The organism is Tumebacillus lacus, assembly GCF_026410385.1.
In the GTDB taxonomy this organism is placed as follows: domain Bacteria; phylum Bacillota; class Bacilli; order Tumebacillales; family Tumebacillaceae; genus Tumebacillus; species Tumebacillus lacus.
Genome location: NZ_JAPMLT010000018.1, coordinates 1 through 55177, shown reverse-complemented (window position 1 = coordinate 55177; position 55177 = coordinate 1). Strand labels below are relative to the sequence as shown.

General features: G+C 55.5%; 70 protein-coding genes, 1 tRNA gene, 2 rRNA genes and 1 other annotated feature (1 of these 74 cut by a window edge). Of the genes, 1 reads left to right on the top strand and 72 read right to left on the bottom strand.

Going from position 1 to position 55177, the window contains the following annotated elements:
* The 68 genes from truA to OS242_RS20360 form a co-directional block, all read right to left on the bottom strand.
* Positions 1-490: the 5' portion of a tRNA pseudouridine(38-40) synthase TruA gene (truA, locus tag OS242_RS20695; protein WP_267153577.1), read on the bottom strand. It extends 248 nt beyond the left edge of the window; only the first 490 of its 738 coding nucleotides appear in the window; its start codon is at positions 488-490; the stop codon falls past the left edge of the window.
* A 107-nt stretch (positions 491-597) separates the two neighbouring features.
* A complete protein-coding gene (rplQ, locus tag OS242_RS20690) occupies positions 598-960 on the bottom strand; it encodes a 50S ribosomal protein L17 (protein ID WP_267153576.1) in 363 nt (120 codons plus the stop codon).
* Between the two features lie 44 nt (positions 961-1004).
* Complete coding sequence (locus OS242_RS20685; protein ID WP_267153575.1) at positions 1005-1949, bottom strand: DNA-directed RNA polymerase subunit alpha; 945 nt, start codon at positions 1947-1949, stop codon at positions 1005-1007.
* Between the two features lie 88 nt (positions 1950-2037).
* Positions 2038-2664 (bottom strand): 30S ribosomal protein S4, encoded by a 627-nt coding sequence (gene rpsD, locus OS242_RS20680; RefSeq protein WP_267153574.1) that lies wholly within the window; start codon positions 2662-2664, stop codon positions 2038-2040.
* 92 nt (positions 2665-2756) lie between these two features.
* Complete coding sequence (gene rpsK / locus OS242_RS20675) at positions 2757-3167, bottom strand: 30S ribosomal protein S11 (RefSeq protein ID WP_267153573.1); 411 nt, start codon at positions 3165-3167, stop codon at positions 2757-2759.
* A 19-nt stretch (positions 3168-3186) separates the two neighbouring features.
* A complete protein-coding gene (gene rpsM, locus OS242_RS20670) occupies positions 3187-3555 on the bottom strand; it encodes a 30S ribosomal protein S13 (protein WP_267153572.1) in 369 nt (122 codons plus the stop codon).
* A 68-nt stretch (positions 3556-3623) separates the two neighbouring features.
* Positions 3624-3737, bottom strand: coding sequence for a 50S ribosomal protein L36 (gene rpmJ / locus OS242_RS20665; protein WP_018131305.1), 114 nt, complete (start codon positions 3735-3737; stop codon positions 3624-3626).
* A 26-nt stretch (positions 3738-3763) separates the two neighbouring features.
* Complete coding sequence (gene infA / locus OS242_RS20660; RefSeq protein WP_038092324.1) at positions 3764-3982, bottom strand: translation initiation factor IF-1; 219 nt, start codon at positions 3980-3982, stop codon at positions 3764-3766.
* Positions 3983-4089: 107 nt separating this feature from the next.
* Entirely contained in the window at positions 4090-4836 is a 747-nt protein-coding gene (map, locus tag OS242_RS20655; RefSeq protein ID WP_267153571.1) for a type I methionyl aminopeptidase, read from the bottom strand.
* Positions 4833-5483, bottom strand: coding sequence for an adenylate kinase (locus tag OS242_RS20650; protein WP_267153570.1), 651 nt, complete (start codon positions 5481-5483; stop codon positions 4833-4835). The genes map and OS242_RS20650 overlap by 4 nt, the downstream gene beginning before the upstream one ends.
* Before the next feature lie 52 nt (positions 5484-5535).
* A complete protein-coding gene (gene secY / locus OS242_RS20645; protein WP_267153569.1) occupies positions 5536-6822 on the bottom strand; it encodes a preprotein translocase subunit SecY in 1287 nt (428 codons plus the stop codon).
* Complete coding sequence (gene rplO / locus OS242_RS20640; protein ID WP_267153568.1) at positions 6822-7265, bottom strand: 50S ribosomal protein L15; 444 nt, start codon at positions 7263-7265, stop codon at positions 6822-6824. The genes secY and rplO overlap by 1 nt, the downstream gene beginning before the upstream one ends.
* Before the next feature lie 34 nt (positions 7266-7299).
* The gene (rpmD, locus tag OS242_RS20635) at positions 7300-7485 is read right to left on the bottom strand and encodes a 50S ribosomal protein L30 (RefSeq protein ID WP_267153567.1); all 186 of its coding nucleotides are present in this window, start codon (positions 7483-7485) and stop codon (positions 7300-7302) included.
* An 18-nt stretch (positions 7486-7503) separates the two neighbouring features.
* A complete protein-coding gene (gene rpsE / locus OS242_RS20630; protein ID WP_267153566.1) occupies positions 7504-8001 on the bottom strand; it encodes a 30S ribosomal protein S5 in 498 nt (165 codons plus the stop codon).
* 24 nt (positions 8002-8025) lie between these two features.
* On the bottom strand, positions 8026-8394 hold the full coding sequence (gene rplR / locus OS242_RS20625; protein WP_267153565.1) for a 50S ribosomal protein L18: 369 nt from the start codon (positions 8392-8394) through the stop codon (positions 8026-8028).
* Positions 8395-8435: 41 nt separating this feature from the next.
* On the bottom strand, positions 8436-8975 hold the full coding sequence (rplF, locus tag OS242_RS20620; protein ID WP_267153564.1) for a 50S ribosomal protein L6: 540 nt from the start codon (positions 8973-8975) through the stop codon (positions 8436-8438).
* A 30-nt stretch (positions 8976-9005) separates the two neighbouring features.
* A complete protein-coding gene (rpsH, locus tag OS242_RS20615; RefSeq protein WP_267153563.1) occupies positions 9006-9404 on the bottom strand; it encodes a 30S ribosomal protein S8 in 399 nt (132 codons plus the stop codon).
* A 30-nt stretch (positions 9405-9434) separates the two neighbouring features.
* The gene (locus OS242_RS20610; RefSeq protein ID WP_267153562.1) at positions 9435-9620 is read right to left on the bottom strand and encodes a type Z 30S ribosomal protein S14; all 186 of its coding nucleotides are present in this window, start codon (positions 9618-9620) and stop codon (positions 9435-9437) included.
* A gap of 35 nt (positions 9621-9655) precedes the next feature.
* The gene (rplE, locus tag OS242_RS20605) at positions 9656-10201 is read right to left on the bottom strand and encodes a 50S ribosomal protein L5 (RefSeq protein ID WP_267153561.1); all 546 of its coding nucleotides are present in this window, start codon (positions 10199-10201) and stop codon (positions 9656-9658) included.
* Positions 10202-10228: 27 nt separating this feature from the next.
* Entirely contained in the window at positions 10229-10558 is a 330-nt protein-coding gene (gene rplX, locus OS242_RS20600) for a 50S ribosomal protein L24 (RefSeq protein ID WP_267153560.1), read from the bottom strand.
* 44 nt (positions 10559-10602) lie between these two features.
* Positions 10603-10971 carry a 50S ribosomal protein L14 gene (rplN, locus tag OS242_RS20595; RefSeq protein ID WP_267153559.1) on the bottom strand — a complete coding sequence of 123 codons (369 nt, stop codon included), beginning with the start codon at positions 10969-10971 and terminating at the stop codon, positions 10603-10605.
* A 35-nt stretch (positions 10972-11006) separates the two neighbouring features.
* Positions 11007-11270 carry a 30S ribosomal protein S17 gene (rpsQ, locus tag OS242_RS20590; RefSeq protein WP_267153558.1) on the bottom strand — a complete coding sequence of 88 codons (264 nt, stop codon included), beginning with the start codon at positions 11268-11270 and terminating at the stop codon, positions 11007-11009.
* 31 nt (positions 11271-11301) lie between these two features.
* A complete protein-coding gene (rpmC, locus tag OS242_RS20585; protein WP_267153557.1) occupies positions 11302-11499 on the bottom strand; it encodes a 50S ribosomal protein L29 in 198 nt (65 codons plus the stop codon).
* Positions 11489-11923: a 50S ribosomal protein L16 gene (rplP, locus tag OS242_RS20580; protein ID WP_267153556.1), complete on the bottom strand. Its 435-nt coding sequence runs from the start codon at positions 11921-11923 to the stop codon at positions 11489-11491. The genes rpmC and rplP overlap by 11 nt, the downstream gene beginning before the upstream one ends.
* Positions 11924-11926: 3 nt before the next feature.
* On the bottom strand, positions 11927-12598 hold the full coding sequence (rpsC, locus tag OS242_RS20575) for a 30S ribosomal protein S3 (protein ID WP_267153555.1): 672 nt from the start codon (positions 12596-12598) through the stop codon (positions 11927-11929).
* Between the two features lie 17 nt (positions 12599-12615).
* On the bottom strand, positions 12616-12954 hold the full coding sequence (rplV, locus tag OS242_RS20570) for a 50S ribosomal protein L22 (RefSeq protein WP_267153554.1): 339 nt from the start codon (positions 12952-12954) through the stop codon (positions 12616-12618).
* A gap of 32 nt (positions 12955-12986) precedes the next feature.
* Positions 12987-13265 carry a 30S ribosomal protein S19 gene (gene rpsS, locus OS242_RS20565; protein WP_267153553.1) on the bottom strand — a complete coding sequence of 93 codons (279 nt, stop codon included), beginning with the start codon at positions 13263-13265 and terminating at the stop codon, positions 12987-12989.
* Between the two features lie 34 nt (positions 13266-13299).
* Complete coding sequence (gene rplB, locus OS242_RS20560) at positions 13300-14130, bottom strand: 50S ribosomal protein L2 (RefSeq protein ID WP_267153552.1); 831 nt, start codon at positions 14128-14130, stop codon at positions 13300-13302.
* A 27-nt stretch (positions 14131-14157) separates the two neighbouring features.
* On the bottom strand, positions 14158-14448 hold the full coding sequence (rplW, locus tag OS242_RS20555) for a 50S ribosomal protein L23 (protein WP_267153551.1): 291 nt from the start codon (positions 14446-14448) through the stop codon (positions 14158-14160).
* Positions 14448-15068 carry a 50S ribosomal protein L4 gene (rplD, locus tag OS242_RS20550; RefSeq protein WP_267153550.1) on the bottom strand — a complete coding sequence of 207 codons (621 nt, stop codon included), beginning with the start codon at positions 15066-15068 and terminating at the stop codon, positions 14448-14450. The genes rplW and rplD overlap by 1 nt, the downstream gene beginning before the upstream one ends.
* A 28-nt stretch (positions 15069-15096) precedes the next feature.
* On the bottom strand, positions 15097-15720 hold the full coding sequence (gene rplC, locus OS242_RS20545; RefSeq protein WP_267153549.1) for a 50S ribosomal protein L3: 624 nt from the start codon (positions 15718-15720) through the stop codon (positions 15097-15099).
* A gap of 43 nt (positions 15721-15763) precedes the next feature.
* A complete protein-coding gene (gene rpsJ, locus OS242_RS20540) occupies positions 15764-16072 on the bottom strand; it encodes a 30S ribosomal protein S10 (RefSeq protein WP_267153548.1) in 309 nt (102 codons plus the stop codon).
* Between the two features lie 377 nt (positions 16073-16449).
* On the bottom strand, positions 16450-17637 hold the full coding sequence (gene tuf, locus OS242_RS20535; protein ID WP_267153547.1) for an elongation factor Tu: 1188 nt from the start codon (positions 17635-17637) through the stop codon (positions 16450-16452).
* Positions 17638-17666: 29 nt separating this feature from the next.
* Positions 17667-19742: an elongation factor G gene (gene fusA / locus OS242_RS20530; RefSeq protein ID WP_267153546.1), complete on the bottom strand. Its 2076-nt coding sequence runs from the start codon at positions 19740-19742 to the stop codon at positions 17667-17669.
* An 81-nt stretch (positions 19743-19823) separates the two neighbouring features.
* Positions 19824-20294 (bottom strand): 30S ribosomal protein S7, encoded by a 471-nt coding sequence (rpsG, locus tag OS242_RS20525; protein WP_267153545.1) that lies wholly within the window; start codon positions 20292-20294, stop codon positions 19824-19826.
* A 54-nt stretch (positions 20295-20348) separates the two neighbouring features.
* Positions 20349-20768 (bottom strand): 30S ribosomal protein S12, encoded by a 420-nt coding sequence (gene rpsL / locus OS242_RS20520; RefSeq protein WP_267153544.1) that lies wholly within the window; start codon positions 20766-20768, stop codon positions 20349-20351.
* 101 nt (positions 20769-20869) lie between these two features.
* Complete coding sequence (locus OS242_RS20515; protein WP_267153543.1) at positions 20870-21121, bottom strand: ribosomal L7Ae/L30e/S12e/Gadd45 family protein; 252 nt, start codon at positions 21119-21121, stop codon at positions 20870-20872.
* Positions 21122-21303: 182 nt separating this feature from the next.
* Entirely contained in the window at positions 21304-24963 is a 3660-nt protein-coding gene (gene rpoC / locus OS242_RS20510) for a DNA-directed RNA polymerase subunit beta' (RefSeq protein ID WP_267153542.1), read from the bottom strand.
* 23 nt (positions 24964-24986) lie between these two features.
* On the bottom strand, positions 24987-28523 hold the full coding sequence (rpoB, locus tag OS242_RS20505; RefSeq protein ID WP_267153541.1) for a DNA-directed RNA polymerase subunit beta: 3537 nt from the start codon (positions 28521-28523) through the stop codon (positions 24987-24989).
* 224 nt (positions 28524-28747) lie between these two features.
* Complete coding sequence (locus tag OS242_RS20500) at positions 28748-29356, bottom strand: class I SAM-dependent methyltransferase (protein WP_267153540.1); 609 nt, start codon at positions 29354-29356, stop codon at positions 28748-28750.
* Positions 29357-29476: 120 nt separating this feature from the next.
* On the bottom strand, positions 29477-29839 hold the full coding sequence (rplL, locus tag OS242_RS20495) for a 50S ribosomal protein L7/L12 (RefSeq protein ID WP_267153539.1): 363 nt from the start codon (positions 29837-29839) through the stop codon (positions 29477-29479).
* A gap of 54 nt (positions 29840-29893) precedes the next feature.
* Entirely contained in the window at positions 29894-30382 is a 489-nt protein-coding gene (gene rplJ, locus OS242_RS20490) for a 50S ribosomal protein L10 (protein WP_267153538.1), read from the bottom strand.
* Between the two features lie 22 nt (positions 30383-30404).
* Positions 30405-30545: a sequence feature (ribosomal protein L10 leader region), on the bottom strand.
* 78 nt (positions 30546-30623) lie between these two features.
* Complete coding sequence (rplA, locus tag OS242_RS20485) at positions 30624-31310, bottom strand: 50S ribosomal protein L1 (RefSeq protein WP_267153537.1); 687 nt, start codon at positions 31308-31310, stop codon at positions 30624-30626.
* Positions 31311-31419: 109 nt separating this feature from the next.
* A complete protein-coding gene (rplK, locus tag OS242_RS20480; protein WP_267153536.1) occupies positions 31420-31845 on the bottom strand; it encodes a 50S ribosomal protein L11 in 426 nt (141 codons plus the stop codon).
* 114 nt (positions 31846-31959) lie between these two features.
* Positions 31960-32493, bottom strand: coding sequence for a transcription termination/antitermination protein NusG (gene nusG, locus OS242_RS20475; protein ID WP_267153598.1), 534 nt, complete (start codon positions 32491-32493; stop codon positions 31960-31962).
* A gap of 75 nt (positions 32494-32568) precedes the next feature.
* Positions 32569-32799: a preprotein translocase subunit SecE gene (gene secE, locus OS242_RS20470; protein WP_267153535.1), complete on the bottom strand. Its 231-nt coding sequence runs from the start codon at positions 32797-32799 to the stop codon at positions 32569-32571.
* A gap of 36 nt (positions 32800-32835) precedes the next feature.
* Positions 32836-32985, bottom strand: coding sequence for a 50S ribosomal protein L33 (gene rpmG, locus OS242_RS20465; protein ID WP_267153534.1), 150 nt, complete (start codon positions 32983-32985; stop codon positions 32836-32838).
* A gap of 221 nt (positions 32986-33206) precedes the next feature.
* Positions 33207-33282, bottom strand: a tRNA-Met gene (locus OS242_RS20460).
* Between the two features lie 72 nt (positions 33283-33354).
* Positions 33355-34002: an RNA polymerase sporulation sigma factor SigH gene (sigH, locus tag OS242_RS20455; RefSeq protein WP_267153533.1), complete on the bottom strand. Its 648-nt coding sequence runs from the start codon at positions 34000-34002 to the stop codon at positions 33355-33357.
* A gap of 85 nt (positions 34003-34087) precedes the next feature.
* Positions 34088-34603: an NYN domain-containing protein gene (locus tag OS242_RS20450; protein WP_267153532.1), complete on the bottom strand. Its 516-nt coding sequence runs from the start codon at positions 34601-34603 to the stop codon at positions 34088-34090.
* A 20-nt stretch (positions 34604-34623) separates the two neighbouring features.
* Positions 34624-35550 carry a 23S rRNA (guanosine(2251)-2'-O)-methyltransferase RlmB gene (gene rlmB / locus OS242_RS20445; protein WP_267153531.1) on the bottom strand — a complete coding sequence of 309 codons (927 nt, stop codon included), beginning with the start codon at positions 35548-35550 and terminating at the stop codon, positions 34624-34626.
* A 6-nt stretch (positions 35551-35556) separates the two neighbouring features.
* Positions 35557-36030, bottom strand: a complete 474-nt coding sequence (locus OS242_RS20440) for a Mini-ribonuclease 3 (protein WP_323372985.1) — start codon at positions 36028-36030, stop codon at positions 35557-35559.
* Positions 36015-37403 carry a cysteine--tRNA ligase gene (cysS, locus tag OS242_RS20435; protein ID WP_267153530.1) on the bottom strand — a complete coding sequence of 463 codons (1389 nt, stop codon included), beginning with the start codon at positions 37401-37403 and terminating at the stop codon, positions 36015-36017. The genes OS242_RS20440 and cysS overlap by 16 nt, the downstream gene beginning before the upstream one ends.
* Complete coding sequence (gene cysE / locus OS242_RS20430; RefSeq protein ID WP_267153529.1) at positions 37384-38061, bottom strand: serine O-acetyltransferase; 678 nt, start codon at positions 38059-38061, stop codon at positions 37384-37386. The genes cysS and cysE overlap by 20 nt, the downstream gene beginning before the upstream one ends.
* On the bottom strand, positions 38058-38234 hold the full coding sequence (locus OS242_RS20425; protein WP_267153528.1) for a hypothetical protein: 177 nt from the start codon (positions 38232-38234) through the stop codon (positions 38058-38060). The genes cysE and OS242_RS20425 overlap by 4 nt, the downstream gene beginning before the upstream one ends.
* A 144-nt stretch (positions 38235-38378) precedes the next feature.
* Complete coding sequence (gltX, locus tag OS242_RS20420) at positions 38379-39824, bottom strand: glutamate--tRNA ligase (protein WP_267153527.1); 1446 nt, start codon at positions 39822-39824, stop codon at positions 38379-38381.
* A 63-nt stretch (positions 39825-39887) separates the two neighbouring features.
* Positions 39888-40367, bottom strand: coding sequence for a 2-C-methyl-D-erythritol 2,4-cyclodiphosphate synthase (gene ispF, locus OS242_RS20415; protein ID WP_267153526.1), 480 nt, complete (start codon positions 40365-40367; stop codon positions 39888-39890).
* Between the two features lie 412 nt (positions 40368-40779).
* Positions 40780-41466 carry a 2-C-methyl-D-erythritol 4-phosphate cytidylyltransferase gene (ispD, locus tag OS242_RS20410; RefSeq protein ID WP_267153525.1) on the bottom strand — a complete coding sequence of 229 codons (687 nt, stop codon included), beginning with the start codon at positions 41464-41466 and terminating at the stop codon, positions 40780-40782.
* A gap of 128 nt (positions 41467-41594) precedes the next feature.
* On the bottom strand, positions 41595-42668 hold the full coding sequence (locus OS242_RS20405) for a PIN/TRAM domain-containing protein (RefSeq protein ID WP_267153524.1): 1074 nt from the start codon (positions 42666-42668) through the stop codon (positions 41595-41597).
* 97 nt (positions 42669-42765) lie between these two features.
* On the bottom strand, positions 42766-43254 hold the full coding sequence (locus OS242_RS20400; protein ID WP_267153523.1) for a CarD family transcriptional regulator: 489 nt from the start codon (positions 43252-43254) through the stop codon (positions 42766-42768).
* A 176-nt stretch (positions 43255-43430) separates the two neighbouring features.
* The gene (gene pssA, locus OS242_RS20395; protein WP_267153522.1) at positions 43431-44168 is read right to left on the bottom strand and encodes a CDP-diacylglycerol--serine O-phosphatidyltransferase; all 738 of its coding nucleotides are present in this window, start codon (positions 44166-44168) and stop codon (positions 43431-43433) included.
* A 79-nt stretch (positions 44169-44247) separates the two neighbouring features.
* On the bottom strand, positions 44248-45327 hold the full coding sequence (disA, locus tag OS242_RS20390; protein ID WP_267153521.1) for a DNA integrity scanning diadenylate cyclase DisA: 1080 nt from the start codon (positions 45325-45327) through the stop codon (positions 44248-44250).
* 5 nt (positions 45328-45332) lie between these two features.
* A complete protein-coding gene (radA, locus tag OS242_RS20385) occupies positions 45333-46709 on the bottom strand; it encodes a DNA repair protein RadA (protein WP_267153520.1) in 1377 nt (458 codons plus the stop codon).
* A gap of 91 nt (positions 46710-46800) precedes the next feature.
* Entirely contained in the window at positions 46801-49236 is a 2436-nt protein-coding gene (locus OS242_RS20380; protein WP_267153519.1) for an ATP-dependent Clp protease ATP-binding subunit, read from the bottom strand.
* 60 nt (positions 49237-49296) lie between these two features.
* Positions 49297-50373 carry a protein arginine kinase gene (locus OS242_RS20375; RefSeq protein WP_267153518.1) on the bottom strand — a complete coding sequence of 359 codons (1077 nt, stop codon included), beginning with the start codon at positions 50371-50373 and terminating at the stop codon, positions 49297-49299.
* A gap of 3 nt (positions 50374-50376) precedes the next feature.
* Positions 50377-50925 (bottom strand): UvrB/UvrC motif-containing protein, encoded by a 549-nt coding sequence (locus OS242_RS20370; protein ID WP_267153517.1) that lies wholly within the window; start codon positions 50923-50925, stop codon positions 50377-50379.
* A gap of 28 nt (positions 50926-50953) precedes the next feature.
* Complete coding sequence (locus tag OS242_RS20365; RefSeq protein WP_267153516.1) at positions 50954-51412, bottom strand: CtsR family transcriptional regulator; 459 nt, start codon at positions 51410-51412, stop codon at positions 50954-50956.
* A 194-nt stretch (positions 51413-51606) separates the two neighbouring features.
* The gene (locus tag OS242_RS20360) at positions 51607-52290 is read right to left on the bottom strand and encodes an HAD family hydrolase (RefSeq protein WP_267153515.1); all 684 of its coding nucleotides are present in this window, start codon (positions 52288-52290) and stop codon (positions 51607-51609) included.
* Positions 52291-52427: 137 nt separating this feature from the next.
* On the opposite strand from OS242_RS20360, the gene OS242_RS20355 reads away from it, so the two are divergent.
* Positions 52428-53006 (top strand): TetR/AcrR family transcriptional regulator, encoded by a 579-nt coding sequence (locus OS242_RS20355; RefSeq protein WP_267153514.1) that lies wholly within the window; start codon positions 52428-52430, stop codon positions 53004-53006.
* Positions 53007-53063: 57 nt separating this feature from the next.
* On the opposite strand, the gene OS242_RS20350 is transcribed toward OS242_RS20355, so the two are convergent.
* The 4 genes from OS242_RS20350 to OS242_RS20335 all read right to left on the bottom strand — a co-directional run.
* Positions 53064-53657 carry a C39 family peptidase gene (locus tag OS242_RS20350; RefSeq protein WP_267153513.1) on the bottom strand — a complete coding sequence of 198 codons (594 nt, stop codon included), beginning with the start codon at positions 53655-53657 and terminating at the stop codon, positions 53064-53066.
* Between the two features lie 172 nt (positions 53658-53829).
* Positions 53830-54408: a C39 family peptidase gene (locus OS242_RS20345; protein ID WP_267153512.1), complete on the bottom strand. Its 579-nt coding sequence runs from the start codon at positions 54406-54408 to the stop codon at positions 53830-53832.
* Between the two features lie 201 nt (positions 54409-54609).
* Positions 54610-54726: ribosomal RNA gene (gene rrf / locus OS242_RS20340) — 5S ribosomal RNA — on the bottom strand.
* Positions 54727-54946: 220 nt separating this feature from the next.
* Positions 54947-55177: ribosomal RNA gene (locus tag OS242_RS20335) — 23S ribosomal RNA — on the bottom strand; the annotation flags it as partial.

Genomic DNA, 55177 nt, shown 5'->3' with positions numbered 1-55177 from the left:
CAACCGGAGTGTTGGCCGCACAGAAGCTCGTAAAATCATGTCGTCCGGCGAGATGTCGGGCTGCTTCGATCATCGGTTCGATCCGCAGCGGATAGGGGTAATGGTAGGCGTAGAGACGCGTGAACACGTTTGGAGACGCGCTGAGGTCGATCTGATAGCGGTAGACCTTCCCCTTCGCGGAAAAACGCGAATGGAAGTCGGGCGGCATCTCCTCCGCCGCCGTCACCACCAGATCATCCGGCAGTCGCGTGTTCAGCGCGATCGGCCATTTCTCCACCGGGATCCTGACATCGGTTTCGAAATTGACCACCTGAGCGCGTGCGTGGACCCCAGCATCCGTCCGTCCCGAACCGATGATCGAAACGGGGTGCTGTGCGACACGCCCGATCACCTCTTCCAAGACGCCCTGCACGGTACGCAGGTTCGGCTGCACTTGAAATCCGTGAAAATTAGTTCCGTCATAAGCGATCGTAAGCTTGATGTTTCGCATATGCCCTCCGCGACCCTGTTGCAGAAAGTGCAGACAGTTACATAGACAAACGAGGCTTGCCGGCCGTTCCGGCAAACCTCGTACGCGCTGCCCTTTCCCGAAGTGGATTAAACCAGTTCGAGGTAGACCATCGGCGCGCCGTCACCGCGACGCGGCCCGATTTTCATGATCCGGGTGTATCCGCCTTGACGCTCTTGGTAACGCGGTGCGATCTCGGAGAAGAGCTTTTGGATAGCATCTTGGTTGGTTTCAGCGTCCGCGATCTCCGGACGTACGAAGGATGCTACTTGACGACGAGCGTGCAGGTCGCCACGCTTCGCCAGGGTGATCAGTTTTTCAGCTACGGAACGCAGTTCCTTTGCCTTTGCTTCGGTGGTTTGGATGCGCTCGTAGATGAACAGGTCGGTAACTTGGCTGCGGAAAAGAGCCTTGCGGTTACCGGTGCGACGGTTCAGCTTTCTGTATGCCACTTGATTTCCCTCCCTCTCAAAAGGTGGTTATTTCGTATCTATGATCAGTCTTCTTTCCGGAGCGAGAGGCCGAGTTCTTGCAGTTTTTCCTGCACTTCTTCCAGCGACTTGCGTCCGAGATTCCGGACCTTCATCATTTCTTCCTCTGTTTTAGAGCAGAGTTCTTGAACCGTGTTGATACCGGCACGCTTCAAGCAGTTATAGGAGCGGACGGAAAGTTCCAGTTCCTCGATCGTCATCTCGAGGACTTTCTCTTTCTTGTCGTCTTCCTTTTCGATCATGATCTCCGTGTCACGCACTTTGTCGGTCAGACCCACAAACAACATGAGGTGCTCGTTCAAGATCTTCGCACCAAGGCTTACCGCTTCATCCGGACGAATGGAACCATCCGACCAGACTTCAAGGGTCAGCTTGTCATAGTTGGTCACCTGGCCGACGCGGGTGTTTTCCACGGTATAGTTCACGCGTTCGATCGGCGTGTAGATGGAGTCGATCGGGATGATGCCAATCTCCATGTCTTCTTTCTTATTACGGTCCGCCGGCACGTATCCGCGTCCGCGGTTCGCCGTAATCTCCATGAAGAGCTTCGCGCCTTCCGCCAAAGTGGCGATGTGCAAATCCGGGTTGAGGACGTCAACATCCGAATCGCCGCGAATGTCAGCCGCCGTGATGACACCCGGCCCTTCCGCATCGATCGTCAGTGTCTTTTCCTCGTCGGAATGGATTTTCAGCGAAAGCCGTTTGAGATTCAAGATGATCTCGGTCGTGTCTTCCACAACGCCCGGAATCGTCGAGAACTCGTGGAGGACCCCTTCAATCTTGACAGTGGTCGCAGCTGCCCCCGGCAGGGAGGACAGCAGAATACGCCGCAGCGAGTTTCCGAGGGTGGTCCCGTAACCACGCTCCAGCGGCTCCACAACGAATTTCCCATACGATCCGTTCTCGTTGATTTCGACAGTCTCGATTCTCGGCTTTTCAATTTCGATCATGCACGTAACCCTCCTTCTCGACAACTCGAACATTCCGGTGAGACGCTAGCTTTGCTGAGGGTGATAGTCTGCCGAGAACACTCAAATCTTAGCGGGAGTAGAGCTCGACGATCATTTGCTCAGCAACTGGAACGTCGATTTCGTCACGTGCCGGTACGCGTGCAATACGCGCAGACTTGGTGTTCAGGTCTCTCTCAAGCCATGCCGGAGCTGCCTTCGATTCAGCAGATTCCACGAGTTCTTTAACGCGCGGAGTGTCGAGGGACGCATCTGCGATCGAGATCACGTCGCCCGGTTTAGCTTGGTAGGACGGAATGTCCAGACGCTTGCCATTGACCAGGATGTGACCATGCTTGACGATTTGACGAGCTTCCGGACGGGAAGCTGCAAAGCCAGCGCGGTACACGACGTTATCCAGTCGGCTTTCGAGGATCTGAAGCAGCGTTTCACCCGTGATGCCTTTGCGGCGGGTAGCTTCTTCGTAGTAGCCGCGGAATTGCTTTTCCAGTACCCCGTAAACGCGGCGAGCTTTCTGCTTTTCACGCAACTGGGTGCCGTACTCCGAGACTTTCTTACGTCCTTGGCCGTGTTGGCCCGGGGCGTAAGCACGGCGGTCGATTGCACACTTTGCCGTGTAGCAACGGTCGCCTTTCAGATACAATTTAACGCCTTCACGGCGGCAAAGTCGGCATACAGAACCGGTGTATCTTGCCATTCTAGTATTGACACCTCCTGTTAGGATTATACTGTCCTGCTAAACGTTTCCGTTCTTCTGATTACATAGAAGAGCGAAGCGCCAGCGTCAGATTAGACGCGGCGGCGCTTCGGCGGACGGCAACCGTTGTGCGGGATCGGAGTAACGTCCTTGATCATCGAAACTTCGAGACCAGCGGCTTGCAGAGAGCGGATTGCAGCTTCACGACCAGCGCCCGGACCTTTAACGAAGACTTCGCAGGATTTCATGCCGTGTTCCATTGCAACTTTTGCTGCGGTTTCAGCCGCGAGCTGAGCTGCGAACGGGGTCGACTTGCGGGAGCCTTTGAAGCCCGAACCGCCTGCGGTTGCCCAAGAGATTGCGTTCCCTTGAACGTCGGTGATCGTTACGATCGTGTTGTTGAACGTCGACTTGATGTGAGCGACGCCAACTTCAATGTTCTTGCGGTCACGACGTTTGGTACGAGTAGCGGCAGCTTTACCACGTGCCTTTACTTTTGCCATGTGTCAGTTTCCCCCCTTATTATTTCTTCTTGCCTGCTACCGTGCGGCGCGGGCCCTTACGGGTGCGTGCGTTGGTCTTGGTGCGCTGGCCGCGAACCGGGAGACCACGACGGTGACGGATACCACGATAAGAACCGATCTCGATCAGACGCTTGATGTTCAGCGCGATCTCGCGGCGGAGGTCACCCTCAACCTTGACGTTCTTGTCGATAAACTCACGAAGTTTGTTGACTTCATCTTCGGTCAGATCGCGGACGCGAGTGTCCTTGTCTACGCCGGTTTCCGCGATGATTTTGTTCGCGGTGACACGGCCGATCCCGTAGATGTAGGTCAGGCCGATTTCTACACGCTTGTCGCGCGGCAAGTCGATACCTGCAATACGTGCCATGAACTGTTACACCTCCTGGTGGTTTGTGATGTTCTATGAGGAAGAATCAAGGCGTCGCTATGCGCAGCTTAGCCTTGCTTTTGTTTGTGCTTCGGGTTTTCGCAGATGACCATGACAGCGCCTTTGCGACGAATGATCTTGCACTTCTCGCAAATGGGCTTAACGGAAGGACGTACCTTCATTGCGATTTCCTCCTATCGTAAGTCCCTTATTTGTAGCGGTAGGTGATGCGACCACGCGTCAAGTCATACGGAGACAACTCAACGGTTACGCGATCACCCGGTAGAATCCGGATGTAGTGCATTCTGATCTTGCCAGATACATGTGCGAGCACTTTGTGACCGTTCTCCAGTTCCACTCGAAACATTGCATTCGGAAGGGGTTCGATTACCTTACCTTCCACCTCGATGACGTCATCTTTCGCCATGTGCTTCACTCCTTCTTTTCAGCTTCAAGATTTTGCAGGACTTGTTGAGGATCTCCGCCACTTGCCAAAGCCGAGGTTCAATCGATGCGCTGGGCATCTTTATCACCTTATGCTCGCGTGAGGATTTCCGGGCCTTTTTCCGTCACGGCCACCGTATGCTCGAAGTGTGCGGACAGCGTGCCGTCCGAAGTGACGACCGTCCAGCGGTCTTGCAGGGTGCGCGTCTTATGGCTGCCAACGTTGACCATCGGCTCGATCGCCAGTGTCATCCCCGTCTTGAGAACAGGGCCGCGTCCCTTAGGACCGTAGTTTGGGATCGACGGTTCTTCGTGCATGTTTTGCCCGATGCCGTGTCCTACATAATCCCGCACGACGGAGAGCCCTTCGGCTTCGACGTGCGTTTGCACTGCATGACCAATATCAGAGAGACGGTTTCCGTCCCGAGCCTGTTCAAGACCTTTGAAGAGGGCAGCCTCTCCAACGTCGAGCAGTTTCTGAGCAGTCTCACTGACTTGACCAACGCCCCAAGTCCATGCCGAGTCTCCATGGTATCCGTGGATGTTCGCGCCGATGTCGATGCTGATCACATCGCCTTCTCGGAGTTCGCGAGTACCAGGGATGCCGTGGACGATCTCGTCATTGACCGAAGCACAGATGGAAGCCGGATACCCGTGGTATCCCTTAAAGGAGGGAGACGCACCTTGCTTGCGGATGAAATCATCTGCAATCTGGTCAAGTTCCTTCGTGGTGATCCCCGGATGAACCGCTTTTTGTAGCTCTTTGTGTGTCAACGCCACGATCCGTCCAGCCTCACGCATCAAATCCAGCTCTACTTCGGACTTACAAAAGATCATTCCACACCTCGTAGGATGGAAGAGATTTGCTCGTAGACTTCGTCGATCGGCTGTTCGCCTTCGACTTCGCGAACCAGGCCTTTCTCCGCGTAGTACGCGAGGATCGGTTCTGATTGCTTGATGTTGACATCCAGTCGGGTAGCTACCACATCTTCGGTATCATCCGAACGCTGGTACAGTTCCCCGCCACATTTGTCACAAGCACCTTCCGTAGTCGGAGGGTTAAAGACAACGTGGTAGGTAGCTCCGCAGGACTTGCAGATTCGACGACCGGTCAATCTCGCCAACAAGTTTTCCTTCGCAACGTGGAGGTTGACCACCACATCGATGTTGCGCCCCAGCTCGCTCAGCATCGCGTCGAGCGCTTCAGCTTGAGCGAGGGTGCGCGGAAAACCGTCGAGGAGAAACCCTTTTTCACAATCGGACTTCTGCAGCCGTTCACGCACGATCCCGATCGTCACTTCGTCAGGAACGAGTTGCCCCTGATCCATGAACGACTTCGCTTTCATACCAAGCTCCGTCTGTTCTGCAATCGCTGCTCGGAACATATCACCAGTGGAGATGTGGGGGATGCCGAATTCGGATACGATCCGTTCCGCCTGGGTTCCCTTGCCTGCGCCAGGCAATCCCATGAAGATCACTTGCATGCTTCATCCCTCCAAATGTTCTGAGACAACTAGGCCTCTCCTAGGCGGCACGCTATCGGTTTCGGATGAAACCTTTATAGTGACGCTGCAAGAGCTGGCTTTCTACTTGCTTCATCGTTTCAAGAGCAACCCCGACGACGATCAGAAGACCGGTGCCGCCGAAGTACATATTCAGTCCCGACGCGTTCATGAAAAGTACCGGCATCGCGGCCAGTGCAGCCAAGAACAGCGCCCCGGACAGCGTGATGCGGTTCATCACGCGGGTGATAAACAGTTCGGTCGGTTTGCCCGGGCGAATACCCGGAATGAACCCGCCGTTCTTCTTCATCCCGTCTGCCAGTTGTACAGGGTTGATCTGCACGAACGTATAGAAGTAGGTGAAGAAGATGATCAAGACGATTTCCAAACCAACATACAGCGGAGCGCCGAATGCCAAATTTGCTTGAATCCAGTTGGTGAAGGCATTGGCCGGCAGGAACTGCGCGACCGTAACCGGGAACATCAACAGAGAAGAAGCAAAGATGACCGGAATGACGCCTGCTGCGTTAACTTTGAGCGGAATGTGGGAGGATTGACCACCGTACATTTTACGCCCAACAACACGTTTCGCATACTGAACAGGAATTCGACGAACACCCTGTTGTACGAAGACGATCGCAGCGATGAGCAGGACTGTGCCGACGAGCAAGATCGCGAGCTTAACCGACGAAAGACCGATGTTCTCTTGGTTATAGAACCAGGTTTCATAGATCGTGCGCGCGCCTCTCTCTACGCCGGCGATAATCCCCGCGAAGATGATGATCGAAATCCCGTTGCCGATCCCTTTTTCGGTGATTTGCTCACCGAGCCACATCAAGAAAGCAGTACCGGCGGTGAGCGTGACCGTGATGAGGACGTATCCAGTCCAACTCGTATCCGTAATCAAGCCGGGGGCCGTATTGTTAAAGGTGACCGACAGGCCATAAGCCTGAATCATCCCAAGGATAACGGTCCCGTAACGTGTGATCTGTGCGAGTTTTTTACGACCCGCATCCCCTTCCTTCTGCCACTCCTCAAACTTACGAATGACGCCCATGCCAAGGAGCTGGACGATGATCGACGCTGTGATATACGGCGTGATCGACATCGCGAAGATCGAGAAGTTCTGGAGCGCACCACCCGAGAAGGTGTTGAGCATCCCGAAGATCGGGTTCGAACCGAGCTCTGTGAGTACCTTTGCGTTGACATTCGGGACCGGGATAAAGCTCCCGATCCGGAAAATCAATATCATCAGCAAGGTAAACAGAATGCGATTGCGCAAATCCGATACTTTCCAGATGTTCGAGATCGTGGTAAACATTAGATCACCTCAGCCTTACCGCCAGCAGCTTCAATCTTTTCGATTGCAGACTTGGAGAAAGCCTGTGCTTGAACAGTAAGACCAACAGTGAGCTCGCCGCTACCCAAGACCTTCACGCCGTCTTTCAACGACTTGATGATCTTCGCTTCTTTCAGAAGCTGCGGGGTTACGACGGTGCCAGCTTCGAACTTGTTCAGCTTGCCAACGTTGATTTCAGCCAATTCAGTCGCGAAGACTGCGTTGGAGAAACCACGTTTCGGCAGGCGACGGAAGAGCGGAGTTTGACCGCCCTCGAAGCCGAGGCGAACGCCGCCGCCGGAGCGAGCGTTTTGACCTTTGTGGCCTTTACCAGCGGTCTTGCCGGTACCGGAACCGATACCGCGACCGAGGCGCTTGCGAACGTGCTTCGCACCTTCAGCCGGTTTGAGTTCGTGCAGTTTCATTCCCGTGCACCTCCTCTATTTATAGAATGCGATCTTACGCTTCGAGTTCTTTTACGGAAACAAGGTGAGACACCTTGTTGACCATGCCGCGGATTTGCGGGGTGTCATTGTGAACCACTTTGGAGTTGAGCTTGCCCAGACCCAAGGTAGTAACAGTGACGCGCTGATCTTGCGGACGGCCGATCGGGCTTTTCACGAGGGTGATTTCCAATTTTGCCATTGTCTGTTCCCCTCCTTATTAACCCAGGATTTCTTCCAGCGATTTACCACGCAGCTTCGCAACGTCTTCCGGGCGCTTGAGGCGCGACAGACCGTTGAGCGTAGCGTTTACCATGTTCATCGAGTTGGAAGAACCAAGAGATTTGGTGACGATATCTTTGACGCCCGCGAGTTCGAGAACCGCACGAGCCGGACCGCCAGCGATAACACCGGTACCTTCTTTAGCCGGTTTGATCAGAACGCGGCCAGCACCGAAACGACCGAGCACTTCGTGCGGTACGGTGGTGCCTACCAGCGGAACGTAGACCAAGTTTTTCTTAGCATCTTCGATGCCTTTGCGGATCGCTTCCGGTACTTCGGCAGCTTTGCCGAGACCTGCGCCAACGTTGCCATTGCCGTCACCGACGATGACCAGCGCGGAGAAGCTGAAACGACGACCGCCTTTTACGACCTTCGCGACACGGTTGATCGCGACGACCTTTTCAGACAGTTCGAGAGTATTGGGATCGATACGCATGGGTTTCCCTCCTTCTTGCAGAGATTAGAATTCCAGACCAGCTTCGCGTGCTGCGTCAGCCAGTGCTTGGATGCGGCCGTGGTACAGGTAGCCGCCGCGGTCGAATACGACCTCTTTGACGCCCTTCTCGATCGCGCGCTTTGCAACCAGTGCGCCGACTTTCGAAGCTGCGTCGACGTTGCCGCCGTGCGTTACGTTGCCTTTCAGCTCAGCATCAGCAGTGGAAGCGGATGCGATCGTTACGCCGTTGGTGTCGTCAATGATTTGCGCGTAGATGTGCTTGGAGGAGCGGAATACGTTCAGACGCGGACGTGCAACCGTACCTTCAACTTTCTTACGTACGCGGAAGTGACGACGTTTACGAGCTTTATTCTTATCACCTTTAGTGATCATCGGTGTTTCACTCCCTTCATGCCACGAGGGCTAGTGGGTTCTTACTTCTTACCAGTCTTACCAACCTTGCGGCGGACGACTTCGTTTTCGTACTTGATACCTTTGCCTTTGTACGGCTCCGGCTCACGCAGGGAACGGATTTCAGCAGCGATTTGGCCGACGCGTTCCTTGTTGATGCCCTTAACAACCAGTTTGGTCTGGGTCGGGACATCGATTTCGATGCCTTCTTCCGGTACGATTTCAACCGGGTGGGAGAAACCGAGGGACAGGGTAACTTTGTTGCCGGCTTTAGCAGCACGGTAACCAACGCCAACCAGGTCCAGGTTCTTTTCGAAACCTTTCGTTACACCTTCGACCATGTTGTTCACTACGGAACGAGTGGTGCCGTGAAGGGAACGGTGCAATTTATTATCAGACGGACGCTCAACAACGATTTCGTTGTTTTCGATCTTGATGATCATGTCCTTGTGCAGTTCGCGGGTCAGGGAGCCTTTCGGACCCTTGACGGTGAGAACATTGCCCTCTTGAGCAATTTCTACACCCGCCGGGATCGCGATGACTTTTCTACCGATACGAGACACAATTTACACCTCCATTCGTGTAGAGCTCTATTACCAAACGTAGCAGATTACTTCGCCGCCGACTTTGTCGCGACGAGCATCTTTGTCGGTTACGATGCCTTTAGAAGTAGACAGGATCGCGATACCAAGGCCGCCCAGTACGCGCGGGATCTCAGTGGATTTCGCGTATACGCGCAGGCCCGGCTTCGAGATGCGCTTGATGCCGGTGATAACGCGTTCTTGGCCCGGACCGTACTTCAGGAAGACGCGGATGACACCTTGCTTGTTGTCCGGGATGAACTCTGCGTCGCGGATGAAACCTTCGTTTTTGAGGATATCAGCGATCGCGCGTTTCAGGTTGGAACCCGGAATTTCGACCTTTTCATGGCCTACCATGTTCGCGTTGCGGATACGGGTAAGCATATCAGCAATCGGGTCAGTCATTACCATGTGGAGAACCTCCTTCCCTTGCTCTATCGATTACCAGCTGGCTTTCTTCACGCCAGGCAGTTGACCTTTGTAAGCCAGTTCACGGAAGCAAATACGGCAGATGCCGAACTTCCGCAAAACCGAGTGCGGACGCCCGCACACGCGGCAACGGGTGTACGCGCGGGTGCTGAACTTGGGCTGGCGTTGCTGCTTAACGACCATCGCTTTACGAGCCACTTGTCCATACCTCCTTAGTTTATCTTTGCGGAAGATTATGCTTGACGGAACGGTGCGCCCATCAGACGCAGGAACTCACGAGCTTCTTCGTCCGACTTAGCGGTGGTGACGAAGACGATGTCCATACCGCGGACTTTATCGACTTTATCGTACTCAATCTCCGGGAAGATGAGTTGTTCTTTCAGACCGAGGGTGTAGTTGCCACGGCCGTCGAAGGACTTCGGCGAGATACCGCGGAAGTCACGAACGCGCGGGAGCGAGATGTTGAACAGCTTGTCGAGGAAGTAGTACATACGGTCACCGCGGAGGGTGACTTTCGCACCGATCGGCATGCCTTCACGAATCTTGAAGCCTGCAATCGACTTCTTCGCTTTAGTGACAACCGGTTTTTGACCAGCGATGATGCGCAGGTCTTCAACCGCCGTGTCGAGGATCTTCGGGTTGGCGACAGCTTCGCCAAGGCCCATGTTGATGATGATCTTCTCGAGCTTCGGAACTTGCATGATGGACTCATAGTTGAACTTGGTCATGAGAGCCGGAACAACTTCGTTCTTGTAGAACTCTTGCATACGAGTAGCCACAGTAGGTTACCTCCTTTCTCGATCTGGTTACTTGTCGAGGATTTCGCCAGATTTTTTAGCGTAACGAACTTTGGTGCCGTCGGCCAGGATTTTCTTGCCAACGCGCGTCGGTTCGCCGGATTTCGGATCGACGATCGCTACGTTAGAAACGTGGACCGGAGCTTCTTTTTCGATGATGCCGCCTTGCTGGTTCGCAGCGGACGGACGGGTGTGGCGCTTCACGATGTTCACGCCTTCTACGAGGACGCGGCCTTCTGCCGGGAAAGCAGCCAGGATGCGGCCTTTCTTGCCTTTATCTTTACCTGCGAGGATGATGACGGTGTCATCCTTCTTCACATGCAGTTTCGCCTTAGCCATTTGTGTTACACCTCCTCAGGTGTTACTACCTGAACGTTTTTCGATTAGAGCACTTCAGGCGCGAGAGAGATGATCTTCATGAAGTCTTTATCACGAAGTTCGCGAGCGACCGGGCCGAAGATACGGGTACCGCGCGGGGACTTATCTTCCTTGATGATGACCGCTGCGTTTTCATCAAAGCGGATGTAGGAACCGTCTTTACGACGAACACCGCTCTTAGTACGTACGATTACAGCCTTGATAACGTCGCCCTTCTTGACAACGCCACCGGGCGTTGCACTTTTCACAGAAGCAACGATGATGTCGCCGATGTTCGCGGACTTGCGGTTCGAGCCGCCCAGCACGCGGAAGCACATGATCTCTTTTGCACCAGAGTTGTCTGCAACAGTCAATCGAGATTGCGGTTGAATCACGTTTGTTACCTCCCTTCAGGTGAAGAGTTATCCGATTAGAGGATGATAGCTTCCTCTACGATTTCTACCAGGCGCCAGCGCTTGTCTTTGGACAGCGGGCGAGTTTCCATGATTTTCACGATGTCGCCGACTTTAGCGGAGTTGTTCTCATCGTGTGCCTTGAACTTCGTGGTTACGATAACCAGTTTGCCGTACAGCGGGTGTTTCTTTTGCTCTTCGATCGCGACGACGATGGTTTTATCCATCTTGTCAGAAACAACCTTGCCGGTACGAACTTTACGGTAGTTGCGGTCGCTCATCTTCATCCTCCTTCCCAAATCGAATCAGAGATTAGCCGATGCCCAGTTCGCGCTCTCTGAGGATCGTCTTGGCACGAGCAATGTCCTTACGCACTTCGCGGATGCGCATCGGGTTTTCCAGTTGCCCAGTCGCCAGTTGGAAGCGCAGGTTGAAAAGCTCGTCTTTCAGTTCGTTGACCTTGGTTTCGATTTCCACGGTGGACAAGTTACGGATGTCTTTAACTTTCATCTGCCTCACCACCCACTTCTTCACGTTTTACAAACTTGCACTTGATCGGCAGTTTGTGCATAGCGAGACGCATAGCTTCGCGTGCAGTCTCTTCCGGTACGCCTGCGAGTTCGAACATGACACGGCCCGGCTTTACAACAGCAACCCACTTCTCCGGCGAACCTTTACCAGCACCCATGCGGGTTTCAGCCGGCTTGGCAGTTACCGGTTTGGACGGGAAGATCTTGATCCATACTTTACCGCCACGTTTGATGTAGCGGGTCATCGCGATACGAGCAGCTTCGATTTGGCGGTTGGTAACCCATGCCGGCTCAAGAGCTTGCAGACCGTATTCGCCGAACGTTACAGCTTCGCCGCCTTTCGTGCGACCAGCCATACGACCACGGTGTTCTTTGCGGTGTTTTACGCGCTTCGGCAACAACATGACTTACTTACCCCCTTCTTCAGCAGCTTCTTTCTTGCCGCCACGGGTAGGCAGGACTTCGCCACGATAGATCCACACTTTTACGCCGATACGGCCGTAAGTGGTGTGAGCTTCGAAGGTCGCGTAGTCGATATCAGCACGCAGGGTGTGGAGCGGAACAGTGCCCTCCGAGTAACCTTCGGTGCGTGCGATCTCAGCGCCGCCAAGACGACCAGAAACTTGTACTTTGATACCTTTCGCGCCAGCACGCATGGTGCGCTGGATGGATTGCTTCATCGCACGGCGGAACGCGATACGGCGTTCGAGCTGTTGAGCGATGTTGATCGCAACCAGTTGAGCGTTCAGGTCAGGAGATTTGATCTCCGTGATGTTGATGTGAACACGCTTGCCGGTCATTTGAGTCAAAGAGTTGCGGAGGTTGTCGACCTCAGCGCCGCCTTTGCCGATAACCATGCCCGGTTTCGCGGTGTGAATGGTAACGTTGATACGGTTTGCAGCCCGTTCGATTTCAACCGTTGCAACGGAAGAGTCCTTGAGACGGTTCAGAACGTATTCACGGATCTTGATGTCTTCATGCAGCAGATCGGTGTAGTCCTTTTTGTTAGCGAACCACTTAGATTCCCAGTCGCGAATAATACCTACGCGCAGGCCAATCGGGTTTACCTTTTGTCCCATCCGATATCCCTCCTTCTTTAGTTCTTCTCACCGAGGATGACAGTGATGTGGCTCGTGCGCTTGTGGATACGGAAAGCACGGCCTTGAGCACGCGGACGGAAGCGCTTCAGAGTCGGACCTTGGTCGACGAAGACTTCTTTCACGTACAGGTTGTCGAGTTCCATGTTGTAGTTGTGGTCTGCGTTCGCCAGAGCGGAGTTCAGAACCTTTTCAACAACCGGAGATGCAGCTTTCGGAGTGTACTTCAGGATCGCCAAAGCTTCCGAAGCTTTCTTGCCGCGAATCAAGTCAACGACGAGGCGGACTTTGCGCGGCGCGATGCGCACGTTGCGAGCAATAGCTTTCGCTTGTTGCATAGAGAATACCTCCTCTCTACCGATCGTATTAATTAACGGCGAGACGTTTTTTCGTCAGCTCCGTGACCTTTGTAGGTACGAGTCGGAGCGAATTCACCGAGCTTGTGACCGACCATGTCCTCGGTGACGTAAACCGGAACGTGTTTACGACCATCGTATACTGCGAACGTGTGGCCGATGAATTCCGGGAAGATCGTGGAACGACGGGACCAGGTCTTGATAACCTTCTTTTCTTCTGCAGCGTTCAGAGCTTCAACTTTGTTGAAGAGATGATCGTCTACGAACGGTCCTTTTTTGAGCGAACGACCCATGCGGGGTGCCTCCCTTCATTAGGCGCTTACTAGATTACTTCTTGCGGCCGCGAACGATATATTTGTTCGAAGCTTTGTTTTTCTTCCGGGTCTTCTTGCCGAGGGTCGGTTTGCCCCACGGAGAGAGCGGAGACTTACGGCCGATCGGAGCGCGACCTTCACCACCACCATGCGGGTGATCGTTCGGGTTCATAACAACACCGCGGACGGTCGGGCGGATGCCTTTGTGACGGTTGCGGCCTGCTTTACCGATGTTTACGAGTTCGTGATCCAGGTTACCGACTTGACCGATGGTTGCACGGCACTCGGAACGGATCAGGCGAACTTCGCCGGAAGCCAGACGAATGTGGCAGTACTCGCCCTCTTTTGCGAGGAGCTGAGCTTCTGCGCCAGCTGCACGAGCGATTTGGCCGCCCTTGCCAGCTTTCATTTCGATGTTGTGGATCATCGTACCAACCGGGATGTTAGCCAGCGGCAGTGCGTTGCCCACTTTGATGTCCACGTCCGTACCGGAGTGGATCATGTCGCCAACCTTCAGACCTACCGGCCAGAGGATGTAGCGCTTTTCGCCGTCAGCGTAGTTGATCAGCGAGATGAATGCCGAACGGTTCGGGTCATACTCGACCGTAGCAACGCGGCCCGGAATGCCGTCCTTGTTGCGCTTGAAGTCGATGATGCGGTATTTGCGCTTCGCGCCGCCGCCTTGATGACGAACGGTGGTACGGCCTTGGTTGTTGCGGCCGCCCTTGTTGTGAAGCGGTTCGAGAAGAGATTTCTCCGGCTTGTCGGTGGTCAGCTCTTCATAAGTCAGTACAGTCATGAAGCGGCGACCCGGGGAAGTCGGTTTATACTTCTTGATACCCATTGTTGTCCCTCCTTCTTAGCTTAGTGATTACGCGCCTTCGAAGAAGTTCAGCGGCTTGGAGTCCGGGGTCAGGGTCACGACTGCTTTTTTCCACTCAGAAGTGCGGCCCACGAATTTGCCAACGCGCTTTTTCTTGGACGGAACGCGCAAGGTGTTAACCTTAGCAACTTTCACGCCGAAGATTTCTTCGATCGCTGCTTTGATTTCGGTCTTGTTCGCTTTGAGTTCGACCTCGAAAGCAAACTTGTTTTCTTCCATCAGATCGGTCGAGCGCTCGGTGATAACCGGACGCTTGATGATGTCGCGCGGGTTCTTCATTATGCGAACACCTCCTCGACTTTAGCCACTGCGTCTTTGGTGATGACGAGGGCATCATGATGGAGAAGATCCAGAACGTTGATACCAGTAGCGTCGACAACTTTTACGCCCGGGATGTTGCGTGCGGAGAGAGCGAGATTCGCATCTGCTTCTGCGGAAACAACCAGTGCTTTGCCAACTTTCAGGTTACCGAGGATCTTCACCATGTCTTTGGTCTTCGGCGCATCGATGCTCAGAGCGTCCAGGACGATGATCTCGTTTGCGTTGACCTTGGTGGAGAGAGCGGATTTGAGAGCCAGACGGCGAACTTTCTTCGGCAGCTTGTACGCGTAGGAACGCGGAGTCGGACCGAAGACGGTACCACCACCAACCCATTGAGGGGAGCGAATGGAACCTTGGCGTGCGCGGCCAGTCCCTTTTTGTTTCCACGGTTTACGGCCGCCGCCGCGTACTTCGGAGCGGTTCTTAACGTCGTGGGTACCACGGCGCAGAGATGCTTGTTGCATAACTACAGCTTCGTGGAGTACGTGCGCGTTCGGGGTAATCCCGAAGATCGCATCGGACAGTTCGATTTCACCAACTTGTGCGCCGGTGACGTTGTATACAGCAACTTTCGGCATTGAGGGTCTCCTCCTTTCCTTAGAAATCTTACTTACCGGACTTTACAGCCGTTTTGACCGTAACGAACGAGTTTTTCGGACCCGGGATGGAACCTTTTACGAGGATCAGATTGCGCTCAGCGTCAATCTTGATAACTTCGAGGTTCTGCACGGTCGTGCGCTCGCCGCCCATACGACCCGGCAGCGTTTGACCTTTGAAGACGCGACCCGGGTTGATCGAACCGAGCGAACCCGGACGACGATGGTAACGGGAACCGTGTGCCATCGGACCGCGGGATTGGTTGTGGCGCTTGATCGCACCAGCGAAACCTTTACCCTTCGATACGCCACTGACGTCGACGATCTCACCTGCTGCAAACACATCGGCCTTGATTTCTTGACCGACTTCGAAAGCAGTCAGATCCACACCGCGCAGTTCACGAACGTAGCGCTTGGGCGTGGTGTTGGCTTTAGCCGCGTGGCCGGTAGCCGGTTTGTTCGGGTTTTTCTTGTCCGCGAAACCGATCTGGATAGCCTCGTAGCCGTCGTTCGCCAGGTCTTTCTTTTGGAGAACTACGTTCGGGCCAGCTTCGATAACGGTTACCGGTACTGCGTTACCCTCTTCGGTAAACACCTGGGTCATGCCCAGTTTGCGTCCCAAGATACCTTTCATGTTTGACACCTCCCTGGGGTCTTATATAGAAGTAGTTGTTGTCTTACAGTTTGATTTCGATATCAACGCCGGACGGCAGGTCCAGACGCATCAGAGCGTCAACGGTTTGCGGAGTCGGGTTGACGATGTCAATCAGACGCTTGTGGGTACGCATCTCGAATTGCTCACGAGAATCCTTATATTTGTGCGGTGCACGCAGGATCGTGATGATCTGCTTCTCGGTCGGAAGCGGGATCGGACCGGAGACAGCAGCACCGGAACGCTTCGCCGTATCAACGATCTTCTCAGCGGAAGTATCGAGGATCTTGTGGTCGTAAGCTTTCAGTCGAATGCGAATCTTTTGCTTTGCCATATGAGTTCCCTCCTTTTCGCCCATTTGAACTGGACATACTCCGCAGAAATTTACCCGGTGTGCCGCATATGGCGTATCCGGCCACCAGCAACCTTCTGCATCATCGCAGTCAAAGACCAACAATATAAAAGTATACTACGTTGTTGCCCAAAACTCAAGCTAATTCGCTATGCGATCCAAGATTTTATGCCAAGCAGTTTCTGTCGAATCTGCAATTGTCATTTTTGAAACACACGAGCGCGTTGTCTTGATTGGAGTAGCACACTTCAACTATTTTAGAGGATAACCGCCCAAAAGTCAAAGGGTATCAGACTGGAAAATAAAAATAAAAAAAGACGAGTCGATAGACTCGTCTTTTTTTCTAGTTGTTGGAGCAATTACGCGATGATGGAAGCAACAACGCCTGCGCCAACGGTGCGGCCGCCTTCGCGGATTGCGAAGCGGGTACCTTCTTCGAGAGCGATCGGGGAGATCAGCTCAACGACAACGGAGATGTTGTCGCCCGGCATTACCATCTCGGTGCCTTCCGGCAGCTGAACGATACCGGTAACGTCGGTGGTGCGGACGTAGAACTGCGGACGGTAGCCTTGGAAGAACGGGGTGTGACGGCCGCCCTCTTCTTTGGTCAGAACGTACAGCTCTGCGTTGAATTTGGTGTGCGGCTTGATGGAGCCCGGCTTGCACAGTACTTGACCGCGCTCGATGTCTTCACGGTTTACACCGCGCAGCAGTGCGCCGATGTTGTCGCCTGCACGAGCGGAGTCGAGCAGTTTGCGGAACATCTCGATACCGGTAGCAACGGTGGTGCGGGTTTCTTCTTGGATGCCGACAACTTCAACGTTGTCGCCAACTTTGAGTTCGCCACGCTCTACACGGCCGGTAGCAACGGTACCACGACCGGTGATCGTGAACACGTCCTCGACCGGCATCAGGAACGGCTTGTCGGTTTCGCGAGTCGGTTCCGGGATGTAGGAGTCAACAGCAGCCATCAGCTCGTCGATGCGGCCTTCCCAAGCAGCGTCGCCTTCCAGAGCTTTCAGAGCGGAGCCCTTAACAACCGGGATGTCGTCGCCCGGGAAGTCGTACTCGGACAGCAGGTCGCGGATTTCCATTTCAACCAGCTCGAGGAGTTCTTCGTCGTCAACCATGTCGCACTTGTTCATGAAGACAACGATGTACGGAACGCCTACTTGGCGGGACAGCAGGATGTGCTCGCGGGTTTGCGGCATCGGGCCGTCAGCAGCGGATACAACGAGGATCGCGCCGTCCATTTGAGCTGCGCCGGTGATCATGTTTTTAACATAGTCGGCATGGCCCGGGCAGTCTACGTGTGCGTAGTGGCGGTTAGCGGTTTCGTATTCAACGTGAGCGGTGTTGATGGTGATGCCGCGCTCGCGCTCTTCCGGAGCTTTGTCGATTGCGTCGTACGCCATAGCTTGCGCGCCGCCAGCTTTCGCCAGGTAGGTGGTGATTGCTGCAGTCAGAGTGGTTTTACCATGGTCGACGTGACCGATGGTACCGATGTTAACGTGCGGTTTGTTACGTTCGAATTTAGCTTTACCCACTGTGGTCAACTCCTCTTATTCGCTATAAATTACTCGCCTTTGTTTTTGGCGATGATTTCTTGCGATACGGATTTCGGAACAGGCTCGTAGTTGTAGAACTCCATGGAGTACTGGCCGCGGCCTTGGGTGCGGGAACGCAAGGAAGTTGCGTAACCGAACATTTCGGAGAGCGGTACGAAGCCACGGATCACTTGTGCGCCTGCACGAGCTTCCATACCTTCGATGCGACCACGACGGGAGTTAATATCACCCATGATGTCGCCCATGTATTCTTCCGGAACGGTAACTTCGACTTTCATGATCGGCTCGAGGATCTGCGGGTTGGCGCGGAGAGCACCGGCTTTGAGAGCCATGGAACCTGCGATCTTGAACGCCATCTCAGAGGAGTCGACGTCATGGTAGGAACCATCGATGATAGTCGCCTTGACATCAATCAGCGGGTAGCCGGCGAGAACGCCGTTTTGCATCGCTTCTTGAATGCCGTTATCGACAGCCGGGATGTATTCACGCGGAACAGCACCGCCGACGACCTTGTTTTCGAAGATGTAGCCTTGGCCGCGCTCGAGCGGTTCCAGCTCCAGCCATACGTGACCGTATTGGCCTTTACCGCCGGACTGACGCACGAACTTGCCTTCGATTTTGACCTTGCTGGAGATTGCTTCTTTGAAAGCAACCTGCGGCTTACCAACGTTGGTTTCAACTTTGAACTCGCGTTGGAGACGGTCAACGATGATCTCGAGATGGAGCTCGCCCATGCCGGAGATGATCGTTTGGCCGGTTTCTTGGTCGGTGAAAGTTTTGAAGGTCGGGTCTTCTTCCGCCAACTTGGACAGTGCCACGCCGAGTTTGTCTTGGTCAGCCTTGGTCTTCGGTTCCAGGGACAGGGAGATAACCGGGTCCGGGAATACCATCGACTCGAGGATAACGACAGACTTCTCGTCGCACAGGGTGTCGCCCGTGGTGGTGTCTTTCAGACCGACAGCAGCAGCGATGTCGCCCGCGTAAACGGTCGAGATCTCTTCACGGTGGTTCGCGTGCATCTGCAGGATACGGCCGATACGCTCGCGCTTGCCCTTCGTGGAGTTAAGCACGTAGGAGCCGGAGCCGAGGGAACCGGAGTATACACGGAAGAATGCCAGCTTGCCAACGAACGGGTCGGTCATGATTTTGAATGCCAGAGCGGAGAACGGCTCAGCATCGCTGGACGGACGGGTGGTTTCTTCGCCTTCGTCGGTAACGCCCTTGATAGCCGGGACGTCGGTCGGAGCCGGCATGTACGCAACAACTGCGTCCAGCATCGGCTGAACACCTTTGTTTTTGTACGAAGAACCGCAGATAACCGGGATGATCTGGACGTTGATAACACCCTTGCGGAGTGCTGCCTTGATCTCTTCGGTGGTGAACTCTTCACCTTCGAGATACTTCATCATCAGATCTTCGTCGAGTTCCGCAACTGCTTCCAGAAGGTTTTGGCGAAGTTCGTTCGCACGGTCCTTCAGTTCAGCCGGGATCTCGGTCTTCTCGGAAGTCTTGCCGAGGTCGTCGGTGTAAACGATCGCTTCCATGGTGACAAGGTCGATCATGCCTTTGAAGACGTCCTCTGCACCGATCGGCATTTGGATCGGCACAGCGTTTGCCTTCAGGCGGTCACGCATCATGTCGACGCAACGGAAGAAGTCTGCACCGATGATGTCCATCTTGTTGACGTAGGCGATACGCGGAACGTTGTACTTGTCCGCTTGGCGCCATACAGTCTCGGATTGCGGCTCAACGCCACCTTTTGCACAGAACACGCCGACAGCGCCGTCGAGTACGCGCAGGGAGCGCTCAACCTCTACGGTGAAGTCCACGTGACCAGGCGTATCGATGATGTTGATGCGGTGGTTGTCCCACTGAGCGGTGGTTGCAGCAGACGTGATCGTGATGCCACGCTCTTGCTCCTGAACCATCCAGTCCATCGTAGCTCCACCTTCGTGAACCTCACCGATCTTGTGAACGCGGCCGGTGTAGAACAGGACCCGCTCGGTCGTGGTGGTCTTACCAGCGTCGATGTGGGCCATGATCCCGATATTACGGGTTTTTTCTAACGGAAACTCACGTGCCATGGTACAGCCTCCTTTCTCAAGCCTGTTTGTAAGTATAGGCGTGCAGGATAGATCCCGAAGAATCCATCCTCACACAACCTCCTACCAGCGGTAGTGTGCGAACGCTTTGTTCGCTTCCGCCATTTTGTGCATATCTTCGCGGCGCTTTACAGAGCCGCCCGTGTTGTTCGCAGCGTCCATCAGCTCGTTAGCGAGCTTTTCTTCGATGGTTTTCTCGTTGCGCTTACGGGAGTAGTCGACGATCCAACGGATACCGAGGGTCGAACGACGTTCCGGACGAACTTCGATCGGCACCTGGTAGTTTGCACCCCCAACGCGGCGTGCTTTAACTTCGAGAACCGGCATGACATTTTTCATAGCGGTTTCGAAGACTTCGAGCGGATCATTGCCAGTCTTTTCTTTGATGCGTTCAAACGCACCGTAGACAGCAGCTTGGGCGGTGCCTTTCTTACCGTCGTACATCAGTTTGTTCACCAGACGGGTGACCATTTTGGATCCATAAACCGGATCCGGCAGTACGTCGCGGCGCGGCACGGGACCTTTACGCGGCATGCAATTCTCCTCCTTTCATCTTTTCCTGAGATAGTCTGCAGTTACGCAGCTGGATTATTTCTTTGCTTTCGGGCGCTTCGCGCCGTATTTGGAGCGGGATTGCATACGGTCTTTAACACCTGCGGTGTCAAGCGCACCACGAACGATGTGGTAACGGACACCCGGAAGGTCTTTTACACGACCGCCGCGCACCAGAACAACGCTGTGCTCTTGCAGGTTGTGACCAATACCCGGGATGTAAGCGGTGACCTCGATACCGTTGGTCAGACGAACACGCGCATACTTACGCAGTGCGGAGTTCGGCTTCTTCGGCGTCATGGTACCTACACGGGTGCACACACCGCGTTTTTGCGGAGACGGGAGATCCGTCTGCTCCTTCACGAAGCTGTTGTAACCTTTTTGCAGAGCCGGAGCAGTCGATTTCTTTTCGATTACTTTGCGACCCTTGCGGACCAGCTGGTTGATTGTCGGCATAACTGCACCTCCTTCCAAAGTTTCAAGTACACAGAGCCCGGCGGCTCATGCGATGGCAAATGAAAAAGGTAAATGACGAACTGCATGGCAATCGCCAGAACCTATCGTGCGATGAGCGCTGCGGTGGCGGCACCGATCTCGATCCCGCAAGCAACCCCTAGCTGCTTCATCGTATCCACCCACGTAACTGGGGTGTTATTCTGTTTCGCAAGTGCAAGGACCTTCGAATGTACTCGTCGATCCGCGTCTTTTGCCAAGAACACTTCACTTGCTATCGCAAGTTCCAAGGCTTTGGTTGTTTGGTTCAATCCGACCACCATGTGATCAGATTCTCGGATGCGATCTGTCGCCACTCCGAACCATCCTCCCTAGAATCGCCTCTTGACTAGGCACACTACGAGATTCTAGCACCTTATAGAGCGGAAGTCAACTCTTCGGGCAACGAACGGGCAAAATATTTTTCTGGTAATGGCCATAGAGACGGCGCTCCCACCAGAGAGCGCCGTTCCAGGCATTATTTTTTGGTAAACGCGGCTTATTCGACCACGGTTTCCAAAGCTTCCAGCTCTGCTTCAGCATCGGCTGTGACTGTTGCCGAGACATCGGCCGGGACTGTTTCGTCCATGTCGGTGCCATCGTCGATCTTGATGTTGCGGTAACGGGACATACCGGTGCCGGCCGGAACCAGCTTACCGATGATGACGTTCTCCTTGAGACCGAGCAGACGGTCCACCTTGCCCTTGATCGCCGCTTCAGTGAGGACACGGGTGGTCTCTTGGAAGGACGCTGCAGACAGGAAGGAATCGGTCTCCAGGGACGCCTTGGTGATCCCGAGCAGTGCCGGACGGGCAACAGCCGGTTCACCGCCGCCGAGGAGCACTGGCAAGTTTGCTTTTTCGAACTCGTAGATGTCGACATAGGTGCCCGGCAAGAGCGTCGTGTCCCCTGCGTCGTTGATGCGGACTTTACGCAGCATCTGACGAACCATGACCTCGACGTGCTTGTCGTTGATCTCTACGCCTTGCAGACGGTATACGCGCTGCACTTCGCGCAGCAGGTACATTTGAACACCGTGGATGCCTTTGACCTTCAGCATGTCTTTCGGGTCGATGGAACCCTCGGTGAGCGGATCGCCCGCTTCTACGATTTGACCGACGCTCACGGAGATGCGGGAGCCGTACGGAACCGGGTACACCTTGACTTCCGCATTGCCGGACACTTCGATCTCGCGCTTGTCTTTGACTTCGCGGATCTCGGAGATCTGACCGTCGATTTCGGTGATGATCGCTTGGCCTTTCGGGTTGCGGGCCTCGAACAGCTCCTGGATACGCGGCAGACCTTGCGTGATGTCATCGCCGGCGACGCCGCCGGTATGGAACGTACGCATGGTCAACTGGGTTCCCGGTTCGCCGATCGACTGCGCCGCGATGATGCCAACCGCTTCGCCGATCTCAACCATGTTGCCGGTCGCGAGGTTGCGGCCGTAGCACTTGATGCAGACGCCATGCTGCGCACGGCAAGCGGTGACAGAGCGGATGTAGACGCGCTTGAGACCGGCGTCGATGATCTGACGGCCCATCTCCTCGTCGATCTGCTCGTTTTCCGCGACAAGTACTGCGCCCGTCTCCGGGTGCTTGATGTCCACGAACGCCATACGGCCGACGATGCGGTCGTACAGTTCCTCGATGACTTCCTTGCCGTCACGAATCTCTTCCGCCCACACGCCTTTGTCGGTGCCGCAATCTTCCGAACGGACGATCACGTCCTGCGCGACGTCGACGAGACGACGAGTCAGGTAACCGGAGTCAGCGGTACGCAACGCGGTATCGGCCAAACCTTTACGCGCGCCGTGAGTGGAGATGAAGTACTCGAGGACGGTCAGGCCCTCGCGGAAGTTCGACTTGATCGGGAGCTCGATGATCCGACCGGACGGGTTGGCCATCAGACCGCGCATACCGGAGAGCTGGGTGATCTGCGAGACGTTACCGCGGGCACCGGAGTGCGCCATCATGTAGATCGGGTTGTATTTATCCATCGCGCCCATCAGGACTTTGGTGATGTTGTCTTTCGCCTTCGACCAGATGGAGATGACGCGATCGTATCGTTCGTCGTCGGTGATCAGACCGCGACGGAATTGTTTCGTGACCGTTTCGACCTTGCCTTCCGCTTCGTGGAGGATGTCGTATTTCTCTTTCGGAACCATGATGTCCGCAACAGAAATGGTGATCCCGGCACGAGTGGAGTATTTGAACGCCAGCGCCTTGATCTTGTCGAGCGTCTCCGAGGTGACGGTGGTGCCGTAGCGACGGAAGCACTCCGCGATGATCGAGCCGAGGAAGCCCTTGACGACAGCGGTCTGCACTTCGATCTCGTCGACCTTCGCGCGCGGGTTGCCACCCTTTTCGAACACGAAGAATTCGTCGGAGATGCCGCGCAGCAGGTTTTCCTGCTTCGCTGCGTTGATGTACGGGAAGTCCTGCGGGAAGATCTCGTTGAAGATGATCTTGCCTGCTGTCGTGATCAGGAACGCGTTTTGTTGTTCCGGCGTGAAGGAAGTCTTGCCGAGCGCCTTCGCCGGAATGACGATACGGGTGTGCAGCGAGATCTGTTTCATGTCATACGCCAGCACAGCTTCAGCCGTCGAATGGAAGATGCGGCCTTCACCCGGCTCTTTGCCGCGCTCCATGGTCAGGTAGTACGAACCGAGAACCATGTCCTGCGTCGGGGTGACGACCGGCTTGCCGTCTTTCGGGTTCAAGATGTTGTGCGCTGCCAGCATCAGCAGGCGTGCTTCTGCCTGTGCTTCTGCGGAGAGCGGCACGTGGACTGCCATCTGGTCACCGTCAAAGTCGGCGTTGTACGCCGTACAAACGAGCGGATGCAGTTTGATCGCGCGGCCCTCGACGAGGGTCGGTTCGAACGCCTGAATCCCGAGTCTGTGCAAGGTAGGTGCGCGGTTGAGGAGCACCGGGTGTTCTTTGATAACGTCTTCAAGAACGTCCCAGACCTCAGCGGAAACGCGCTCTACTTTGCGTTTCGCGCTCTTGATGTTGTGCGCGAGACCTTTGGCGACCAGTTCTTTCATGACGAACGGCTTGAACAGTTCGAGCGCCATCTCTTTCGGCAGACCGCACTGATACATGCGCAGGTGCGGGCCGACGACGATAACGGAACGGCCGGAATAGTCAACGCGCTTGCCGAGCAGGTTTTGACGGAAACGGCCTTGCTTGCCCTTGAGCATGTGCGAAAGGGACTTGAGCGGGCGGTTGCCGGGGCCTGTGACCGGACGGCCGCGACGACCGTTGTCGATCAGAGCGTCGACTGCTTCTTGCAGCATGCGCTTCTCGTTTTGCACGATGATGTCCGGAGCGCCAAGGTCGAGCAGGCGCTTCAGACGGTTGTTCCGGTTGATGACACGACGATAGAGGTCGTTCAGGTCGGAGGTCGCAAAACGACCGCCGTCGAGCTGAACCATCGGACGAAGCTCCGGCGGAATGACCGGGAGCACATCGAGGATCATCCAAGACGGATCGTTGGTGGAAGCGCGGAACGCTTCCATGACTTCCAGACGTTTGATCGCACGGTTGCGGCGTTGGCCTTGTGCGGTCTTCAGCTCTTCTTTGAGCTGGACGACTTCTTTGTCGACTTCCACTTGGTTCAGGAGCTTCTTGATCGCTTCCGCACCCATGCCCGCGTCAAATGCATTGCCGTACTTTTCGCGGTAGGAGCGGTATTCCTTTTCGGAGAGGAGCTGCTTGTATTCGAGCGGCGTCTCGCCCGGGTTGGTGACGACGTAAGAAGCGAAGTAGATGACTTCTTCCAAGGAGCGCGGGCTCATGTCGAGCACGAGGCCCATGCGGCTCGGAATGCCTTTGAAGAACCAAATGTGGGAGACGGGGGCCGCCAACTCGATGTGGCCCATCCGTTCCCGGCGAACTTTCGCACGCGTGACTTCTACGCCGCAACGGTCACAGACGACGCCTTTGTAACGAACGCGCTTGTATTTGCCGCAGTGACATTCCCAGTCACGAGTCGGCCCGAAGATTTTTTCGCAGAACAGACCTTCCTTTTCAGGCTTCAGGGTCCGGTAGTTGATCGTTTCGGGCTTTTTGACTTCCCCGTGCGACCAGGATCTGATCTTTTCCGGGGAAGCCAAACCGATCTTCATGTACTCAAAGTTGTTGACGTCCAACAAGGGGCCTACCTCCCTTTCACTTCTTACTCATCGCCGACTTCGCGGGCAGCAAGATTCAGGTTGAGCTTTTCACCCGAATCATCGTCTTCGTCGCTTTCACGCATGACGATCTCTTGTTCGTCTTCGGACAGGATCTTGACGTCCATGCCGAGGGATTGCAGTTCCTTGATCAAGACTTTGAACGACTCCGGAACACCCGGCTCCGGCACGTTCTCGCCTTTGACGATCGCTTCGTATGTTTTCACGCGACCGACGACATCGTCGGATTTGACGGTGAGGATCTCTTGGAGCGTGTAGGCCGCGCCGTATGCTTCCAGCGCCCAGACCTCCATCTCCCCGAAACGCTGGCCGCCGAACTGCGCCTTACCACCGAGCGGCTGCTGGGTGACGAGGGAGTACGGGCCGGTGGAACGGGCGTGGATCTTGTCGTCGACGAGATGGTGAAGTTTCAGCATGTACACGCAACCGACGGTGACGCGATTCTCGAACGGCTCGCCGGTGCGGCCGTCGTAGAGCACGTGCTTGCCGTCGCGGGCAAGGCCGGCTTCTTCAAGCGTGTCGAACACGTCTTCTTCGCGCGCGCCGTCGAAGACCGGAGTCGCGACGGAGAGTCCGAGTGCGCGGGCTGCCATGCCAAGGTGAGTCTCGAGGACCTGACCGATGTTCATACGGGACGGAACGCCCAGCGGGTTCAGGACGACCTGGACCGGCGTGCCGTCTTCGAGGAACGGCATGTCTTCCTCTGCCATGATGCGGGCGACGACACCTTTGTTGCCGTGGCGACCTGCCATCTTGTCACCTTCGGAGATCTTGCGCTTTTGTGCGATGTAGACGCGAACCAGTTGGTTGACGCCCGGCGGCAGTTCGTCGCCGTTGTCGCGGGTGAAGACTTTGACGTCGACGATGATGCCGGCGCCGCCGTGCGGGACGCGCAACGAGGTGTCGCGGACTTCGCGAGCTTTCTCGCCGAAGATCGCGTGCAGGAGGCGTTCCTCTGCGGTCAGCTCGGTAACACCCTTCGGCGTTACTTTACCGACGAGAATGTCGCCAGCGTCGATCTCTGCGCCTACGCGGATGATGCCGCGCTCGTCGAGATTTTTCAGTGCTTCATCCCCGACGTTCGGGATGTCGCGAGTGATCTCTTCCGGACCGAGCTTGGTGTCACGCGCTTCGCACTCGTATTCCTCGATGTGCAAGGAGGTGTAGACGTCTTCTTTGACCATCTTCTCAGAGAGCAGGATGGCATCCTCGTAGTTGTACCCTTCCCAGGTCATGAACGCGACGATGACGTTCTTGCCCAGTGCCAACTCACCTTGGTCCGTTGCCGGGCCGTCGGCGATGATCTGCCCCTTGACGATCTTCTCGCCTTGTTCGACGATCGGACGTTGGTTGATGCAGGTCCCTTGGTTGGAACGGGTGAACTTGAGCATCTTGTATTTGCGCAGATCGCCGTTGACGAGTCTGCCGTCGATTTCTTTTTGTTCGCGGATCCATACTTCGTTGGCTGCCACGCGCTCGACGACGCCGTTGTGGCGGGAGACAACGGTGGAACCGGAGTCTTTCGCTGCTTTGTGCTCCATGCCGGTGCCGACGAACGGCGCTTGCGGCTTGAGCAGCGGCACAGCCTGACGTTGCATGTTGGAACCCATCAGCGCGCGGTTCGCGTCATCGTTCTCAAGGAACGGGATGCACGCGGTCGCGACCGATACGACCTGCTTGGGCGAGACGTCGATGTAGTCGACGCGGTCCGGCGGCAGAAGCAACGTCTCTTCCTTGTAGCGGACGATGACCTGCGGGTCGATCAGGGTGCGGACTTCGTCGATGCCCGCGTTTGCCTGAGCGATGACGTAGTTGTCCTCTTCATCGGCGGTCAGGTAGTGAACCTCATCGGTGATCCGCTGAGTTTCCGGGTCTACCTTGCGATACGGAGTCTCGATAAAGCCGTAGTCGTTGACGCGCGCGTAGGTGGAGAGGTAGTTGATCAAACCGATGTTCGGACCTTCCGGGGTCTCGATCGGGCACATGCGGCCGTAGTGAGAGTGATGGACGTCGCGAACTTCGAAGCCTGCGCGCTCACGGGTCAGACCGCCCGGACCGAGGGCCGAGAGACGACGCTTGTGCGTCAGTTCTGCCAACGGGTTGGTTTGGTCCATGAACTGCGAGAGCTGCGAGGAGCCGAAGAACTCTTTGATCGCTGCGATGACCGGACGGATGTTGATCAACGCTTGCGGCGTGATCGCGTTCGCGTCCTGGATCGACATGCGCTCGCGGACGACGCGCTCCATACGGGACAGACCGATGCGGAACTGGTTGGTGAGCAGTTCGCCAACCGAGCGCAGGCGACGGTTGCCCAAGTGGTCGATGTCGTCGGTGTTGCCGACGCCGTGCAGGAGGTTGATGAAGTAGGAGATCGACGCGAGAATGTCGGACGCCGTGATGTGCTTGACGTTTTTGTCGACGTTCGCATTGCCGATGACCTTGATCACCTTGCCGTCCTCACGCGGCGAGAAGATGCGGATCTCCTGCAGCGGGATGATCTCTTCTTCGACGACGCCGGAGGTCGATTTGTAGGTGGTGTAGTTGACACCGTTGCTTTCCAGAGCCGGCAGGATGCGATCGAGCAGGCGGCGGTCGAGGATCTGACCTGCCTCTGCGATGATCTCACCGGTGGTCGGGTCGATCAAAGTCTCTGCGAGACGCTGACCGAGCAGACGGTTTTTAATATGTAACTTCTTGTTGATCTTGTAGCGACCGACGTTTGCAAGGTCATATCGCTTCGGATCGAAGAAGCGGGAGATCAGCAGGTTGCGAGCGTTCTCCAGCGTCGGCGGTTCGCCCGGACGCAGGCGCTCGTAGATTTCGAGAAGAGCTTTCTCGGTCGTTTCGGTGTTGTCCTTGTCCAAGGAGTTACGCAGGAACTCGTCTTCCCCGAGCAGGTTGAGAATCTCCGCGTCTGTACCGAAGCCGAGTGCGCGCAAAAGCACCGTGACGGGGATTTTCCGCGTACGGTCGATACGCACGTAGATGATGTCTTTCGCGTCGGTCTCCAGTTCCAGCCAAGCACCGCGGTTCGGGATGACGGTCGCGGTAAACGCCTTCTTCCCGTTCTTATCGATCTTGGTATTGAAGTAGACGCTTGGGGAACGAACTAGCTGAGAGACAATGACGCGCTCAGCACCGTTGATGATGAACGTGCCCGTGTCGGTCATCAGCGGGAAATCGCCCATGAAGACTTCCTGCTCTTTGACTTCACCCGTTTCACGATTGATGAGGCGAACTTTCACGCGCAGTGGAGCAGCATACGTGACGTCGCGCTCTTTAGATTCATCGACGGAGTACTTCGGCTCCCCGAGGCTGTAGTCAACGAACTCCAGCACCAGGTTTCCCGTAAAGTCCTGAATCGGCGAAATGTCCTGGAACATTTCTTTTAAGCCCTCGTCGAGGAACCATTGATAGGACTTCTGCTGAATCTCGATCAGGTTCGGCAGTTCCAAAACCTCTTCGAGACGTGCGTACGTTCTACGCTGGCGTCTGCCGTATTGCACTAGTTGTCCCTTCAAATCTGTCACCCCTCATACCTTTGGTCGATGACTCGCACCAAAAAAATAAAATGCGATACAGTTATGTAACCACATTTCAAGAACAGCATAATATTCATGTATTGCCATCCCAGCGGTCGAATAAACATTATTTCGACACACTCCCCTGATTATGGCAGTACGCATTTTATAACTATACAATATCGAAAATCGAATGTCAAACGAAAAATTTGCGAACAAATGTTCTATTTGTGGATCACTTGCCCACAACGGAAGATCCGATAGCCCGCATCGCGCGCCACATCTTCCACGCTGTCAAAGAGCTCCTCCAAACGTTTTTTCGCCGAGGGTGCACCTTGCTTCTTTTGAATAACAACCCACAACTCGCCCCGGTCGGTCAGGTGAGCGGCCGCCTGTTCGAAGATGGAGTGCACAGTCGCTTTGCCGGCGCGAATCGGCGGATTGGTCAGGATGCAATCGAACAGTCGCCCTTCGACCCCTGCCAACCGGTCACTGATCAGCGCCTTTGCGTTGGTCACGCCGTTGGCCTCGATGTTTCGCTTCGCCAACTCCACCGCGCGTTCGTTGACATCGACCATCGTCACCGAACCCTCCGGAACCAATCGCGATGCCGTAATGCCAATCGGCCCGTAGCCGCATCCGACATCGAGCACGTTCGCGTCGGACGGCATCTCCATCGTCTCGATCAAAAGCTCGCTGCCGAAGTCGATCTGTCCTTTCGAAAACACCCCCGCATCTGTCCAGAAGTTCAAATCGAACCCGCGCAGGGTGATGTGGACCTGACGCAACTGACTGGCGACGGTCGGTTTATTCGAATAGTAGTGATCGCTCACAGACGCACCTCCTATGCCTAATGTACCCAATTCAAAGAAAAGAATATCTAGGTTCCGGTAAAAATGCAAATAAAAAGCACCTTGTCGCAAGACAAGGTGCTTTTATCGGTCGAAAGGCAATTACTTGACTTCGACGGATGCGCCAGCTTCTTCCAGCTTCGCTTTGAGGGTTTCCGCATCTTCTTTGGAAACTTTCTCTTTGATCGCCTTCGGAGCGTTGTCGACGATTTCTTTTGCTTCTTTGAGGCCCAGACCGGTCAGTTCGCGAACAACTTTGATAACGTTGATCTTGGAACCGCCAGCAGAGGTCAGGATGACGTCGAATTCGGATTGCTCTTCAGCAGCTGCAACTGCGCCGCCACCTGCAACAACAACCGGAGCTGCTGCGGTTACGCCGAATTCTTCTTCGATTGCTTTAACGAGGTCGTTCAGTTCGAGAACGGACATGCCTTTGATGGCTTCGATGATTTGATCTTTAGACATTATAGTGAACCTCCCAAAATAGATATTGTTGTGTGGTGCTACGAAGCGAGTAAATTACGCTTCTTGCTTTTCTGCGATTTGCGAAACTGCGTATGCCAGGTTGCGCATCGGAGCTTGCAGCACGGAGAGAAGCATGGAGAGAAGACCTTCACGGTTCGGCAGTTCCGCCAGTGCGGTTACTTCTGCTTGGCCGATGATTTTGCCTTCAACGATGCCAGCTTTCAGTTCGAGAGCTTTGTGAGCTTTTGCGAAGTCGTTGAGGATCTTCGCCGGAGCTACTACATCGTCGTAGGAGAACGCGATCGCGCTCGGACCGGTCAGGAACTCGTTCACTTCGGACAAGTTCACTTGGTCAGCCGCGCGACGGGTCATGGTGTTCTTCAGAACTTTAAATTCAACGCCAGCTTCGCGCAGTTTCGCGCGGAGTTCGGTAACTTCCGCAACGGTCAGGCCGCGGTAGTCAGTGATGATCGTGGATTTAGAGTTTTGAAGCTTCTCAGCAATCTCGTTGACGAGAGTGACTTTTTCTTCACGGATACCCATCGTTACACCTCCTGTACTTATTCATGTCAAGAAGAAAGCCCCCGCAGACAAGATGCGAGGGCACACAAACACTGAACAAGTCAGTCGTTTATCGTCACACCTCGGTAGGATTTCTACCGGCGAGCCGGTTACCTACTGTCTACGGTTGCTCATATTCACTTAGGAACGAGGTCTATCTTATCACGCATGACTCAGAAAGTCAAAGTGTAGATTCTCGTATATGAGCTTCCAAATCTCGGTATTACAGGGTTACTGCAACTTTGACGCCCGGGCCCATGGTGGAAGAAACGGTAACGTTCTTCATGTAGGTGCCTTTTGCTGCAGCCGGCTTCGCCTTTTGCAGGGTGTCTACGAGGGTTTGGAAGTTTTCAACCAGCTTTTCGGTTTCGAAGGAAACTTTGCCGATCGGAGCGTGGATGTTGCCCTGACGGTCGACGCGGTATTCGATCTTACCAGCTTTGATTTCGTTGACAGCTTTCGTTACGTCGAAGGTAACGGTGCCGGTCTTCGGGTTCGGCATCAGGCCTTTCGGACCGAGTACGCGACCGAGTTTACCAACAGAAGCCATCATGTCCGGAGTAGCGACCACAACATCAAAATCGAACCAGCCTTGGTTGATTTTGTTGATGAGGTCCTCATCACCGACGAAGTCTGCACCAGCAGCTTCAGCTTCTTTTGCTTTTTCGCCTTTTGCGAAGACGAGAACGCGTTGGGTCTTGCCGGTGCCGTGCGGCAGTACAACCGCACCGCGGATTTGTTGGTCAGCTTTCTTCGGGTCAACGCCCAGACGGAAAGCAACCTCTACAGTTTCGTCAAACTTTGCGCGAGCCGCTTGCTTGACCAGGTTAACAGCGTCAACCGGTGCGTAAGCTTGTGCGGAGTCGACGAGTTTGACAGCTTCAGCATATTTCTTGCCTACTTTTGCCATTTCGAAGTTCCTCCTTTTGTGGTGATATCGGGTGACAAGCAACCTCCCACGAATAAGGGCTGGCAGCGACTAGTCTCTACCAACCCCCGACGAGAAGATGAAGACGTGATTAGTCTTCGATCGTGATGCCCATGCTGCGAGCGGTACCTTCGACCATACGCATTGCGGATTCAACATTCGCTGCGTTGAGGTCAGGCATTTTCGTCTCAGCGATCTCACGAACTTGAGCGCGCTTGACGGTTGCAACCTTCTTTTTATTCGGTTCACCGGAACCCGACTCGATGCCTGCAGCTTTCTTCAGCAGGATTGCAGCCGGCGGGGTCTTGGTTTCGAACGTGAAGGAACGGTCTTCATAAACCGTGATGACAACCGGGATGATCAAGCCTGCTGCGTCTGCGGTGCGAGCGTTGAACTCTTTGCAGAAGCCCATGATGTTTACCCCAGCTTGACCAAGTGCCGGACCTACCGGCGGTGCAGGGGTGGCTTTTGCTGCCGGGATTTGAAGCTTCACCAGTTTCATTACCTTTTTAGCCACTACGTCCACCTCCTTCTTCAGAGAATGTGGTACAAACGGAACCTCGGGCTCCTCCCACTAAAAACAAGGTCTAAAGCACAGTGTTGCAGTAGACCTAAACATAACCACACAAGATTATAGCTTCTCGACCTGATCAAAGTCAAGCTCGAGTGGGGTTTCACGACCGAACATGGAGACGAGAACTTTCAGTTTCTGTCGGTCCTCGTAGATCTCCTCGATGGAGCCCACGATGTTTGCAAAAGGCCCGTCCGTCACGCGAACCGCTTCCTTGAGGGCGAATTCGATCTTCCGTCTGACCTCTTCCACACCCATCGATCTGAGAATCGTCTTGACTTCGCCAGGCTTGAGCGGGATCGGCTTCGAACCTGCGCCGGTAGATCCCACGAATCCAGTTACGCCGGGCGTGTTACGCACGACATACCAAGAATCGTCGGTCATGATCATCTCGACGAGCACGTAGCCCGGGAATACTTTACGCTGTACGTTTTTCTTCTTCCCGTTTTTAACCTCTTCCGCCTCTTCCGTCGGGACAAGGACACGGAAAATCTTGTCTTCCATCTCCATCGAAACGACGCGCTTTTCAAGGTTGGTCTTTACTTTGTTCTCATAACCGGAGTAGGTATGGACGACATACCACTGTTTCTCGATTTGTTCCATGAACGTGAGGGCAGGATGCCCGTCCCCCCTATAGCTGTGGATAGTTTGGTTAAAGCGCTCAAGACCTTAAAGCCCGATCAGTCTCAACAGGTAGTTGATCCCTGCGTCGAACAACAAGATCAAGAGAATGACAAAAATACACGTGACCAGCACGACCATGGTGTAGGAGAAGAGCTCCTTCCGGTTCGGCCAGCGCACGCGCTTCAGCTCACCCCATGCGTCCTTGAAAAATAGTGTGGATCGCTTGAAAAAGCCTGGGCGAGTCTGTTTCGTCTCACCTGCAACTGCGTTTGCCATGTGTGTTCACCCCTTGTTCGAGTGGTGTAAGCACCATTAGCGGGTTTCGCGGTGCACAGTGTGAGAATTGCAGAACTTGCAAAACTTCTTCATCTCGATGCGGTCCGGGTTGTTCTTCTTGTTCTTTTTCGTGATGTAGTTACGTTGCTTGCAATCGGTGCAAGCCATGGTGACGTTCACGCGCATCTATGACACCTCCTACTAGGTTGCTCTGGTATAGGCAGACTTGTACAAAGACATGGATACCTATGTTAATTTAGCACATGGCTATAGTGATGTCAATCGAAATGCCTTGAATGGCCGTCGATTGGACGCGGCACTATCTGTATCATGACCAACTATTTGCCATCTTAAACGGATAAAGCAAAAGACAGGCAATTTTGACCTGTCTTTGCTGCGTCTATAGTTGGTTGCGGGGACAGGACTTGAACCTGCGACCTTCGGGTTATGAGCCCGACGAGCTGCCAACTGCTCCACCCCGCGTCAGGGTCGGCCGAGCCTGACGCTCTGACCGACAATCTAATCATACAGAAAACGACCGCAACAGTCAACAAATTAATTAATGTCCCGAATCTCCAAGTAGCGTTCCAGCTTGCGCTTGACCCGCTGCAAGGCGTTGTCAATCGACTTGACATGACGTTTCAGATCGACAGCGATCTCTTGATAAGAGCGTCCGTCGAGGTAGAGCATCAGCACTTTGCGTTCCAAGTCACTCAAGATCTCGCCCATGCGAACTTCGATATCATCAAACTCTTCTTGGTTGATGATCAGTTCTTCCGGGTCGGTCACTCGGGAACCGCAGATCACATCAAGCAGCGTGCGATCCGAATCTTCGTCATAGATCGGCTTGTCCAAAGACACGTAGGAATTGAGCGGGATATGTTTTTGACGGGTGGCCGTCTTGATCGCGGTGATAATCTGCCGTGTGATGCACAGCTCGGCAAACGCTTTGAACGAAGCGAGCTTGTCGTCGCGGAAGTCGCGGATCGATTTGTACAAACCGATCATGCCTTCTTGGACAATGTCTTCACGATCGGCACCGATCAGGAAATAAGAACGTGCTTTGGCGCGTACGAAATTCTTGTATTTATGGATCAAATATTCAAGAGCTTCGTCATCGCCTTGTCGCACCAGTTCGACCAAGACCTCGTCGGACATCGACTCGAGGTCTTGCAATTGACCTGCAGGAACAGTGCTTGCCAACTCTCATCCCTCCGACTACAGGCGTGGCGCCAAGATAAGAGTATTATACTTTATGTAATCTAACAGGGTCAATTGCTAACTTCCGTCATTTCCTTCTCCACTTTTCAAACTTTTCCCGAACTTCCGGTGTCAGATAGCTGTCCAGTCGATTGTGTTGCGTCGGGATTTGCTTGACTCGCTCCCGAATTTCCTTTTTGGCATCGATCACATCTTGGCGCAGCTCCCTGGCGGAGATGCGCAACGCACCGCCGCCGAAAGTGACCTGCTGCTCCACGTAGTCGCTGGTGGCGACGTAAATATGCTGTCTGACCTTTTCTCGCTCGAACATAAAGACGAGCCGTTCAATCAGCTCGTCCGCCGTTTCCAGTTCTTTCGTGTACATCAATTTGATGCCCGCGATGATCTCTTCAGACCGGTTCCCGCGGGCCAGATGGGCGTCAAAGACGACGATCACGTCCCGGCCCGTGATCGCCTTGTATTCTTTGAGATCATCGATCAACTGGTCCCGGGCCGCCTCCAAGCGTTCGAGCTTCAAGGCGCGCAGCTCCGGCCAGTCGCCAATGATGTTGTACCCGTCGACGATCAGGATCTCGCGCAGCATGGCGGAAGAAAAGGTCCGCCTTACTTCTTGCCGCCGCGCTGACGGAGCGCTTCGTAGAGCAGGATGCCCGTCGCAACACCGGCGTTAAGCGATTGGACTTGTCCAACCATCGGCAGGCGCACGAGGTGGTCGCAGCGCTTTTTAACCACTTCGCCGAGTCCCTTGCCTTCGTTGCCGATGACGATGACCGTCGGGCCGGTCATGTCGACCTGATGATAGAGTTGCTGCGTGTCCACATCGGTGCCGACGACCCAGTAGCCCATCTTCTTCAACGATTCGATCGTCTGGGAGATGTTGTTGACGCGGGCAACCGGCACGTGTTCGATCGCGCCTGCCGACGATTTGGCCACGGTGGCGGTCAGCGGCACAGCGCGACGCTTCGGAATGACGACGCCGTGTGCGCCCACCGCATCGGCGGAGCGCAGGATCGAGCCGAGGTTGTGCGGGTCTTCGATCTCGTCGAGGACGAGGATCAGACCCGGACGGGGCGAGTTTTTCGCCGCTTCGACGATGACGTCGAGCTCGACGTATTCCTTGGCGGAGATGTAGGCGATGACGCCTTGGTGGTTGCGGCCTTCCGCGATCACATCGAGCTTGGCTTTCGGTACGCTTTGGATCAGGATGCCTTGGGCGCGGGCTTTGGTCAGGATCTCCATGACGGTGGAGCCGTGCGAGTCTTCGAGCAGCAGGATCTTGTTGATCTCGCGGCCCGCCTTCAGCGCTTCCAGCACCGGGTGACGGCCTTCTACCTGCTCGTTGCCCGTCCCTTGGCCGACCGCTTCCTCACGGTCGCGCTCCCGGTCACGATCCCGGTTCTCGGTGCGCGGTGCGCGCGGCGGACGGTTTTCACGGCCTTCTTTTTTATCGCGTCCTGCGAAGTCACGGCCGGTACGTCCGACGACGGTGCGGCCGCTGCGGCCCGGTTTGCTGTTTTTCGGTTTTCTCATGAGTGTCTATCTCCCTTGTGTCTGTGTCGGTTGGTTTTCTAAAAATGAGATGCCCGCCTGCGCGATCTCTTGCACGCGGTCATAGCGTCTTTGCAAATACAGATAGCCGAGCAGCGCTTCAAAGCCGGTCGCGTGCCGGTAGTCGATCAGGTCGGCGTTTTTCGGCACCGATCCCGATTTGGCATTGCGCCCGCGCTTCATCACGGAGAGCTCCTCTTCGCTTAACGTCTCCATGATGTGATGCAACACGTCCGACTGCGACTTGGCCTTCACGTAGCGCGTGGCAAATTTGTGCAGTCGGTCCGGCTTCATCTCCCCGAGGCAGAGCAGATGTTCGCGCACGAGAATCTCCCAGACCGCGTCCCCGATATAGGCGAGGGCAAGACCTGGCATCTCGTTCGGTTTTTTGCTCATGTGATCGAGGGAGGTGAGTCCTTTTAATCCTTCGGTGTCGAAGGTCATCGCTACACCCGCTTCCATTTCACGCCCTGCGGCGTGTCTTCCAGCACGATGCCCATCGCGGTCAGTTGATCGCGGATCTCGTCTGCGCGCGCCCAGTTCTTCGTCTGACGGGCTTCGGTGCGCGCTGCGATCAACGCTTCCACTTCGGCGTCGAGCGAAGCTTCTTCCGCTGCCACGGAGATGCCCAGCACGCCCATGAACTCCTCGATCAGCTCGATGTAGCCGGTCAGTGCCTGCGCCGACACGCTCTCTTGGCGCAAATAGTGGTTGGCATCGCCGACCAACTCAAAGATCTCGGTGATCGCATCGGCCGTATTGAAATCATCATCCATGCGGGCGCGGAATTTGGCGCGGTAGCTCTCGAGGTCCACAGTATCAGCATGACCGTCCGATGCGGTCCCTAATCGATACCGGAGGTTCTCATAGCAGGTGGTGATCCGGCTAAATCCGGCATCGGCGTTGCCGACCAACTCCTCGGAGAAATTGACCGGATTGCGATAGTGTGCGGAGAGGATCAGGAAGCGCAACACGCGGCCGTCGTATTTTTGGAGCAGGTCGCTGGCGGTGGTGAAGTTGCCGGTCGACTTGGACATCTTTTCGTTGTTCATGTTGATAAAAGCGTTATGGAGCCAGTACTTGGCGAACGTTTTGTGCGTGCAGGCTTCCGTCTGCGCCACTTCGTTCTCGTGATGCGGGAAGGTCAGGTCGACGCCGCCGCCGTGGATGTCGATCTGCTCACCGAGATATTTCAAGCTCATCGCGGAGCACTCGATGTGCCAGCCCGGTCGGCCTGCGCCCCACGGAGAATCCCAAGAGATCTCGCCCGGTTTCGCCGCTTTCCACAGCGCGAAGTCAAGCGGGCTGTTTTTCTTCTCGCTCACTTCGACACGGGCACCCGCTTGCAGATTTTCCAGCGTCTGTCCGGACAGTCGGCCATATTCCGGGAAGCTCTGCGTGGAAAAATACACATCGCCTTCCGACTCATAGGCGTGACCGCCTGAAATCAAACGCTCGATCATCTCGATGATCTCCGGCATCTCCTCGGTGACGCGAGGATGAGCGGTGGCTCGTTCCACGCCGAGCGCATCCGCATCGGCAAAGTACGCGTCCACATATTTGTCTGCCACCTGCTGCGGGGTCAGCCCCTCTTCATGACCGCGCTTGATGATCTTGTCATCGACGTCGGTGAAGTTTTGGACGTAGTGCACTTCGTAGCCGCTGTAGGTCAGATAGCGGCGGATCGTATCAAAGACGACGAACGGACGGGCATTGCCGATGTGAAAATAGTTATAGACCGTCGGCCCGCACACGTACATTTTTACCTTTCCCGGTTCGAGCGGTTCAAATCGCTCTTTTTTGCGTGTCATGGTGTTATACACCTGAATTGACATCGCGCTTTCCTCCTATCTCTTGCTGTTCTTTTAAGCGTTCCACTTCTGTCTGCAAACGATCAATCTCCGACTGCATTTGCTTAAGCAGGATCATCACCGGGTCAGGCAAGTTGATCTGGTCGAGGTCCTGCTGTTTTTTCTGGCCGTCCTGGATCACGATCCGGCCCGGTATGCCGACGACGGTGGAATTGGCCGGCACCTCGCGCAGCACGACCGAGCCGGCGCCGATCCGCGAGTTGTCGCCGATGGTGAAGGAGCCGAGCACCTTGGCTCCCGACGCGACGAGGACGTTGTTGCCTAGGGTCGGATGCCGCTTGCCTTTCTCCTTGCCGGTGCCGCCCAGCGTGACCCCTTGATACAGGGTGCAATCGTCACCGATCTCCGCCGTCTCGCCGATGACGACGCCGCTGCCGTGGTCGATAAACAGCCGTCGGCCCAGCGTCGCACCGGGATGGATCTCGATCCCGGTGAGGAAGCGGGCGAGCTGCGAGATGATGCGGGCTGCGGTGAACCAGCCGCGCAACCAGAAAAAGTTTGAAATCCGATGCAGCCAGATCGCATGCAGACCGGAATAGGTCAACACGACCTCGAACGCGCTGCGTGCCGCCGGGTCGCGGTCGAAGACCGCGTGGATGTCTTCTCGCATCCGCTTGATCATGATGTCACATCCTTCTCGTTGTGCGTGAAAAAAGCCGTCTCGATGCCAAAGACGCCGATGCCAGGCGCTTTTGACAGAGACGGCTCGTTGACCGCGGTTCCACTCTGCTTGGTGATCGAACGTTCGTTCGCCCACCCGCTCTTGACCGATAACGGCGGTCTGCCGTCGGGCATTTCCTCCCGCGAAGAGCAAGGCGCATTCGAGAGGCCGTGTCCCCGTGTTCGCTCGCAGCACACGACCCGATGCAACTGGCGGGGTTCGTGGCGAACACTCTCTGGGAGGGCGTTTCCTCTGTACTTTTCCTTGCTCTGATTCTTTTACGCTTCGATGATGTTGTTCAAACGGGCGATGACTTTGTCGCGTCCGAGCAGATAAAGCGTCACGTTCAGATCACGGCCGTGCGTTTGGCCGGTGGCTGCGACGCGGGTCGGCATGAACAATTTCGCGCCTTTGAAGCCGGTCTCTTTTTGCACGTCTTTCAGTGCGCCTTTGATCGTATCTGCTGTATACTCTTCCAGCTCGGCGATCTTGTCGCGGAATGCGGCGAGCACAGCCGGAGCGGACTCTTCGGCGAGCACCGCTTTTGCTTCTTCATCATATGCGACTTCTTCGGTGAAGAACATCTCGGACAGGGCGGCGATCTCGGCGACGTAGAGCATGCCGTCTTTATACAGCGAGACCAGTTCCGCCACCCACGCGCGGTCGAAATCGGCGCCGATGTAGCCTGCTTTTTGCAGGTGCGGGATCGCCAAGTCGACGATGCGGTCGAGGTCGGCCGCTTTGATGTACTGGCCGTTCATCCAGTTCAGCTTGTTGGTGTCAAAGATCGCGCCCGATTTGGAGACGCGGTCAAACGAGAACTGTTCGATCAACTCGTCCATCGTAAAGATCTCTTGCTCGCCGGCCGGGGACCAGCCGAGCAAGGCGAGGAAGTTGTTGACCGCTTCCGGCAGGTAGCCAAGCTCTTCGTATTGCTCGATGAACTGGATGATCGACTCGTCGCGCTTGGAGAGCTTTTTGCCGGTCTCGTTGAGGATCAACGGCAGGTGGGCAAACAGCGGCGGTTCCCAACCGAACGCTTCGTAGACCATCAACTGGCGCGGGGTGTTGGAAATATGTTCTTCACCGCGGACGACGTGCGTGATCTTCATCAGGGCGTCGTCGACGGTGACGGCGAAGTTGTACGTCGGGATGCCGTCCGATTTGACGATGACAAAGTCACCGATGCCGTTCGATTCAAACTCGATGGTGTCGCGGATCATGTCGTCCCATTTGTAAACGCGGTCCGGTTTGACTTGGAGGCGAATGGTCTTTTTGCGGCCTTCCGCATCGAGAGCGGCGCGCTCGTCGGCGGTGAGGTGGCGGCATTTGCCCGAGTATTTGTAGACTTCGTTGTTGGCGATGGCGGCTTCGCGTTCTGCTTCGAGCTCGGCTTCGGTGCAGTAGCACGGGTAAGCGGCACCCGACTCGACGACTTTGTTGATGTACTCTTGGTAGACGTCGAGGCGTTCCATGCAGGTGTACGGGCCGTATTCGCCGCCTACTTCGACGCCTTCATCCCATGCGAGACCTTGCCAGCGGAAGCCGTTCATGAAGCCTTGTTCCGCGTTTTCCTTGTTGCGGGTGAGGTCGGTGTCCTCGATCCGGAGGATGTAGGTGCCGCCGTGTTTCTTGGTAAACAGGTAGTTGAAGAGAGCGGTGCGTGCGCCGCCAATATGTAAATGTCCGGTCGGACTCGGTGCAAATCTCAAGCGTACCGTCACGGGAAAAACTCCTTCCACATACGTACTTTATCAGAGTACCTATTTTTACTGTTCAGTATAACATTAATTGGCTGCGAGCAACAATACGACGGCTTGGGCGGCGATGCCCTCTTCGCGGCCGACGAAACCGAGTTTTTCGGTGGTGGTGGCTTTGACGTTGATCTGGCCGAGTTCGGCGTTCAATTCGCGGGCCAGTACGCCGCGCATCTCGTCAATATAGGGGGCGAGCTTCGGTTTTTGCGCCATGATGACGCAGTCGAGGTTGCCGAGTTTGTAGCCGCGTTCTTTGACCATCGACCAGACGTGGGTGAGGAGTTTAACAGAGTCGGCTCCTTTAAATCTGTCGTCGGTGTCAGGGAAGTGGCGGCCGATGTCTCCTTCTGCGATGGCGCCGAGGAGGGCGTCTTTGACAGCGTGGAGCAGGACGTCGGCGTCAGAGTGGCCGAGAAGCCCTTTGTCGTGCGGGATGAGAACGCCTCCGAGGATGAGGGGGCGGTTTTCTACTAGTTGGTGGACGTCGTAGCCGAGACCGACTCGGATCATGGTTGGGTGCCTCCTAAAAAGTGAAAGTATGCGGGGTTGGGTGCCGGGGTGGGGGGGGGGGGGGGGGGGGGGGGGGGGGGGGGGGGCGGGGGGGGAAAAAAAAACCACCACCCCCCCCCCCCCCCCCCCCCCTGGGATCTTGGTGGGGTCCCCCAAAAATCTTTAATTTCGGGGGGGTGGGGGGCGGGGGGGGGAGGTAGGTGCGGAGGGTTCGCGGAGACGCTGCGCGGTCTCAATCTCACCCTCCCGCACCCACCTCCCACCCCCTCGCCAATGTCCCTGCTGACGTGGATCATGGCTGAGGGGCTCGGTGGGGTCCAATTGAGTGAGATAGGAGCGCAAGCGACTTCGCGAACGAAATGGACCCCACCGCGCCCCCGTGCTCCCAGCCCGGCCTAAGTGCCTTTAGCTTTTAGCCTTTCCGCTTTTCCCAAAGCGTCTCGGCAATGATCAAATCTTCCGGTGTCGTGATCTTTATGTTTTCATAGCTGCCCTGCACCATCCGTACCGGATAACCGGCCCATTCGACCAAGGAGGCGTCGTCCGTTCCGAAGCCTCCTTCGAGTTGGCTCCGACGGTGGGCTTCTTCGAGGACTTCGCGCTGGAAGGCTTGCGGAGTATGGACAGCCCACAGTTGTTCCCGTGGCAAGGTCTCGCGGACTTGACCGCGCTCGACGCGTTTGATCGTGTCTTTGACCGGGACACCCAAGGTACCCGCACCGCGCTGTTTCGCAGTCTCGATAACAGCTTCAACTTCGTCGACGGTGACGAGCGGCCTAGCGGCGTCGTGGACGGCGATGTACTCGGTCTCCGGGTGCACAGCCTTGATCCCGTACAGCACGGAGTCTTGTCGCTCCTGTCCGCCCGGGACGATGCGGGAGATCTTTTCGACTCTGTGCTCTCGGACCAGTTCCTGCACATAGTCCAAGTCCTCTTCTGCGGCGACGATCAGGATGCGGTCGATTGAGGGGCATGCCGCAAGCGTTTGCAACGTGCGAACAAGTATCGGGGCCCCGGCGAGCGGCAAGTACTGTTTTTTCATGTCCGTTCCCATCCGTGTGCCTTTGCCCGCCGCGACGACGATCGCTTCCGTCTGCATGGTCGGCCCCTCCTTCCTTTTCTAGTCTTGCCTTTATTCAACACCAAATTTCCAACCTTGACAAGGTGGGCCTATTTCCTTGGAAATATTCAAAAGCCGTGCCCTCGGAAGGAAGGCACGGCCATTTGTTAGAGAGCTCGTTCGAGCATCTTCGGTTTGGCAAAGATCATGCGGCCTGCGGACGTTTGCAGAACCGATGTGACCATGACTTCGAGGCGGGTGCCGATGAAGTCGCGGCCGCCTTCGACGACGATCATCGTGCCGTCATCGAGGTAGCCGACGCCTTGGTTGTGCTCCTTGCCGTCTTTGATGACCTGGACGTAGATCTCTTCGCCCGGCAGGACGACCGGCTTGACCGCGTTGGCGAGGTCGTTGATGTTGAGGACGGAGACGCCCTGCAACTCGCAGACTTTGTTGAGGTTGAAGTCGTTGGTGACGACTTTGGCCGAGATCTGTTTGGCGAGCTTGACCAGTTTGGAGTCGACTTCGGAGACGTCGTCAAAGTCGATTTCCATGATCTGAACTTTGATCTTGAGTTCTTTTTGGATCTTGTTCAGGATATCGAGACCGCGGCGGCCGCGGTTGCGTTTCAGGACGTCGGAGGAGTCGGCGATGTGCTGCAGTTCTTCGAGGACGAAGGACGGGATGATCAGCACGCCGTCGAGGAAGCCCGTTTTGACGATATCGGCGATCCGACCGTCGATGATGACGCTCGTGTCGAGCAGCTTGCCGTCACCCGGGCGGTTTTCGTTTTCTTTTTTCTTTTCTTTGCCGCCGAGACGGCCGGGGAAGACGTTCATCAGGTCTTCACGCTTGGTGAAGAAGAAACGATATCCCATGTAGCCAAGCAATACACTTGCGAAAAATTGCACGACCTTGCCTACCACCGGGATCAGCGAAATGGCAGGTGTCATCAAATATGCAATAATAAGACCGGCAATCATTCCGAACGCCCCTGCAAGAACATCAGGGAACGGAGTCTTCAGAAGCTTTTCTTCAAACCAACGGATGACGCTCACCACATAATCGACGATCCAAGACGTTGCCAAGATAAACAGCGAACCGCCCAACACCGCTCCGAATACTGGATGGATGAAGGGGTTCGAATCGAGCCGTATCCAAGAGAACAGATCGGGAGCAAACTGATAGCCAAGCACGATCCCGATCACTGCAAAGAACAAGTGGACGATTCTCTTCAACACAAGAATGGTCACCTCCTACGTATCATTATAGACAATGAGACGGGCTCAGAAACGTGCCCTGTGCCATTGTCATACACTTTTAATAAAAAGAAAGACGTCACGAGGACGCCTTCTTCGAGAGCCTGTCAAACAGTTGCTCCAATTCCTCTTCGTCCGTCGAGCCAACCAACACCAGTTCACTGACCAAGATCTGTTTGGCTGTGTCGAGCATTTTCCGCTCGCCGGCCGATAAGCCTTTTTCACGTTCGAGATAGAGCAGCTCGCCGACTACGCCGGCGACTTCGTAGATGTCGCCGCCTTTGATCTTGTCGAGGTTGTCGCGGTACCTTTTGTTCCACGCCTCTGTCATGCGCTCTTTCTGGTCGCGCAGGATATCAAGCACCTGTTCGACCTCTTGGCTCGGAATCACTTCACGAATGCCAAGGTTTGTCACCTTGCGTACCGGGATCATGACTCGCATTTCGCCAAAAGGCATCCTCATGATATAATACCGCTCCAGTTCGCCGAGAATTTCACGTTCCTCAATCGATTCGATCACACCCGCTCCGTGCATCGGGTAGACCACCCGATCGCCGATGCTGAACACTTGGCGACACCCCCAGTCGTGGTGGCAATCTCTCCATTAAGAATAGCACACAGAACGGTGTCAGTCAATTTGAAATAAATATCTTAGCACAACTAGACATTATTCGTCAACAACTAGTAGAATGTGTCGAAAAAAGCCGCCAACTTTTGCAGGGTTGGCGGCTTTCTCAGGTCGATTTATTTGATGACTTCTTCGAGCGGTTCGTAGTCGTCATCGTCTGCTGGGTTTCGTTTCCTAGCTTTTTTTCCTTTTTTTTTAAACACGCCGTACAGCGCGTAGAAGGCCAAAGGCAGGAAGATCAGACGGTTGACCATCTGCGGGTAGTACAGGAACACGACCAACACGAAGATCAGGATCGCCGGCACGACATAGTAGGTGGAGCGCGGAATCCCGACTTTTTTGAAGTTCGGGTATTTGATGTTCGAGACCATCAGGTAGGCCAGGAACAGCATGAACAGCGGCAAGGTGATCTTGGGGCTTGGCATCAACTCGTTGTAGAGCGCCAGCGTCGCTAGCACCCCGCCCGCTGCGGTGATCGGCAGGCCGATGAAGTAGTTGGTGGAGCCGGTAGCGACGTTGAAGCGCGCCAGTCGCAGCGCGCCGCAGATCGGGAAGATCGCGGTGATCACCGTGCCGACCCAGCCGAGCTCGTGCAGGACGACCCCGTACATGATAAATGCCGGTGCCACCCCGAACGAGATGACGTCCGACAGAGAGTCGAGCTCTTTGCCAAATTCGCTCTGCGCGTTCAAGGCGCGTGCCACGCGGCCGTCGAGGCCGTCGAGCAGCATGCCGATGATGACGAGGAGAGCCGCCCACTCAAATTTGGATTGAAACGCAACGATGATAGATATGATGCCCAAGAACAAGTTGCCTACGGTAAACAGGCTTGGTAACGCACGACGTACTAACATTAGGCAGTACCTCCCTTTTCACGGAATACCTGCGCAAAGGACAGCAGCGCAGGCCGTCCCTTTCCCCCAAGTACATCGCTTAGATATGCCGGTCGATAAATACTTGCTCCGAGATCCGCTTCATGCCTTCTTTGATCGCCCGCGCACGCACTTCACCGATGCCTTCGACATCGTCGAGTTCATCGATGGAAGCGGAGAGGACGTTCGGCAGAGACTCGAACCGATCCACAAGATTTTCGATCACAGGTTGCGGCAAGCGCGGAATCTTGCTGAGAATCCGATAGCCGCGAGACGAAACAGGTTCTTCGGTGATATTAATATTCCCCGCGTACCCGAGAACTCTCACCAACTGGTTGCTTTCCAGCAATTCATCAGCGGAGAGCGAGTGCAACTCCGTCAGAATGTGGTGCGGCGTGGCATCGACCGAATCTTTGCAATAGTCCTTGACCAAAAGGTATGCCTCTTCGTCTACCTTTGAGACCAATTCCTCCAATTGCATCGAGATCAGGCGGCCTTCGGTGCCGAGCTCGGTGATATAGCGGCGAATCTCCGACTTGATGCGCAGCACCATCTCAAAGCGTTGGATCACCATCGCCACTTCGTGCAAGGTGACCATCTCCTCAAATTCGAGGGCGGAGAGGTTGGTGAGCGCTTGGTCGAGGACCGATTTGTATTTTTCCAGCGTGTTGATCGCCTGGTTGGCTTTCGTCAGGATCACGCCGATGTCTTTCAGCGTGTAGCGGAAATTGGACTGATAGAGCGTGATCACATCGCGGCGCTGCGAGATGCAGACGACGATGTGTCCCGTTTGCTTGGCCACGCGCTCCGCCGTCCGGTGCCGGGTCCCGGTCTCAAAGGACGGGATCGACGGGTCGGGATTGAGCTGCGTATTGGCGGCGAGGATGCGCTTGCCGTCTTCGGACAGGATGATCGCCCCGTCCATCTTTGCCAGTTCATAGAGCGATGCCGGCGAAAACTCGCAATTGATCGTGAAGCCGCCGTCGACGATCTCCATCACCTGCGCCGAGTTGCCGATCACGATCAGCGCGCCTGTCTTCGCCCGCTGCACGTTCTCCAAGCCGTCACGCAACGGAGTGCCCGGTGCGATCAAGCGGAGGATCTTGTTGATCAGGTTTTCTTTTTTGATATCGTCTCTCATACCCGTCATCCCCCTAATGCTACTTGGAACGCCTCCTGGACCGTCTCGACTCCGATGACTTCAATGTCTCCCGGGGGCTGCCAGCCGCGCAGATTTTTCGTCGGCACGATCACGCGGGTAAAGCCGAGCTTCATCGCTTCCCGCACCCGCTGCTCGATTCGGGACACGCCGCGCACTTCACCTGTCAAACCGACCTCTCCAATGTATACGTCGGTCGGTCGCATGAGTTGCTCACGAAAACTGGAAGCCAGCGCAAGCGCGATGCCAAGGTCGACGGCGGGCTCATCGACCCGCACGCCGCCTGCGACGTTGACGTAGGCGTCCTGCGATTGCAGGTACAGCCCCATCCGCTTCTCCAAGACCGCCATGATCAGGGAGACCCGGTTGTGATCGAGTCCGGTGCCCATCCGTCGCGGCGTGCCGTAAGAGGACGGCGTGACAAGCGCTTGAATCTCAAGCAAGACCGGTCGCGTGCCTTCCATGCTGGCCACGACGCAAGAGCCGGCCACCCCGTGCGGGCGTTCGGACAGAAACAGTTCAGAAGGATTGGTCACTTCCTCAAGCCCGCCCTCGCGCATTTCGAAGATGCCGATCTCGTTGGTCGAGCCGAAGCGGTTTTTGACAGCCCGCAGAATGCGGTAGGTATTGTGACGCTCGCCTTCAAAGTACAAGACGGCGTCGACCATGTGTTCCAACATTCTAGGACCTGCAATCGCGCCCTCCTTCGTCACGTGTCCGACGATGAAGGTGGCGATGTTCAGCGATTTGGCGATGCGCAGCAGGAACGCAGTGCATTCGCGCACCTGCCCGACGCTGCCCGGTGCGGACTGCAAGCCCGGGCGGTACACCGTTTGTATCGAGTCGACGATCAGGAAGTTCGGATTGACCAGTTTGATATGCGCCTCGATCCGCTCAAGGTCAGTCTCGGGCAGGATGTAGAGGTTATCAGAGAGAGCGCCCAGACGATCCGCCCGCAGTTTGATCTGCTTGGCCGATTCCTCGCCGGAGACGTAGAGCATGCGCAGGCCTTGTTTGGCGATGGCATGCGCGGTCTGCAGCAGCAGGGTCGATTTGCCGATGCCGGGGTCCCCCCCGACCAGCACGAGCGATCCGGCGACGATACCGCCGCCCAAGACGCGGTCAAATTCACTGGTTCCGCTGTGTTGCCGAACTTCTTCCACAGTATTGATCTCGGTGATCTTGCTCGGTTTGGAAGGTTCCGTCTGCAGGTGATGCAATTCGCCGTGCGCAGATGGCTTGCTCGTTGTCGCGACCTCTTCCACCATGGTGTTCCATTGGCCGCATCCCGGACATTTGCCCATCCATTTCGGGCTTTCATACCCACAGTCTTGGCACACAAATTTTGATTTATACTTAGCCATGATCGTCCCTTTCGCCCATGAGTTTTCAAAAGGTTCCATTCTCCATCATACAGCAAAAAACCCGGTTCGCCAAGGAACCGGGTTTATTTGATTACGCTTCCTGCGCTTCTTTCGTGCCGAGATTTTTCACCACGAGCTTGCCTTCTTCGGAGTCGATCTGGACGAGATCGCCCTTTTTGACCTGTCCGGAAAGCAGTGCTTCGGAGAGTTGATCTTCGATGTGGCGTTGGATCGCCCGCTTGAGCGGACGCGCGCCGTACTGCGGATCGTAGCCCTCTTTGGCGAGGAACGTTTTGGCTTCTTCCGACAAGGTGAAGTGGATGTCGTTTTCGCGCAGGCGCTTTTTGAGATCTTCGCTCATCAGGTCGACGATCTCGCGGATGTGCGCCTCTTCGAGCTGATGGAAGACGATGATGTCGTCGATGCGGTTGAGGAACTCCGGACGGAACTGCTTTTTCAGTTCTTCCATCACACGGTCCTTCATGTCGGTATACTCCGCTTCCTTGCCCGCGGTGAAGCCGAGCGCCGCTTTGCGCAGTTGGGACGCGCCGACGTTGGACGTCATGATGATGACGGTGTTGCGGAAGTCGACGGTGCGGCCTTTGGAGTCGGTCAGGCGGCCGTCATCGAGGACTTGCAGCAAGATGTTGAACACTTCAGGGTGCGCTTTCTCGATCTCGTCGAACAGAATGACCGAGTACGGCTTGCGACGGATCTTTTCGGTGAGCTGTCCGCCTTCTTCATAGCCGACGTATCCCGGAGGCGCGCCGACGAGACGGGCGGTGGAATGACGCTCGCCGTACTCCGACATGTCGATGCGCACCATCGCGTTTTCATCGCCGAACAAGGACTCGGCCAGCGCGCGGGCCAGCTCCGTTTTGCCGACGCCGGTCGGGCCGAGGAAGATGAAGGAGCCGACCGGACGCTTCGGATCTTTCAGACCCGCTCTGGCACGGCGGATCGAACGGGAGATCGATTTGACCGCTTCGTCCTGGCCGATGACGCGCTCGTGCAGGATGTTCTCCATGTTCAGGAGACGCTCCGACTCTTCTTCCGCCAATTTCTTGACCGGGATGCCGGTCCAGGAGCCGACGATATCGGCGATGTCTTCGCCGGTGACAACCGAGTCTTTTTTCACCTGCGTTTGCTGCCATTCAGACTTGCGATTTTCCAGCTCTTCGCGGATCTTTTGTTCGGTGTCGCGCAGAGAGGCCGCTTTTTCAAACTCCTGCGATTGGACAGCCGATTCTTTTTCACCGCGAATCTCTTCGAGCTTTTCTTCCAGCTCTTTGAGGTTTGGCGGCTGGGTGTAAGTGCGCAGGCGCACGCGGGATGCCGCTTCGTCGATCAGGTCGATCGCTTTGTCGGGCAGGAAGCGGTCGGTGATGTAGCGGTCGGACAGTTTGACTGCCGCATCAATCGCCTCGTCAAGGATCTTGACACGGTGATGCGCTTCGTAGCGGTCGCGCAGGCCGTGCAGGATCTGAACGGCTTCTTCCGGCGACGGTTGGTCGACGGTGATTGGCTGGAAACGGCGTTCGAGCGCGGCATCCTTTTCGATGTGCTTGCGATACTCGTCGAGCGTGGTCGCGCCGATGCATTGCAGTTCGCCGCGAGCAAGCGCCGGCTTGAGGATGTTCGACGCGTCGATGGCGCCTTCCGCGCCGCCTGCTCCGATCAACGTGTGCAGTTCATCGATGAAGAGGATGATGTTGCCCGCTTGACGGATCTCATCCATGATCTTTTTCAGACGATCCTCAAACTCACCGCGATACTTGGTGCCGGCGACGACGGTGCCCATGTCGAGCACCATGACGCGCTTGTTGCGCAGGGTCTCCGGGATCTCGTTGTCGACGATCTTTTGCGCGAGGCCTTCCGCGATGGCCGTTTTGCCAACGCCCGGCTCGCCGATCAGCACCGGGTTGTTCTTGGTGCGGCGGGAGAGGACTTGGATGACGCGCTCGATCTCTTTGGAGCGGCCGATGACCGGATCGAGCTTTTGATCGCGTGCGTATTGGGTCAGGTCGCGGGCCAGCGAGTCGAGAGTCGGCGTGTTGGCCGACTGCGCGTTTTCTTGGTGCGACTCATGCGCGTCGCCGCCGAGCAGTTGCAACACTTGCTGACGGGCTTTGTTCAGCGAGACGCCGAGGTTGGCCAGCACGCGGGCTGCCACGCCTTCGCCTTCGCGGATCAGGCCGAGCAGGATGTGCTCGGTGCCGACGTAGTTATGTCCGAGCTTGCGCGCTTCGTCGATGGAGAGTTCAATGACTTTTTTGGCGCGCGGGGTGTAGGCCATGCCGCCTTGTTGCCCCGGTCCGCGGCCGATGATCTTTTCCACTTCTTTTTGAACTTTGTCACTGGAGAGCCCGAGCGAAACCAGTGATTTCGCAGCGATTCCTTCCCCTTCGCGCACGAGGCCGAGGAGAATATGTTCGGTACCGACCCCGGAGTGGCCGAGGCGATTGGCTTCTTCCTGCGCCAGTGCCAGTACTTTCTGTGCTCGTTCCGTAAAACGTCCAAACATCATGGTTCACACCTCCAAGTAATGAATCTTATTCCATCAGTTCTCTGCGATATGACCTGGATATCAGATATGACCTTGATCCATGCGCAACCGCTCGCGAACGAGATCGGCGCGCCGCCAGTCACGCTCCCCCGGTGCCAATTCGGTGCCGGAGTATTTTTGCATGAAGGCCGGTTGGGTCATGACCATCAGCTCTTTTAAAATATTTTGCGACACACCTTTGATGACGCCCAGATCGATGCCAAGGCGCACGTCCGACAGCCGCTGCATCGACTCGCGGGAGTCCAATCGCCTCGCGTAGGCGAGGATGCCGAACGAGCGGGCGATGCGGTCCTCGATCACTTCCCGATTTTCTTCCATCAGGAACTGACGGGCTTGCTGCTCGTGCTCGATGATCTTGCGGGCCACCGATTCGAGGCTCTGGATGATCTCCTCTTCCGACTGGCCGAGCGTGATCTGGTTGGAGAGCTGGAACAGATTGCCCACCGCGTCGGTGCCTTCACCGTGCACGCCGCGCACCACGAGGCCGACTTGACCCAGTGCGGAGAGCACGCGGTTGATCTGCTGCGTGACGACGAGGGCTGGCAGATGCAGCATCACCGAGGCGCGGATGCCGGTGCCGACGTTGGTCGGGCAGGCGGTGAGATAGCCGTATTTTTCATCAAAGGCGTAGTTGAGTTTGGCTTCCAGCAGGTCGTCGATGGTGGTCGCCAGCTCCCACGCCGCACCCAGTTGCAGTCCTGGCATCAGGACTTGCAGGCGCAGGTGGTCTTCTTCGTTGATCATGATCGACACCGCTTCGTCATCGCGTAAGGCGACGGCGCTGCGGCGGGCGTGTTCGACGAGAGACGAGGAGATCAGGTATTTTTCCACCAACGCCTGCCGATCGACGTGCGGGACGTTCATCAGGGGGATGATCTCATAGGAGCCGCCCGACTTCTCCTGAAACTCCGGCGAAAAGACCGCGTCCGCCACACGGCGGGTGATCTCTTCGGCTTGCGAGTCGTTCATCAGGATCGGAAACGGGAGATCGCTGAGGTTGCGCGCGATGCGGATGCGGGTGGAGATCACGATGTCCGAGTGCGGACCGTCTTCCCGCATCCACCGGCTTGCGTCGTGAAGGAAATCTTGCACCGCCATGCCTTACATCCCCCCCTGTTCGATCTGACCTTCCATCTCGCGGATGCGATCGCGAATGACCGCCGCTTCTTCAAATTGCTCCAGCGAGATCTTTTCTTGCATGTCCTGTCTGAGCCTTGCCAGTTGCTGGCGAAGTTTGATCACACCACCGGTGCGACGGGGAAATTTCCCTGTGTGCGTGGTGGCCCCGCCGTGGATGCGGCGCAGCATCGGTTCCAATTTGCCGGAAAAATGCTTGTAGCAATCCGCACAGCCGAAGCGGCCGACTTGGACAAATTGTTGATAGCCGAGTCCGCAGGTCTCGCAGCGCACAGGAGCGGATGCTTGCCCTTGTTGCCCGGGGGCTCCAAAGCCCGGCATCCCGGTTTGCTCAAATCCGAGCAGACCGCTCAACAGATTATGAAAAGAGAATCCGCCCGCGTTGCCTTTCATCATGAAATCGCCCGTATCGCGGGCGCAGGCGTCGCAGAGATGATACTCCGTCTTCTCTTGGTTGATGATCTTGGTGAAGTGGACGGTCGCGTCCCTTTGGTTGCATTCCTGGCACAGCATGGTGCTCTCCCCTTTCCAAGAAAACCTGTTACCCCTTGAGGATGGCGACGAGCATAGCCGACAAATGACTGGCCCGCACCTGATCGCGCACGCCCGGCGGGAGTGCGAGGATATCGCTGCAGACAACAGCTCGCATCATCAGCGCCTCGCGAGTCGAGATCACCTGCTCCTCGAGCAATCGATGGATAAATCCCTCGGCCTCGCGCGACGTGAGCGACGAACCGATGATGTCGAGGATCGTGCGGTGCAGGCTTTTGTTGCGGTCCAATCCGACTTTGGTGATTCGGATGTAGCCGCCGCCGCCGCGTTTGGATTCGACGATGTAACCTTTTTCCACGGTGAACCGGGTGCTGATCACGTAATTGATCTGGGAGGGCACACATTGAAACTCGTCCGCCAACTCACTGCGTTTGATTTCGACGACGCCTTGCGAGTTGGTGAGGATCTGTTTTAAATGTTGTTCGATGATGTCGGAGATATTGCGCATAGTGCCCGTATCCTCCCTCCTCCGTCGATCCATCTGACTTTGACTAATATTGACCTTTTGATTTTATTATATTCACTTCATGGGAAAAGACCAAGAGCTATCTGTTCCCCACTGTGCCCATTTGTCTGAAAATTATTCGTTTGTCGGGACATATCTTCGTTTTTCTTGACCATTCTTGATCTTTCGGATTGACCTTATCTGACCAATTGATCGAGAATGTCAGAGAGTTCGTCAAAGGACTTGATTTTGACGGTAGCTTGAGCGAGTTCGTCCTCCCCGGCAAAACCAAAGTCGCAACCGACCGTCGGGATGCGATTGTCGATGCCCGCCGTGATGTCCGATTTGCGGTCGCCGACCATGACAGCCTGCGCGTTGATCAAGTCGTGGTCTCGCAGCAGGATGGCGAGGAGGTCGGACTTTTTCTCCGTTTTGTAGGCACCGGCTGCGTAACATTGCGTAAAGAGCGAGCAGATGCCGGTGGTTTTCAGCACGGTGTCGACGTAGCGCTTTTCACCGTTGGAGCAGACGAAGAGGGGGATGTTGCGGTTATGCAGAGAGGTGAGGACTTTGCGCACGCCTTTGTAGAGGCGGCCTTCGCCCTCTTTCATCAGGGCGATCTCGTGATGGGCGAGCATCTCGTTGGCGCGGTCGCGTACGTTCATGTCGGCGTCCGGGAGCAGGGTCTCCCACAACTCCGGGATGGTCATGCCAAAACAGGAGAGGATCCGGTCTTCGGAAGGGGTCTCGCCGTCGTATAAACTTTCGTTGCGCAGGTCTTCAAAGGTGCGGCGAAATGCCGGAACGGCGACCCGCTCCGTTTGGTAGAGGGTACCGTCGACGTCGAAGATGACAGCTTGTATGGGATGGGTTGCGTTCATGTTTCACCCGGCCTTCCTCGGAAATGTGAGCAGTATTCTTGACGTTCTCAGGGTATACCAATTATGATTCTTTTTTAAGGGTACACAAAGGCATTGCGGCTTATGCCGTGTCCGGCAGAGAAGGGAAGAGACGGAAAATGGCTTCGAATAAATATGAAGAGATCGCCCAAGCAGCGGTAAAACTTTTTGAACGCAAAGGGTATCACGCGACATCGGTACAGGATATCGCCGATGAAGTCGGGTTGCAAAAAGGGTCTCTCTATCACTACATCTCCAGCAAGGAAGATCTGCTGATGCAATTGGCGCATCGCTCGATCAGCGACTTCAACGCCAAGATGGAGCGACTGCTGGAAGATCAGGCGCTGACCAATCGCGAGCGTTTGTTGCAAGCGTTGGAAAATCATCTGCATGTGGTCACGACACACCAGTCGCTCACGACGGTGTTGCTGCGCGAGGCATTTTCGTTGAAGGAAGAGCCGCAGAAGGTGATTCAGGAACTGAGCGACAAGTATCTCAATCTGTGGACGCGCATGCTGGAGGAAGGGGTCGCGGCGGGAGAGTTCCGCCCGGTCAATGCACGGGTGACGGCGCTGGCGATCCTGGGGTCGTGCAACTGGGCGTACCGCTGGTATAAGGAAGGCGGCAAGTTGACGGCCGAGCAGATCGCAGGGTTGTTTGCGGATCTGTTCTTGGACGGGATGACGAAAGAACAGTAGGTATTTGTAAAAAGGCTGTCGACGAAGTACTCGTCGACAGCCTTTTTTGTGTGTTGATTAGTTGATGGTGTAGACTGCGAAGCCGGTGAAGTCGGTGTTTGCATAGGAGGTGTTGGAATAGCCCGGATCGTTGCAAGCGAAGATCAGGCCGCCGTTGTGGCCGGTCAAGAGCACCCAGTGAGCGCCGCCGCGGACTTGAGCGATGATCGCTTTGTTGCCTGCGTCCAGGTAGGAGCGCAGGGTAGCCGAGGACAGGGAGCCCGAAGTAGAGGTACCGCCGTAGTAACGACCTTGGAAGGTGATACGGGAGGAGTTCAATTTCGGAACTGCGCCCCAGACGAGGTTGTCGCCGGAGTAGCCGCCGTTGCCTTTCAGCCAGGTGTTGAAGTTTTTCGGGGTGGTGGTGGCGCCGCTGATGGTGATGCCTTTATGAGCCAGTGCCATCGCAACGGAGGTGATGACGCAGCCTTCGGAACCGATGGTGCCGCCGCCGCCCATCAGGTCGGCCGACCAGCGAGAATCGGTTTGTTTATAGAGCGGAGCGACGAAGTTTGCTTCTGCTGCCGGAGTTTGGGTCATACCCGGAACTGCTACCGCGCCGGTGACCAGTGCGGTGGTGAGTACGAGGGAGGTCAGAGCTTTTTTGATCATGGATGATCTCTCCTTAAGTGTTTGTTTTTAGTATGAATCTTGATTTTAATATACCATGTTGTATATAGTTTTACAATGCTCATTTTTACTATTCTGCCTAATTAGATCATATTTCCCTATAATAATAAAAAACCGTTGACGAGAGGATCCCGTCAACAGTCTCTTTCTTCTATTAGTTGATCGTGTAGACTGCGAAGCCGGTGAAGTTGCTCGTGGTGTAATAGGTGGAGGAGTAGCCCGGATCGTTGCAGTAGAAGGTGGTGCCGCCGTTGTGGCTCTTCAGCAATACCCAGTGCGAGCCGCTGCGAACTTGTGCGATAACCGCTTTGTTGCCTGCATCGAGGTAGCTGCGCAGAGTCGAAGCGGAGAGAGAGGTACCGCCGGTGTAACGACCTTGGAAGGTGATGCGGGAGCTGAGCTTCGGTACCGCGCCCCAGACGAGCAGGTCGCCGGAGTAACCGCCGTTGCCTTTCAGCCAGGTGTTGAAGTTTTTCGGGGTGGTGGTGGCGCCGCTGATGGTGATGCCTTTGTGAGCCAGTGCCATTGCGACAGAGGTGATGACGCAGCCCTCTGCACCGATGGTACCACCACCGCCCATCAGGTCTGCAGACCAACGGGAGTCGGTTTGTTTGTAAAGAGGTGCATTGAATGCTGCTTCTGCTACCGGAGCTTGGGTAAGGCCTGGAACTGCTACCGCGCCGGTGACGAGTGCAGTCGTGAGGACTGCGGAGGTGATGATTTTTTTGAACATAGATAATTCCCCCTGTAATTTATTTTCGTGAATATACCTTTATTATAATGGATTATCTTGTTATGTTCAATAGTCAGTTATATATAATTTTTGTTAACAATCAACTAAGGTTGTATCGCTTATTAGACAAGTGTTTTGAATAACGATAAAAAGACCCGATCCGGGTTTGGATCGGGTCTTTCATTTGCGAAATAACAAAACGCCCCGCGACGACCTACTCTCCCAGGACCCTGCGGTCCAAGTACCATCGGCGCTGGAGAGCTTAACTTCCGTGTTCGGGATGGGAACGGGTGTGACCTCTCCGCTATTGTCACGAGACGTTTTTTTGCTTTGAGTGCTGCTGGGTGGTCCGAGCGGCCGGGGTATCCCTTGCCCCGCTCAAACACGTTTTGGCAAAACCGGCCAAAACAACTCGCTCCTCCAAGGGACACCCCAACCGCTCGGGCGGGCGTCAGGTGCAGGACGGGTTGGTTTGGGAGTTTGGTGTTCCCTGAAAACTGGATGCGAATGTTAGATGAGTTAGGCTGACGCCTATTTTTAGGATAAGCCCTCGACCTATTAGTACTGGTCAGCTGAACGCCTCACGGCGCGTACACCTCCAGCCTATCAACCTTGTCGTCTACAAGGGGTCTTACCACGTTAACCGTGTGGGAAGTCTTATCTTGAGGTGGGCTTCGCGCTTAGATGCTTTCAGCGCTTATCCCTTCCCGACATAGCTACCCAGCGATGCGGTTGGCACCACAACTGGGACACCAGCGGTCGGTTCATC

Coding starts and splice junctions, on each gene's coding strand:
- rpmG (WP_267153534.1), bottom strand. CDS start 32,985: ATGCGCGTGAACGTCACCATGGCTTGCACCGATTGCAAGCAACGTAAC.
- OS242_RS20440 (WP_323372985.1), bottom strand. CDS start 36,030: ATGGAAGCGGGTGTAGCGATGACCTTCGACACCGAAGGATTAAAAGGA.
- OS242_RS20360 (WP_267153515.1), bottom strand. CDS start 52,290: ATGAACGCAACCCATCCCATACAAGCTGTCATCTTCGACGTCGACGGT.
- rplV (WP_267153554.1), bottom strand. CDS start 12,954: ATGCAACAAGCGAAAGCTATTGCTCGCAACGTGCGCATCGCGCCGCGC.
- rplJ (WP_267153538.1), bottom strand. CDS start 30,382: ATGGGTATCCGTGAAGAAAAAGTCACTCTCGTCAACGAGATTGCTGAG.
- cysE (WP_267153529.1), bottom strand. CDS start 38,061: ATGATCAAGCGGATGCGAGAAGACATCCACGCGGTCTTCGACCGCGAC.
- OS242_RS20370 (WP_267153517.1), bottom strand. CDS start 50,925: ATGCTGTGCCAGGAATGCAACCAAAGGGACGCGACCGTCCACTTCACC.
- rpsK (WP_267153573.1), bottom strand. CDS start 3,167: ATGGCAAAAGTAAAGGCACGTGGTAAAGCTGCCGCTACTCGTACCAAA.
- rplR (WP_267153565.1), bottom strand. CDS start 8,394: ATGATCACTAAAGGTGATAAGAATAAAGCTCGTAAACGTCGTCACTTC.
- rpsL (WP_267153544.1), bottom strand. CDS start 20,768: ATGCCGACAATCAACCAGCTGGTCCGCAAGGGTCGCAAAGTAATCGAA.
- rpsD (WP_267153574.1), bottom strand. CDS start 2,664: ATGGCAAGATACACCGGTTCTGTATGCCGACTTTGCCGCCGTGAAGGC.
- rplB (WP_267153552.1), bottom strand. CDS start 14,130: ATGGGTATCAAGAAGTATAAACCGACTTCCCCGGGTCGCCGCTTCATG.
- rlmB (WP_267153531.1), bottom strand. CDS start 35,550: ATGAGAAAACCGAAAAACAGCAAACCGGGCCGCAGCGGCCGCACCGTC.
- rpmJ (WP_018131305.1), bottom strand. CDS start 3,737: ATGAAGGTACGTCCTTCCGTTAAGCCCATTTGCGAGAAGTGCAAGATC.
- OS242_RS20425 (WP_267153528.1), bottom strand. CDS start 38,234: ATGCCCGACGGCAGACCGCCGTTATCGGTCAAGAGCGGGTGGGCGAAC.
- OS242_RS20375 (WP_267153518.1), bottom strand. CDS start 50,373: ATGGCGGTGCAAGATTTCCTTCACGACGCAAGCCGGTGGATGCGGGAA.
- secY (WP_267153569.1), bottom strand. CDS start 6,822: ATGTTTACCACGATCTCGAACATCTGGAAAGTATCGGATTTGCGCAAT.
- OS242_RS20355 (WP_267153514.1), top strand. CDS start 52,428: ATGGCTTCGAATAAATATGAAGAGATCGCCCAAGCAGCGGTAAAACTT.
- infA (WP_038092324.1), bottom strand. CDS start 3,982: ATGGCGAAAGATGACGTCATCGAGGTGGAAGGTAAGGTAATCGAACCC.
- rplO (WP_267153568.1), bottom strand. CDS start 7,265: ATGAAACTGCACGAACTCAAACCGGCTGAAGGTGCGAAGCACGTTCGC.
- pssA (WP_267153522.1), bottom strand. CDS start 44,168: ATGTTAGTACGTCGTGCGTTACCAAGCCTGTTTACCGTAGGCAACTTG.
- rplL (WP_267153539.1), bottom strand. CDS start 29,839: ATGTCTAAAGATCAAATCATCGAAGCCATCAAAGGCATGTCCGTTCTC.
- radA (WP_267153520.1), bottom strand. CDS start 46,709: ATGGCTAAGTATAAATCAAAATTTGTGTGCCAAGACTGTGGGTATGAA.
- OS242_RS20345 (WP_267153512.1), bottom strand. CDS start 54,408: ATGTTCAAAAAAATCATCACCTCCGCAGTCCTCACGACTGCACTCGTC.
- OS242_RS20650 (WP_267153570.1), bottom strand. CDS start 5,483: ATGCAAGTGATCTTCATGGGATTGCCTGGCGCAGGCAAGGGAACCCAG.
- rpsG (WP_267153545.1), bottom strand. CDS start 20,294: ATGCCGCGTAAAGGTCCCGTGCCGCGCCGCGACGTACTGCCGGATCCG.
- rpsE (WP_267153566.1), bottom strand. CDS start 8,001: ATGCGTATCGATCCCAATACTCTCGAACTGTCTGAAAAGGTCGTCGCG.
- fusA (WP_267153546.1), bottom strand. CDS start 19,742: ATGGCACGTGAGTTTCCGTTAGAAAAAACCCGTAATATCGGGATCATG.
- disA (WP_267153521.1), bottom strand. CDS start 45,327: ATGAGAGACGATATCAAAAAAGAAAACCTGATCAACAAGATCCTCCGC.
- rpsJ (WP_267153548.1), bottom strand. CDS start 16,072: ATGGCAAAGCAAAAGATTCGCATTCGACTGAAAGCTTACGACCACAAG.
- rpmD (WP_267153567.1), bottom strand. CDS start 7,485: ATGGCAAAATTGGAAATCACCCTCGTGAAAAGCCCGATCGGCCGTCCG.
- secE (WP_267153535.1), bottom strand. CDS start 32,799: ATGGCAAACGCAGTTGCAGGTGAGACGAAACAGACTCGCCCAGGCTTT.
- rpsM (WP_267153572.1), bottom strand. CDS start 3,555: ATGGCACGTATTGCAGGTATCGACTTGCCGCGCGACAAGCGTGTAGAA.
- rpsQ (WP_267153558.1), bottom strand. CDS start 11,270: ATGAGCGACCGCAACTACCGTAAAGTTCGTACCGGCAAGGTTGTTTCT.
- OS242_RS20685 (WP_267153575.1), bottom strand. CDS start 1,949: ATGATCGAAATTGAAAAGCCGAGAATCGAGACTGTCGAAATCAACGAG.
- map (WP_267153571.1), bottom strand. CDS start 4,836: ATGATCTTTTGTAAGTCCGAAGTAGAGCTGGATTTGATGCGTGAGGCT.
- rpsS (WP_267153553.1), bottom strand. CDS start 13,265: ATGGGTCGTTCGCTCAAAAAAGGACCGTTCGTAGACGATCATCTCTTC.
- rplP (WP_267153556.1), bottom strand. CDS start 11,923: ATGTTGTTGCCGAAGCGCGTAAAACACCGCAAAGAACACCGTGGTCGT.
- rplD (WP_267153550.1), bottom strand. CDS start 15,068: ATGCCGAAAGTTGCTGTATACAACGTCACCGGCGCACAAGTTGGTGAA.
- rplC (WP_267153549.1), bottom strand. CDS start 15,720: ATGAAAGGTATCTTGGGACGCAAACTGGGCATGACCCAGGTGTTTACC.
- rpsC (WP_267153555.1), bottom strand. CDS start 12,598: ATGGGACAAAAGGTAAACCCGATTGGCCTGCGCGTAGGTATTATTCGC.
- ispD (WP_267153525.1), bottom strand. CDS start 41,466: ATGCAGACGGAAGCGATCGTCGTCGCGGCGGGCAAAGGCACACGGATG.
- cysS (WP_267153530.1), bottom strand. CDS start 37,403: ATGTCAATTCAGGTGTATAACACCATGACACGCAAAAAAGAGCGATTT.
- OS242_RS20450 (WP_267153532.1), bottom strand. CDS start 34,603: ATGCTGCGCGAGATCCTGATCGTCGACGGGTACAACATCATTGGCGAC.
- OS242_RS20365 (WP_267153516.1), bottom strand. CDS start 51,412: ATGCGCAATATCTCCGACATCATCGAACAACATTTAAAACAGATCCTC.
- rplX (WP_267153560.1), bottom strand. CDS start 10,558: ATGGCTAAGGCGAAACTGCATGTGAAGAAGGATGACACCGTCATCATC.
- rpsH (WP_267153563.1), bottom strand. CDS start 9,404: ATGGTAATGACTGACCCGATTGCTGATATGCTTACCCGTATCCGCAAC.
- ispF (WP_267153526.1), bottom strand. CDS start 40,367: ATGATCCGAGTCGGTCTCGGCTACGACGTCCACCAACTAGTAGAAAAC.
- rpmC (WP_267153557.1), bottom strand. CDS start 11,499: ATGAAAGTTAAAGACATCCGTAACTTGTCCACCGTGGAAATCGAAACC.
- OS242_RS20380 (WP_267153519.1), bottom strand. CDS start 49,236: ATGATGTTTGGACGTTTTACGGAACGAGCACAGAAAGTACTGGCACTG.
- rplA (WP_267153537.1), bottom strand. CDS start 31,310: ATGGCAAAAGTAGGCAAGAAATATGCTGAAGCTGTCAAACTCGTCGAC.
- OS242_RS20350 (WP_267153513.1), bottom strand. CDS start 53,657: ATGATCAAAAAAGCTCTGACCTCCCTCGTACTCACCACCGCACTGGTC.
- rplW (WP_267153551.1), bottom strand. CDS start 14,448: ATGAAGAACCCGCGCGACATCATCAAGCGTCCGGTTATCACCGAGCGC.